The sequence below is a fragment of the Secundilactobacillus yichangensis genome (assembly GCF_016861565.1).
GTDB classification, from domain to species: Bacteria; Bacillota; Bacilli; order Lactobacillales; family Lactobacillaceae; genus Secundilactobacillus; species Secundilactobacillus yichangensis.
Map to the genome: position 1 here is coordinate 173,015 of NZ_BOLK01000003.1, position 56,716 is coordinate 229,730.

The window sequence follows — 56,716 nt, forward strand, 5'->3', positions numbered from 1 at the left end:
AAGTTTATCAGCTGGCAAGGCTAATGGATTGGACAATGCCAGACGATAACAATCAGTTTCCAGTAACTGTTGACCAGCTGAGGAGGTGTGCAGATGACGACCATTCAAATCAATCATCTCAAGTATCAATATCCCACCAGTGACTTTAAGCTGAGCATTGACCAATTGTCGATCAACGAGAATCTGGTCGCCTTCGCTGGGCAAAACGGTGCCGGTAAATCTACCCTATTCAAATTACTTACGGGGTTAGTGCGGCCGCAAGCTGGCGAAATTATCATTAACCACCAAGGTTTAGCCATTTTATCGCCAGAGGACCGGCTAAAGACCATCGGCATCGTGTTTCAAGATCCTAGTTCACAGCTGTTTAACGCTACCGTGGAAAAGGAAGTCGCTTGGAGCCTGTTACAAACGGGATTGGACGCATCCGTGATTGCCGATACTGTTGATAAAGCACTGGCAACAGTGGGCCTCACCGACTTAAAGGATAAAAATCCCTTCGACCTGTCGCTGCCAGAAAAGAAGCTGCTGGCCATCGCTACGGTGTTAGCCATTAATCCGCAAATTTACCTGTTTGATGAGCCCATGATCTCACTGGATTGGCCCAGCCGGCAGCTGGTGACCCGGATCATGAAACAGCTGGCTAAAGAAAAGCATCAGGTGATCGCCATTACCCACGATATGGACTGGCTGGCAGCCAACTTCTCCAAGATGTACGTGCTGTCGGACGGTCAAGTGAAGTTCGAAGGCACACCAGAAACCTTCTTCGGTCTCCCAGCGTTGTCGGCAAAAACCGGCCTGTTAACGCCGCGGATCATGCAGATTGCTAAGGAAGTGTTCGGTGACTCACGGGTTTATTTGACGCCGGAGGATTATATGAAGAAACATTCCGGAAACTAAAAACGCCATCCCAATACAGTCTATTGGGATGGTATTTTTGTGGGTAAACTCTATTGAGTTATGTCACCGCTTGTTCTTGATTTCTGATGGGCGCTCACCAACACAACAACTAAAATGGCGACCAATATCATCAGTCCAAACAGAAATGTATAGCTAGCGCCGCTTAGCGAAAAGACCTTGCCAACCCCAAACAATAAATACGGCGTGGCAAACGAGCCTAAATTAGCGGCCACTAAAAGAATGGAAAGCCCAATATTGACAAAATCTGATGGCAGCACTTCAGTCACCAAATTATACAGAAACGGTATAAATAGCGCGAATGCAGCACCGATAAAAATAACCCCTACGGCGGACAACGTCATCGTTTGAGCCTCATAAATACATAGAAAACCTAGGATAAACACAACAATTGACAGTGGGAAAAGGCTATCCTTCAGCCGATGCCTTAACCAGCCGAATAGCCCACCGAAAATCATACTCGAGATTTGCATGAAACTTAATAGCGTGCTCGCGGTTGTCCCGTTTCCATACCCGCGCTCAATCACAATCTGCGAAATCTTAATCTGTGGTATGCAATAGACCGATAGCAGGATAAACATTAACGCTAGGCCAAATAGGTATCTTTTATTTTTGAAGATTTGCCAATCAAAAACCTTGTTCGTTGGCTTGCTTTGAGCTTGCCTTGGATCCGGTACAAAGCGAATAAATAAAATCATAATCGGAATCATAATGAGGTACACGAGAAAACTCGCGCGCCAGCTGAGCATCAACAATACCCCGCACAAATATGTGAGCATTGCTGAGCCTAGCCCCTGACATGAACTTTGTAGACCAATTAACTTCTCTTTTTGAGGACTTTCAAAAAACGTCCCAATTAAACTGACCGCCAGTGAGTTAAAGGTTCCCAAACCAAAACCAAACAACAGCCGCGCACCTAAAAACAGTGCATAGTTATTGATGAATGTTGGCGCGATTCCGCCGATCAATGCCATGTTTAATCCCAATACGACAGTCCGTTTGGCACCAATCAGTTGTGCTAACTTACTGCTCATGAGTACTGAAAAGATGATGGCAAAAGATGGCACTGTGATTAGCATTTCAATAGAGGGCAATGATTGATTTGGAAATGAATTTTGAATAGCAGGAATGGTGCCCGCCACCGCTCCTGGCGATGTCAGGACAAGCGAAATCGATAACAGTGAAATGGTCATTGCTTTACTTCTCATGTGTCCGGCCTCAATTAATGAATTTGTTTGCCTCTATTAAACTAGTTTCGGTGCTTAAATACAATGGAATTTTGATGGATAAATCACAACCGCTGCTCAAGTTGGTGGTACTGAGGCTCTTAACCGCTTAAAGATCTCAGCAGCTAAAATCCCCCCAACGTTATGTCACATTACTAATCCACCAGAAAAATCGGTACAAAAAACACCTTTTCCTCCACATGGAAAAGGTGTTTCGAACGCAATATAACAAGTATATTAACGCTTTGAGAATTGAGCAGCCTTACGGGCCTTCTTGAGACCTGGCTTCTTACGTTCTTTCATACGTGCATCACGAGTTAACAGACCGGCACGCTTGAGGGGACCACGAAAATCTGGGTCTACTTCGAGCAATGCACGGGCGATACCGTGACGAACAGCGCCAGCTTGACCTGAGAAGCCACCGCCATTAACGTTTGCTAAAACATCGTAGTTGCCTAGAGTTTCAGTAACGTTGAATGGTTGAACAACCACTTCACGTAAGTTAGCGAATGGAATGTAATCTTCGATTGCTTTATCGTTCATAACGATCTTACCAGTACCTGGTACTAAACGTACACGAGCGACTGAATCTTTACGACGGCCAGTGCCGCGATATTGTACTTGAGCCAATTTGATTTCCTCCTTAAATTAGGTTGGTGATGTCTAAAACTTCAGGCTTTTGAGCAGCATTGTCATGTTGGTCGCCAGCGTAAACGTGAAGCTTCAAGCCGATCTTGTGACCTAATGAAGTATGAGGAAGCATACCCTGTACAGAAGTTTCAATCAGCTTTTCTGGGTCATTTGCACGAAAATCACCAGCAGTGCGTTGCTTTAAACCGCCTGGATGGTTCGTATGGTGGTAATAGATCTTCCGTGTAGCCTTCTTACCCGTTAAAGCAACCTTCGAAGCATTGATCACGATAACGTGATCACCAGTATCTACATTTGGGGTGAACGTTGGCTTATTCTTTCCACGTAAGATGTTTGCGACAGCTGAAGCAAGACGTCCCAAAGGAACATCAGTTGCATCAACCACGTACCACTTGCGATCCACGTCACCTGGTTTAGCCATATATGTTGTACGCACGATTAATTTCCTCCAATTTCAGTGTTTGTTTGACATCCGTTAACAAGTTTCCGGGGCTTATCGTGGGGCAAACAATACCACTTAACATAGTACAAATTTCTGCCCCCTAAGTCAAGGCTTTTCTAGATTTGTTTTCACTCAATGCCACGAAACTGATGGTTAGCCACCGCCAGTCTCTAACGTTGGTGCTTTGGCAGCTTTGTGGGGTGTTCTGGATCATCGCCTTCATAGTAGACGTGTTTCAGATACAGCCCACTGGCGGGTACCGTCCGCCGCGCTGCCCGCCGATCATTAATGCGGTACAGATTTTGAATATCATCCACCGGCCGCGTGCCAGACCCGATCTCTACCAGCACGCCCACCATGATACGGACTTGGTTATAGAGAAAGCCGTTGCCGTAGAACTCAAATACCAGCTCGTTATTGGCTTTATCCAAGCGGCATCCGGCTTCGTAAATAGTTCGAAAATACGTCCGGGCTGATGACCCGGAAGCGACGAAACTGGTAAAATCGTGTTCACCGATCAAGTCCTTAGCGGCCTGATTAATGCGATCCACATCCACCGGAAACTTCCAGTGACCGGTATAGTTGCGTTTAAAGGGATTCCGAAACTCCCCCAGATCCATTCGATACACGTACCGCTTGCCAGAAACGTCGTAGCGGGCGTGAAAATCGTCGCTAACGATGTCTACATGCAGGACCTCCATATCGACAGGCAGCATAGAATTCAAGCCCCTACGCATGTTTTCAGCCGTTAAATGATACGGCATGTCAAAGTGGACTACCTGGCCTAAGGCGTGAACACCGGCATCCGTTCGACCGGAGCCGTAAACTACGATAGCTGGGGTTGGGTTCTTAGCCATTTTGTTGACCACTCGAGTTAGCTCGCTTTCAATCGTCCGCTTGTTGGGCTGCCGCTGAAAACCGGCAAAGTTGGTGCCGTCATAGGCTAATGTAATTTTATATCTCAAAAGAACTGTTCCTCTCAAATAAAATAGCGTAATACGATTACGGCACTTAAGCTGACCACGTAGATCACCAGTGAAGCGGTATCTACACGATGCCACTTCAACTGCCGGTACTTGGTTCGATTTTCGCCGTCCTGATAGCCCCTGGCCTCCATGGCCGTGGAAATATCAACCGCCCGGTTAAAGGCGTTCACAAACAACGGAATTAAAATCGGCACAATGGTCCGAATCCGTTGCCGCAAACCGCCTTCACCGAAGTCCACACCACGGGAACGCTGAGCATTCATGATTTTCTCGGCTTCGTCCATTAAAGTTGGCACAAAACGCAGTGCTAACGACAGCATCAAAGCCAGCGTCGCCACGGGAAAGTGCAGCTTTCGCAGCGGGTTCAGTAAAGATTCAATACCGTCAGCAATTTCCAGCGGTTCGGTGGTAAAGGTCAGAATAGTTGAAACCAAAATGATCAAAACGAACCGCATCAAAATTAGTCCCGCGCTGTTCAAACCATTTTGACTCACAACTAGCCAGCCCCACTGCCAATAAACGTGACCGCCAGCCCCAAAGAAGACTTGGATCAACACAGTAAAGATCATTAGCCAAAATAGTGGCAGCAACCCACGAATGTAAACTCTTAACGGGATCTTGGAAGCCGCTACCGATAATAGCAGTAACAGCGTCATAATCGCGTACGTCCACACATCATTGGCAAAGAAAACTACCGCAATGTATAGAAAACTCAATACTAATTTTGCCCGGGGATCCATCCGGTGAACCCAGGAATGTCCGGGGATAAAACGGCCAAACATCACTTTATTCATGGGGATGCGCCCCCTTCGACAGCTGCGGTGCAATCTGATCAGCCAGGTCAGTCACTGTCAGCGGCATATGATCAAACTTAAAACCGCCCTGCTGCAGCTCATAGGCAAACTTCGTGGCTGACGGCAAACCAAGCTGATGTTCCTGCAGCCACTTGGGATCACTGAAAATTACCCGCGGCGAACCCTGCTTGAGCAACGCACCGTGTCCCATGACGATCACGTGGTCCGCGTAGTTTGCTACATCATCCATTTGGTGAGTAATCAGAACGATTGTCAGCCCCTGTTCTTCACGCAGCCGGGTGACCAGCGTCATAATCTCTAGCCGGCCGCGGGGATCCAACCCCGCCGTTGGCTCATCGAGAACCAGTACTTCCGGTTCCAACGCTAAAACACCGGCAATTGCCACTCGTCGCATTTGACCACCAGAAAGGTCAAACGGTGACCGTTCCAGCAAAGACCCATCCAGTCCCACTTCGCCAGCCATCCGTTTGGCGAGCACTTCAGCATCCGTTTCCGAAACCCCAAAGTTCTGCGGTCCAAAAGCAATGTCCTTGAGGACTGTCTCTTCAAACAATTGGTTTTCCGGGAATTGAAACACCATGCCGACTTTTTTTCGTAACGGTTTGAGATGCTTATTTTTAGTTTCAGTGGTAATTACCCGCTGGCCGATAGTCACTGTCCCGGAGGAAGGCTTCAGCAAAGCGTTGAGATGCTGGATCAAGGTGGATTTACCGCTACCGGTTTGCCCGATCACCGCCGTAAACGACCCCGGCGTGATCTTCAGGTTAATATCCTTTAGGGCTTGCACGGCGAAGGGGGTCCCGGCTTGATACGAATAATTTACTTGTTCAAACGTGATGTCCGTAGCCAATTGGCTAAGCCCCCTTCATCTAAATAGGAATGCGGAACTTCGATATGCCGTTCCCGCAAGGCATCCTTGAGCTTTTCGGGAAGCGGAACATCCAGCCCCATGTCAACTAGCTCCTTGCCGTGAGTAAATAGCTCCTCAGGCGTGGCTTCCTCCACAAAGTGACCGTCGTCGATCACCACGAGGCGGTCGGCGTTGGCTGCTTCGTCAATATCATGCGTAATGGAGAGGACCGTTAGATTCAAGTCCTCCTTTAATTGCTGAATGACCGATAGAATTTCCTGCCGGCCACGGGGATCCAGCATACTGGTAGCTTCATCAAGAATTAAAATTTTCGGTGCAATTGCGATAATTCCCGCCAGCGCGACCCGCTGCTTTTGCCCACCGGACAGATTAGCAGGTTCGCGATCCTTATAATCCAGCATACCGACCTGTTTTAAGGCGTAATCCACCTTTGTCACCATCGTGTCCCGGTCAACGGAACGGTTTTCCATCCCGAACGCCACGTCGTCAGCCACGGTTGCGCCAACGAACTGGTTATCTGGGTTTTGAAACACCATCCCCACTTTTTCTCTGATCTGCCAGACAGTGTCCGGTGTCAGCACTTGACCATCGATAGTTATCTTACCAGAATCGGCAGCCATCAATCCGATCAAAAGCTTCGCCAGCGTACTCTTACCGCTGCCGTTATGGCCAACAATGGCGACCCAGTCACCCGCTTGGATTTCAAAACTCACGTCATCGATAGCTTTGGTGTCACTATTACTGTATTGATAGTTTAAATTTTCAACCTGAATAATGGCCATTTTGTGTCTTCTCCGTCTTTTGAAATTCACTCGTCATTATAACAAATCTTGCCCCTACATTGATACTTTCACAAAGTTTTTTTTGATTCCCCGTGGGTTATCATTTGGCATGCTCACCTATCTAGCCTATAATTAAATAAGTAGGAGAACGCTTTCACTATCTATTTTAAGGAGGTATATCAATGACAAAAAATATTGTTGTCGTTGGTGCGGGCTTTGCTGGGGTTCTCACAACAAAAAAGCTTGCTAAGCGATTTAAATCCAATTCAGATGTGACGATCACTTTGATCGACCGTCATTCTTATTTTACCTACCTGACCGAACTCCACGAAGTGGCAACGGAACGGGTTCAGCCTGACGCAGTTCAATACGATTTACAGCACTTATTCAATCATGCTAAAAACGTCAAGCTGGTTACTGATAACGTGACCCAAGTGGACAAGGAAAATAAGAAAGTCATTGCTGAAAACGGTGAATATCCGTTTGACAGCTTAGTCATCAGTATGGGGGGCGAACCCAACGACTTCGGGACACCGGGGGTTAAAGAAAATGGTTATACCCTCTGGTCCATGGAAGACGCTATTGCCCTTCGTACCCACTTGGATGATGTGGTTCGGCGCGGTTCCGGCGAACACGATCCGGCAAAGCGTCAAGCCTTGCTGACCATCGTCGTCTGCGGTTCCGGTTTTACTGGTGCTGAAACCATCGGTGAATTGATTGACTATAAGAAGGTACTGGCCAAGCGTTACCGTCTTGATGTTAACGAGATTAAGGTGATCTTAGTTGAAGCTGCTCCAACTATCATTAATATGCTGGACCGGACCAACGCCAGCCACGCTGAAAAGTACCTCAAGGATAATGGCATCGACATTCGGGTTTCATCTGCCATCACACAGGTTAACCCCGATTCAGTTGAAATCAAGGATCAAGATCCCATCTCAACGCAAACCTTGATTTGGACTGCGGGTGTTAAAACAAACCACACTGCCGATGAATTTGGAATCGAATCCGGTCGTGGCGGCCGCTTGATCACCAACAAGTATCTGCAGGCACAAGGCTTTGAAGATAAGAGTATTTACGTTGCCGGTGACGATGCTAACGCTACCGAGGAGGGTGCTGAACGCGCCGTTCCTCAAACCGCGCAAGAAGCCGAATTTGAAGCCTATGTCGTGGCTCACAACGTGGCTGAGGACATTAATGGCGGACAGAGCTATCAAGCCTTCAAGGACAAGAATATGGGCTTCATGGTTTCATTTGGCTACCGTTATGGGATTGCGCAAGTCTTCGGTGGTAAACGAATCCGCGGCTGGTTTGCAACTGCCATGAAGCATGGTGGTAACTTATTGTACTTCTGGCGAATCCGCTCTGGTTACGCCATGTGGAAATACCTGATGGATGAAATCTTCAAGACGGAAAATAAACGGACAGTTCTGGGCAGTAATACAGCAACCAATACCAACGTGCTGTGGACGTTGCCATTACGCTTATTCTTCGGTTTAGGGCTCTTCTTAGACGGTTTGAGCAACATGGGCGGAACCGCTGGCTGGATGACCAGTTTGTCACCAGCCATGGGCACCATTGAACTGATTCTCGGTGCACTGATCTTCTTTGGCCTCGCCACCTGGTGCGCCAACTTCTTGGTTATCCTCGGGTTCTTGTTCCTTGTTCATACTTGGCCGGCCAGCTGGATATTATTTGTCGCCTTTGCCTTACTCAACGGTTCCGGCCGTACATTTGGTTTAGACATCTGGTTCGTACCGTGGTTACAACGAACCTGGGGTAAATCCCGTTACGGCACGCCAAAGTCAATTTACAAACAGAAATAAGCTCAACTAAAATAAGCATCTCCCGTATTGGGAGATGCTTATTTTGTCTATCGATGGAATCGAAGACACAAAAAAATCACTACCGAATAAATGGTGCACGGACAAACCGCATTCAAGCTAGACTCGAATTCATCATCATCATAGCGCTTTATACCATAAACTCGGTGTGATTCTATTGCGATCAGCAATAGAGCTGATCACGATTACTGCTTTAATACTACTTAATTAGTCAACAAGTTGTAGAATAACCATTTGTGCGCCATCGCCACGACGAGGCATGGTCTTCAAGATACGAGTATAACCACCATTACGGTCAGCATACTTAGGAGCAACTTCGCTGAATAGTTTTTGCAATGCAGTAGAGATTTGGATGTTATCGCCATCTTCTTTAACATCAGCAACTACATCACGAAGGAAGCCGGCAGCTTGACGACGGGCGTGCAAGTCGCCACGCTTACCTAAGCTGATCATCTTGTCAGTAGTAGAACGTACTTCTTTAGCACGGGCTTCAGTGGTCTTGATTTGGCCATGAATTAATAATTCAGTGGTAAGATCCCGAAGTAACGCGCGACGTTGTGAACTTGTTCGTTGCAATTTACGGTAACTCATTACTGGATACCCTCCTTTTTTATATTTATACTAGTCTTCTTTACGAAGTGATAACCCAAGGTCGTTGAGCTTTGCTTTGACTTCTTCCAATGACTTCCGGCCCAAGTTACGAACTTTCATCATGTCGGCTTCAGTCTTGTTGGTCAGCTCTTGAACAGTGTTGATTCCCGCACGTTTGAGACAGTTGTATGAACGAACTGATAAATCAAGTTCTTCAATCGTCATCTCAAGCATCTTTTCTTTGTGGGTCTCTTCCTTTTCAACCATGATTTCAGCGTTCTTAGCTTCGTCAGTTAAATCAACAAACATAGCCAAGTGTTCCGTTAAAATCTTAGCAGCTAAACTGATAGATTCGCTAGGGGTGATTGAACTATCGGTCCAAACGTCCATCGTTAACTTATCATAATCAGTTCTCTGACCAACCCGCGTGTTTTCAACCTGATAGTTAACACGTTCGATTGGGGTATAAATAGAGTCAATAGGCAAAACGCCAATTGGCATATCTTCCTTAGCCTTGTTTCGGTCAGCTGAAACGTAGCCGCGACCTTTATTTGCAGTCATTCGCATATGGAAGGTTGCCCCTTCTGCGACAGTCGCAATATAAAGATCAGGATTGAGAACTGTGACATCACTGTCAGCAGTAATGTCACCAGCTGTAACTTGAGCAGGTCCCTTAACGTCAATTTCCATTGATTCGATTTCATCGTCGGGTCCTTCAAGCTTAAGCGAAATCTTCTTAGTATTCAAAATAATCTGAGTAACATCTTCCACGACACCTTCAATAGTAGAAAATTCGTGTAAGACACCATCAATCTGAATACTTGTGACAGCAGCACCAGGCAGCGATGAAAGCAGAATTCGTCTCAAAGAATTCCCTAACGTAGTTCCGTAACCACGTTCGAGAGGTTCAACGACAAATTTGCCGTAATCGTCGCTTTCTTCAATTTTGTGAATGTTAGGCTTTTCGAATTCGATCATTCTTATCTTTTACCCCTTTCAAAACGCGTTGAGCCATATAAATAAGTCCCATCATATAGTAGTCGTGTGCCCACTAAAACAGGATACACTATACTCGACGGCGCTTCGGAGGACGAGAACCATTATGAGGAACTGGAGTAACGTCCCGAATGGCAGTTACTTCGAGTCCAGTTGATTGTAAAGCACGGATAGCAGCTTCACGACCAGAACCTGGGCCCTTAACAGCAACTTCAACAGTCTTCATACCGTGTTCCATTGAGTTTTTAGCAGCAGCTTCAGCAGCCATTTGTGCAGCAAATGGTGTTGACTTACGACTACCCTTAAAACCTAATGATCCAGCAGAAGACCAAGCAATTGCGTTACCTTGCATGTCAGTAATCATGACCAGAGTGTTGTTAAATGTTGAGTGAATGTGAGCAACACCAGACTCGATATTTTTCTTTACGCGGCGTTTGCGCGAAGTTTTTCTAGTTGCCATAAAATGTCATAACCTCCTTTTAAATATTATTTCTTTCTACCAGCAATCGAGGCTTTTTTACCTTTACGAGTGCGGGCATTGTTCTTCGTGTGTTGGCCACGAACTGGCAAACCACGACGGTGACGCATACCACGGTATGAACCGATTTCTTGAAGACGCTTGATGTTCAAGCTAACTTCACGACGTAAGTCACCTTCAACTTGGTAGTTATCTACAGCTGCACGGATCTTATCTTCATCTTCAGGGGCCAGATCACGAACGCGAACGTCTGGTGATACACCGGTCTCTTCAATGATCTTTTGTGCAGTAGTGTTACCGATTCCGAAAATGTAAGTTAAGCCAATGACGATTCGCTTGTCACGTGGCAAGTCAACTCCAGCAATACGAGCCATTAAGTTGCACCTCCTATATTATTATGAATTATTTACCTTGACGTTGTTTGTGCTTAGGGTTTGCTGAGCAAATAACCATTACTCGACCCTTACGCTTGATAATCTTACAATGATCGCACATTTTCTTAACAGATGGACGTACTTTCATGAGAATCAAAACCTCCTATTGTCCTAATGCAAACCAAAAAGCCGCTTACTTAAACCGGTAAGTGATTCGGCCCTTGGTCAAATCATACGGCGACATTTCAACAGTAACACGGTCCCCAGGAAGAATTCGGATATAATGCATCCGGATCTTACCAGAAACGTGCGCTAAAATTTCATGACCGTTTTCAAGTTCAACCCGAAACATTGCATTTGGCAGTGTTTCAGTGACTTTACCTTCAACTTCGATGACGTCTTTTGCCACGAACGTACCCCCTTGAGTGTTTTATGACTATGAATAAATAGTGCCCGGACTTGCCCAATATTAAATTGAGGCTAACCTGAGTTAGTTTACCACACCATAACTTTTGAAGCAAGAACTTCTATACTGAGGGCATTTAGGCAAGTTGACTAAGAATCGCTTTGATATCTTTGTAAACAACATCGATATCACGATCGCCATCAACAGTATGAAGTAAACCCTTCTTCTGGTAGAAATCTACCAGCGGTGTGTTCATCTTCATGTTGACGTCCAAACGATTCTTTACAGTTTCAGGCTTATCATCTTCTCGTTGATAGAAGTCATGACCGCCACACACATCACAAGTGCCCGGAACTTTCGTTGGGTTGTAAACCTTATGATAAGTTGCGCCGCATGTCCGGCAAATGTAACGGCCAGATAGTCGTTCAATCAAAACATTAGGCTCAACGTGAATGTTGATAACAGCATCCACATTACGTCCAAGTTCAGTTCCAAACTGATCAAGTGCTTCAGCTTGGTCAATTGTTCTTGGATAACCATCTAGCATGTAGCCATTTGCGACATCGTCTTGAGCTAAACGCTCCTTAACGATTCCGTTGGTGACTTCATCCGGAACCAATTCGCCTTTATCGATGAACTTCTTAGCAGCAAGTCCCATCTCAGTTTCATTTTTCATGGCTTCACGGAAAATGTCACCGGTTGAGATATGCTGAATGTCGAAGTCTTCGACGATCTTCTGGGCTTGAGTTCCCTTACCCGCACCAGGCAGACCCATTAAAATTAAATTCATTGACATGTTTGTTTCCTCCTAGCAGTTCTAGTTAATGACAAGAAGGTGTGCTGAACCAGGTCATCACACCATTACTCGTCTCATTCAGCTGGACGGGGATCCTGAATGAAACCAACGTAAGTTCGTTTCATCATGAGCCCTTCGACCTGTTGGATCGTTTGGATAGCAACACCAACTACGATAAGTAGACTAGTACCGCCAAGTCCAATCGATTCATTCAGATTCCAAACGTTTTGAGCAACTAGTGGAATCAAAGCAACCAACCCTAAGAACAGAGACCCAACCGTACTCAAACGCATCAGTAAGTTAGATACGTAAACTTGAGTTTCATGACCAGGCCAGACACCAGGAATATAACTTCCTTGTTTCTGTAAGTTCTCAGATAACTTTTCAGGGTTAACCTGAACGAATGCATAGAAGAACGTGAACAGAATAATCAAAATGGTATATAAGATTGTTCCGCTCGTCGTCTGCATGTTAAAGACATTGGTTAATACTTGATACCAAGTATCTTCGGAGTGATTGTTCGCAAATGCCATCAAAACAGTTTGCGGCGTTGCGATAAATGAACTAGCGAAGATAACGGGAATAACACCAGCGACGTTCACCTTTAATGGTAAGTAACTGCTATCTGGATCACCGGAAACACGACGGGTATATTGAATCGGTATCTTACGATCAGCTTGTTGTACCCACGTTACGAAAGTAACAATGACTAGAACAGCAACCACAACAGCCAAAACAATTAACGCGCCGATCCACCAATCAGAGGCAGATAAGTTTTGAAGGTAAGTTTGATACAACTGATAAACCCCGGTTGGGAACCGAGCAACGATACCCGCGAAGATAATCATTGAAACCCCGTTACCTAAACCGTGATCGGTGATCATATCACCCATCCAAGTGGTTAACATGGTCCCACCAGTCAAAATCAAACCGATCATCGCATACGTTTTAACGCCTGGGTTTTGCACCAAATTTAAACTACTTAAGGTGTTAAATCCGGCAGTAATTCCAATTGATTGCACAAACGCTAGGATAATCGTTAAATAACGCGTGTGTTGGTTCAACTTACGTCGACCAACTTCCCCTTGCTTACTCCATTCTACATAACGAGGCACAATGTCCATTTGTAGAAGTTGGATCACAATTTGTGCGGTAATGTATGGTGAAACCCCCATCGCAAAGATGGAATAATTGGTTAAACCACCACCACTGAACATGTTTAAAATGCTAACCAATCCAGAAGACGCAACGCTTTGTAATGCCTTCGCATTAACACCTGGCACCGTAATGTACGAACCAAGACGGAAGACAACCAAAACCATCAGTGTAAAGAGAATCTTATTCCGAATGTCTTTAACCTTAAACGCGTTTTTCATGGTCGACAGCATTAAATCACCTCAGTTTTACCGCCTGCAGCTTCGATTGCGGCGCTAGCACTTGCAGAGAACTTGTGTGCTTTAACCGTAAGCTTCTTTGAGATTTCTCCGTTACCTAATACTTTGATACCGTCTTTTGCGTTCTTAACAACACCGGCTTCAACTAATGCTGCAGGTGTAACTTCTGCACCATCTTCGAAACGGTCGTTAAGTGTAGATAAGTTTACTAAAGCATATTCCTTACGGTTCATGCTAGTAAATCCACGCTTTGGAATACGACGATACAGTGGCATTTGACCACCTTCGAAACCAAGACGAGTCTTGCTACGAGCCTTTTGACCCTTTTGACCACGACCTGATGTCTTACCGTTACCAGCAGAACGGCCACGTCCTTTACGAGTACGAGTAAAACGTGATCCTTCAGATGGTTGTAATTCGTTCAACTTCATGAATGAAGGCACCTCCTTATTTATAAATTTACTTTACTTCTTCTACTTTGATCAAGTGTGCGATTTGGAACAATGCACCACGAGTAGCTGCGTTGTCCGGACGAACAACAGAGCTATTTACCTTCTTTAAGCCAAGGGCTTCAACAATCTTACGTTGTTTAGGAAGACGGTGGGCAGCACTGTGAATCAAAGTAACTTTTAAATCAGCCATGTTGAGATCCTCCTATTCAGCTAAGTGTTGAACTGAAACACCACGTAAGTCAGCAACCTCTTCAGCACGCTTGAGTTGTTTCAAACCTTCAAACGTAGCACGGATGGCGTTGATTGGTGTATCAGAGCCAAGTCGCTTACTTGTAACATCAGCGACACCAGCTAATTCCATGACGGCACGAACAGCACCACCAGCAGTAACTCCAGAACCTTCAGCGGCTGGCTTCAACATGATCCGGCCACCATCATAAGATCCGAGTACTTCATGCGGAATGGTAGTACCAACGATTGGGACTTGGATTAAGTTCTTGCGGGCTGCTTCAACAGCCTTACGAATGGCTTCTGGAACTTCTTGTGCTTTACCAGTACCAAAGCCAACGTGACCGTTGTGATCACCGACGACAACAAGAGCAGCGAAACGCAGACGACGTCCACCTTTTACAACTTTAGTGATTCGGTTGATTGATACAACGTTGTCTTCAAGATCCAACTTTTCAGGATCAATAAACTTTGCCATTAGTGGTTATTCCTCCTTTTTAGAAATGTAAGCCGTTTTCACGAGCTGCTTCAGCTAATGCTTCAACACGTCCGTGGTATAAGTAACCGCCACGATCGAAAACAACTTCGGAAATCTTCTTAGCAGCAGCACGTTCTGCAACAAGTTTACCAACTGCTTGGGCTTGTTCAGTCTTGTTACCTGCAGCTATTTCACTATCTAAAGTCGAGGCACTGACCAGCGTCACACCCGCTACGTCATCAATTACTTGAGCGTAGATGTTCTTGTTTGAACGGAAAACATTTAAGCGTGGGCGCTCTGCAGTACCAGAAATCTTGTTCCGGACACGCATATGACGCTTTTGACGTGTCTTGTTCTTATCTGGTTTCGAAATCAAAATAGTCACCTCTTTAAATTATTTGTAGAATGCTTATGCAGCATTATTTACCAGTTTTACCTTCTTTAAGGCTAATGTGTTCATTTTCGTAACGAATACCTTTACCTTTGTAAGGTTCTGGTGAACGAACGGCACGGATTTCAGCTGCGAAGTCACCGACCTCTTGCTTACTAATACCGCTGATGTTAATGGTGTTGTTGTCAGGAACTTCAACTTTTAAGGTTGAAGGAACATCCATTTCAACAGGGTTGGAATAACCAACACTTAAGATCAACTTACCCTTTAATTGGGCACGGTAACCAACACCGACAAGCTTCAAGGTCTTAGCGAAACCCTTAGTAACTCCATCAACCATGTTGCTGAAGTTGGCACGAGTAGTTCCGTGTAAGGCACGGGTCTTGTTGTTGTTATCTGGACGGTCGAAGTTAACTTCGCCATCAGTAACTTTCATAGTGATGATTGGTGAGAAAGTACGAGTAATGGAACCCTTAGGGCCTTTTACCGTAACATCATTACCTTCGCGTTTAACGTCAACACCATCTGGAATAGTAACTGTCTTGTAACCAATACGACTCATTGAGTAGACACCTCCCTGCTTTTTTAAATATTACCAAACGTAGGCGAGTACTTCGCCACCGATTTTCTTTGCACGTGCTTCTTTATCAGTAACAACACCTTCAGATGTTGAGATGATTGCAATACCTAAGCCATTAAGAACCTTAGGAACAGCATCAGATTTAACGTAAGTACGTAAACCTGGCTTTGAAATACGCTTCAAACCTGAAATAACGCGTTGCTTGTCGCGGCCGTACTTCAGAAATACACGGATGATACCTTGCTTGTTATCATCGATATATTCGACGTCGCGTACGAAACCTTCACGCTTCAAAATTTCAGCAATGTCGCGCTTCATTTTTGATGCAGGAACTTCTAATGATTCGTGATATACCATGTTGGCATTACGGATCCGAGTTAAGAAGTCTGCAATTGGGTCAGTCATAGACATTAACGTTTATCCTCCTTTGTTATGAAATCTTACCAGCTAGCTTTCTTCATGCCAGGAATTTGACCCTTGTGGGCAAGTTCCCGTAAGCAAAGTCGGCATAAGTGGAATTTGCGATAAACTGAATGTGGACGACCACAACGTTCGCAACGTGTATATGCTTGTGTCGAGTACTTAGCTGGACGCTGACTCTTAACAATTAATGATTTTTTAGCCACAATAATACCCTCCTTACTTAGTGAATGGCATGCCAAGCTGCGTTAACAACTCGCGTGATTCTTCATCTGTGTTTGCAGTCGTAACAATAACAATGTCAAGACCACGAACACGGTTAACTTTATCATAATCGATTTCCGGGAAAATCAATTGTTCACGAACACCGAGCGTATAGTTACCACGACCATCAAAGGCGCGAGAACTAATACCATGGAAGTCACGAACACGTGGTAATGAAACGTTAACTAACTTATCTAGGAAATCATACATCCGTTCGCCACGTAATGTAACTTTGGCACCGATAGCGTTACCTTCACGTAAACGGAAACCGGCGATTGACTTCTTAGCTTTAGTAATCAAAGGCTTTTGACCTGCGATCAAGCCTAATTCTTCAACTGCTTCATCTAAGTTCTTAGCGTTTGTAGTTGCATCACCAACACCCATGTTTAAAACGATCTTGTCCAACTTAGGTGCTTGCATGATTGATGAGTAGTTAAACTTTTCAATCATTGATGGAACGATTTCTTTATTGTACTTTTCTTGTAAACGATTAGCCATTAGTTAATTTGTCCTCCTTCCTTGATTACTTGTCGATGGTTTCGCCGCTCTTTTTAGCGAAGCGAACCTTCTTGCCGTCTTCTACGCGGAAACCAACACGGGTTGGTTCGTTGGTAGAAGGGTCAAGGAGCATCACGTTAGATACTTGAATTGGCGCTTCAGTATCAATGATGCCACCTTGAGGATTGCTTTGAGAAGCTTTTTGATGCTTCTTGATCATGTTGATACCTTCGACGATGACACGGTTTTGAGCATTGAGGGTCTTGGTAACAGTTCCTTCTTTACCCTTATCTTTACCGCTGATCACGCGAACTTTATCACCAGTTTTAATGAACATCCTGTTTGGCACCTCCTTATTTTCGAACGATTAGAGCACTTCTGGTGCAAGAGAGACAATCTTCATATAATCATTGTCACGTAATTCACGCGCAACTGGTCCGAAAATACGAGTACCTTGTGGACTCTTGTCATCACGGATTAATACCGCAGCATTTTCATCAAATTTGATGTATGAGCCGTCGGCACGGCGTACACGAGAAGTAGTACGAACGACAACTGCTTTGACGACGTCACCCTTTTTGACAACGCCACCTGGTGTTGCTTGTTTAACAGTTGCAACGATAACGTCACCAATACTTGCATAACGCCGCTTTGAACCACCCAGAACTTTAATAGTTAAAATTTCCCGGGCACCAGAGTTATCAGCGACTTTTAAACGAGATTCTTGTTGGATCACGTTAGTGTCCTCCTTTCACTTCTAAGTAAAACAGAATACGATAAATGTCGAAACTAGATGATAACTGCCTTTTCAACAACTTTAAGAAGTCGGAAACGAACAGTCTTAGATAACGGACGAGTTTCCATGATTTCAACAAGGTCGCCCATCTTGGCTTCGCTGTTTTCATCACGAACTTTGTACTTTTTAGTGTACTTGATCCGCTTACCATATACTGGATGCATTTTGGTAGTTTCAACGGCTACTGTGATCGTCTTTTCCATCTTATCGGAAACGACACGGCCACGGTATGTCTTACGAGCGTTACGTTCTTCAGCCATTAATTATTCCTCCTTTATCGTATTCTTTACTTGTTTAACTCTTGTTGACGAAGCACAGTTTTAATCCGTGCAATATCCTTACGAACCTGCTTCAAACGAGCAGTGTTTTCAAGTTGGCCAGTAGCCAATTGGAAACGAAGGTTGAATAATTCGTCTTTGTAGCTCTTTTCTTTTTCGAGCATTTCAGCAGTGGTTAATTCTTTAATATCTTTAGCCTTCATTTGATTCGCCACCTACTTCCTCGCGAGGGATGATCTTCGTACGAACTGGCAATTTCATAGCTGCTAAGCGTAATGCTTCATGTGCAACTTCTTCAGAAACGCCACCGACTTCGAACATTACCTTTTCACGTTTAACCGGTGCAACCCATCCTGCAGGAGCACCCTTACCATTACCCATACGAACACCAACACCCTTTTCGGTGTAGGATTTGTGAGGGAAAATCTTGATCCAAACTTTACCGCCACGCTTCATGTAACGTGTCATGGCAACACGAGCTGCTTCAATCTGACGGTTAGAGATCCAGCTTGAATCGAGTGCTTGTAAACCGTAATCACCGAAAGCAACTGACTTGCCGCCTTTGGCAGCGCCACGTAACTTACCACGATGTTCACGACGGTGCTTTACTCGCTTTGGTACTAGCATGTTTATTTCCCTCCTTGCTCGTTATTTTTATTAGCGTTAGGCTTGTCAGGCAAAATTTCGCCACGGTAGATCCAAGTCTTAACACCCAATGAACCATAGGTCGTGTGTGCTTCAACCCAGGCGTAATCGATGTCTGCACGTAATGTATGCAGAGGAACAGTTCCATCTGAGTATGATTCAACACGAGACATATCTGCACCGTTTAAACGACCGGCAACTTGGGTCTTAATACCCTTAGCACCAGAACGCATAGTACGTTGCATTGATTGACGCATAGCACGACGGAAAGCAACACGGCCTTCAAGTTGACGTGCAATGTTTTCACCAACTAATTTAGCATCTAAATCAGGTTTCTTGATTTCGATGATGTTGATGTGTACTCGTTTGCCAGTTAAGTTGTTTAATTCCTTACGGAGATTTTCAACTTCTGATCCACCCTTACCGATGACCATACCAGGTTTAGCAGTATGAATTGAAATGTTCACGCGGTTAGCGGCACGTTCAATTTCTACTGTTGACACTGAGGCATCTGCAAGGCGTTTTTCGATATATTTACGGATTTTAAGGTCTTCGCCAAGGTAAGCAGCAAAGTCTTTTTCAGCATACCACTTTGCTTCCCAGTCGCGAATGATACCGACACGTAATCCGGTTGGATTTATCTTTTGACCCACGCGTTATCCCTCCTATTTTTCAGATACAACGATTGTGATGTGACTTGTACGCTTGTTGATTGGTGAAGCAGAACCTTTGGCACGAGGACGGAACCGCTTAAGGGTTGGCCCTTCGTCGACAAAGGCTTCGCTGACAACCAAATCAGCACGGTCTAAGTCAAAATTATTTTCAGCATTTGCAACTGCTGACATTAATACTTTTTCAACGATTGGTGAAGCACCACGAGGGGTGAACTTCAAGATAGCAATCGCTTCAGCCACGCTTTTGCCTCTGATAAGATCAATGACAAGGCGGACCTTACGTGAGGCAATACGAACTGTTTTCGCAGTTGCCTTTGCTGATGTAACTTGTTCAGCCATTAGCTAATCCTCCTTATTATTTAGTAGTAGTAGCAGTCTTCTTATCGTCGCCAGCATGGCCACGGAAAGTACGAGTTGGTACGAATTCACCTAACTTGTGACCAACCATGTCTTCTTGAATGTAAACTGGAACGTTCTTACGACCGTCATAAACAGCGATAGTGTAGCCGATAAAGCTAGGGAAAATCGTTGAACGACGTGACCAAGTCTTGATAACGCTCTTCTTGTCTTGATCCTTTTGTGCATCGATCTTCTTCAAAAGATGTTCATCAGCAAATGGTCCCTTTTTTAAACTACGACCCATTAGATTACCCTCCTTACGAGTGAGATTACTTATGCAACGTGCTTATTACTTCTTCTTACGACGAATGATAAGCTTGTTTGAACGTGCTTTGGTAGAACGAGTCTTCTTACCAATAGTCTTCTTGCCCCATGGTGATAATGGTGATGGACGACCGATTGGCGCTTTACCTTCACCACCACCATGAGGGTGATCGTTAGGGTTCATAACAGAACCACGAGATTGTGGCCGTTTGCCGACCCAACGGTTACGTCCTGCTTTACCAACGTTGATCAATTCATGTTCTTCATTACCGATAGTACCAATAGTGGCACGGCAAACGCCTAAGACCATCCGAACTTCACCAGAAGCAAGGCGGACCATAACGTACTTGTCTTCTTTACCAAGTAATTGAGCACCGGCACCGGCTGCACGAACTAATTGACCACCCTTACCAGGCTTCAATTCAATGTTGTGAATAGCAGTACCAACTGGAATATCCTTTAATGGTAATGCGTTACCAACCTTGATATCGGCATCTGAACCAGATTGAACTTGATCGCCAACCTTAAGGCCCTTAGGTGCAATGATGTATGATTTAGTTCCGTCAGTGTAAACTAACAATGCAATGTTAGCGGTACGGTTTGGATCATATTCGATACCCTTAACCGTAGCTGAGACATTGTCTTTTGTACGTTTAAAGTCGATAATCCGGTATTGAGTCTTGTTACCGCCGCCACGGTGACGAACCGTTTTGTGACCATAGTTGTTACGGCCGGCAGTGTGACTCTTTGATTCTAGTAATGACTTTTCAGGCTTTGACTTCGTGATAACTTGACTGTAGTCAAGGCTAGTCATATTACGCCGACCATTACTGGTTGGTTTGTATACTTTAATCGCCACGTTGATTCCCTCCTATATTAATATTTGTTATTCTTCGCCGAATAACTTAATTTCTTCTGAATCTGCTGATAAAGTGACAACAGCCTTACGACGCTTCTTAGTGTAGCCTTCGTAACGACCTTGACGCTTTAACTTACCCTTGACGTTCATGATGTTAACTTTAACAACCTTAACGTCGAAGATTTCTTCAACAGCTTTTTTAACTTGGGTCTTCGTAGCACGTACGTCTACGTCGAATGTATAACGCTTGTCATCAAACAAAGCAGTAGATGCTTCTGTAATGACAGGACGCAAAATAATATCACGAGCTTCCATTATGCGAGCACCTCCTCGATTTGAGAAAGAGCAGCTTGGGTTAACACAAGTTTGTCATTGTTGATGACATCCAATACGTTAATACCTTTGGCGTCAATAACCTGGACGTTAGCCAAGTTACGGGCTGCCATTTCTGCATTCTTATTATCTTCCTCAAGAACCACTAAAGTCTTTGTTGAAACGTTTAAACTAGATAATGCCTTTGCGAATTCCTTAGTCTTAGGTTGATCAAAGTTAAATGCATCAACAACAACTAAAGAACCATCAATAACCTTTTGTGAAAGAACTGACTTCAAAGCCAGACGAGTTACTTTCTTTGGTAAGTGATAGGCATATGAGCGAGGAGTAGGACCAAAGATGGTACCACCGCCTACCCAAATTGGAGAACGTGTCGAACCAGCACGGGCACGACCTGTACCCTTTTGACGCCATGGCTTCTTACCACCACCACGAACTGCACTACGGTTCTTAACCGCATGAGTTCCTTGGCGTTGTGAAGCACGTTGCATCAAAACAGTATCAAACACGACATTTTCGTTAGGTTCGATGCCGAAGATAGCGTCGTTTAAAGTAACGTCACCATTTTGGCTACCGTCTTGCTTAAATAATGTAACACTAGTCATTTACGTTTCCTCCTCTCTTATTTCTTAGGTGCGCGAACGGCACTCTTAATTTCGATGAATGATTTGTTGGCACCAGGAACATTCCCGCTGATCAACAATACATTGTTTTCAACATCTGCACGAACAATCTTTAAGTTCTGGATAGTCCGAGTGTTGTTACCCATCCGGCCAGGTAATTTCATACCCTTGAAGACACGGTTGATAATAGCACCCAAAGAACCTGGACGACGGTGATAACGAGAACCGTGGGTTTCAGGTCCACGTGATTGGCCATCCTTGTGAACGTTACCTTGGTAACCATGACCCTTTGTTGTACCGGTGACATCAACGTATTCACCAGCATCAAAGATGTCTGCCTTAACTTCATCTGCTACCTTGTAATCTCCTAGCTCAACATCTCTGATTTCATGAATGAAGCGCTTAGGAGTCGTGTTTGCTTTTGCTACATGACCTTTTTCGGGCTTGTTGCTCAATACGTCGCGCTTGTCTTCGTAGCCTAATTGAATTGCATCGTAACCATCGTTTTCAACTGTCTTAACTTGTAATACAACGTTAGGAGTAGTTTCAACAACAGTGACTGGGATCAATTCGCCATTATCAGTGAAGACTTGCGTCATCCCTACTTTTTTACCTAAGATTCCTTTTCTGGTCATGAGTACACCTCCGATATAATGTAATTTTTAGTTCTGGAACTGAATTATAGTTTGATTTCGATATCCACGCCTGATGGCAAGTCTAACTTCATTAATGAGTCGACCGTCTTCGGTGTTGGGTTAACAATATCGATTAACCGTTTGTGAGTGCGCATTTCAAACTGTTCACGCGACTTCTTAAACTTATGTGGTGAACGAAGCACCGTGTAAACTGTCCGGTCTGTTGGTAATGGAATAGGACCAGAAATTTCAGCACCTGTACGCTTTGCAGTTTCAACAATCTTTTCTGCAGATTGGTCCAGAATGCGGTGCTCGTAAGCCTTCAAACGGATACGAATTTTTTGTTTTGCCATTGGATTCCCTCCTTACGTCTATTTTAAAAATAAGACTAACTCCGTGAAAATTACCGTCACACCCCGTGGCAAAGCGGCCGGGTGTGCCGCAACCTTTCACATCATCGCTTTGCTATGCTAAATCAAGGGCACACTTGCCCCCTAAATACAGCACCTATATATAATACTAAATAAATAGCGGTTTGACAAGGATTATTGAGATGTTTTTTGAATTGATACAATTATCGCCTTAACAAATTCTTTAAAATCTGCATAAAACATTCTTTTAACGTTTCTTCTATATAATATGTATGAAAAAAGACGCTGCAAACATGCAACGTCTTTTCGAAGAAATTAATCTTCGGCAGGAGTCCCGCCGTTCTTCTTGATAATTTCTGCTTGAATTGATTTTGGTACGGCTTCGTAGTGATCGAAGGTCATCGTGAAAGTACCACGACCTTGTGATGCAGAACGAAGGGTAGTAGCGTAACCGAACATTTCAGCCAATGGGACAAATGAATGAATCAATTGTGCATTCCCACGTGCTTCCATACCGTCAACACGACCACGACGTGCAGTAACTTGGCCCATAATGTCACCCATGTATTCTTCAGGGACAACAATTTCAACCTTCATGATTGGTTCCAAGATAACTGGATCAGCCGTCTTAGCAGCGTTACGTAAAGCCATTGAAGCGGCAACCTTAAAGGCGGCTTCACTAGAATCGACTTCATGGTAACTACCATCGTATAACTTGGCTTTCAAGTCGATCAATGGGTAACCGGCAAGGACACCGTTTGCCATTGATTCCTTGATACCTTGTTCAACTGATGGGATGTATTCACGAGGAACAACACCACCAACAATGGCATCTTCGAATTCGAATCCTTTACCCTCTTCATTAGGGGTGAATTCAACCCAAACATCACCATATTGACCTTTACCACCAGATTGACGAACAAACTTACCTTGAGCAGAGGTTTGCTTAGTGAAGGCTTCACGATAAGAAACTTGAGGTGCACCAACAGTAGCTTCAACCTTGAATTCACGCTTCATACGGTCGATGATGATGTCCAAGTGAAGTTCACCCATACCAGCAATCAAAGTTTCACCAGTTTCGGGGTTAGTTTCAGCCTTGAATGTAGGATCTTCTTCAGAAAGCTTTTGTAAGGCAGTGTTCATCTTATCTTGGTCAGCCTTAGTCTTAGGTTCAACGGCAACCTGAATAACTGGGTCAGGGAATTCCATTGATTCCAAGTGTAGTGGGTGATCAACATCGGTCAATGAATCACCGGTAGTGGTGTTCTTTAAACCAATGGCAGCTGCAATATCACCAGAGAAGACTTCTGGAATCTCTTGACGGTGATTTGAGTGCATTTGCAGCAAACGACCAACACGTTCACGTTTACCCTTGGTTGCGTTCAGAACATATGAACCGGATTCCAGAGTACCTGAATATACACGGATATATGTTAAACGACCAACGAATGGGTCAGTAGCAATCTTAAATGCTAAAGCAGCAAAGTTAGCGTCATCGTTAGCTTTCAGCTCAACCTTTTCACCAGTATCGGGGTTAGTCGCGTTGTAAGGCTTAACGTCCAATGGTGAAGGCAAGTAGTCAACAGTAGCATCCATTAACATTTGAACACCCTTGTTCTTGAAAGCTGAACCTGCAAGAACTGGGAAAATTTCAAGGTTCAAGGTTGCTTTACGGATAGCAGCTTTTAATTCGGCAACTGGAATATCAACACCATCAAGGTATTTTTCCATAATGTCGTCATCAACGTCGGCGATTTCTTCAATCATCTTTTCACGACGTTTAGCAGCTTCTTCCTTGTAATCGTCAGGAATATCAACAGTATCCCATTCTGAACCAAGTTCGTCTTCGTCGTAGATGTCGGCTTTCATATCAAGCAAGTCGATAACACCTTCGAACTTATCTTCAGCACCGATTGGCATCTGAACAGCTAAAGCGTTAGCTTGAAGACGGTCCTTGATGGTTTGTACTGAGTAATCAAAGTCAGCACCGATCTTATCCATCTTGTTAACGAACACGATACGGGGAACATCATAGTCGGAAGCTTGACGCCAAACAGTTTCAGTTTGGGGTTCAACACCGGCTTGGGCATCCAAGACCGCAATCGCACCATCAAGCACACGAAGTGAACGTTCAACTTCAACGGTGAAGTCCACGTGTCCTGGGGTATCGATGATGTTGATTCGGTGACCCTTCCATTCAGCAGTAGTGGCTGCAGAAGTGATCGTGATACCACGTTCTTGTTCTTGGGCCATCCAGTCCATTTGTGAAGCACCATCATGGGTTTCACCAATCTTATGGATTTTACCAGTATAGTACAGGATCCGTTCAGTGGTAGTAGTCTTACCAGCATCGATATGAGCCATGATCCCGATGTTACGGGTCTTTTCTAGTGGAAAAGCTCGTGTATTAGCCATGTTAAATCTGTAACTCCTCTCAGTTAAATCAAATGTACATTTATAAAAAGGATGGCTAAATTAAGAAATAATTATAGCCATCCCAACAATTTTCACTATCAACATTTAGCTAGCTTGCGCGTAGCCCACCGTAGTGATGCTGACAGCAAACAGATTTGCAAATTACCAACGGTAGTGAGCAAATGCACGGTTGGCGTCGGCCATCTTATGAGTATCTTCACGCTTCTTAACAGATGCACCAGTGTTGTTGGCTGCATCCATGATTTCGCGAGCTAACCGTTCAGTCATCGTGTGTTCACCACGAGAACGTGAATAGTTAACGATCCAACGAAGACCTAATGTTGAACGACGTTCTGGACGAACTTCGATTGGAACTTGGTAGTTAGAACCACCGACACGGCGAGCCTTAACTTCCAAGACCGGCATAACGTTCTTCATTGCTTCGTCAAATACTTCAACGGGGTCGTTGCCAGTTTCTTTCTTAATTAAATCAAATGCACCATAAAGAATTTGTGATGCAGTGCCTCGCTTACCATCTAACATCAAGTGGTTGATCAAACGGGTAACCATCTTTGAGTTGTAGATTGGGTCAGGAAGGACTTCACGTTTTTGGACGTTTCCTTTTCTTGGCATTACTTAATATCCTCCTTGTTGGAACTTAGTGTTTAGTTTTTATTCCTTAGGCTTCTTAGTACCGTATTTAGAACGTGATTGACGACGATCTTCAACACCGGCAGTATCCAAAGCACCACGGATAACATGGTAACGAACACCAGGTAAATCCTTAACACGGCCACCACGAATTAAAACAACACTATGTTCCTGAAGGTTGTGACCGATACCAGGAATGTATGCTGTTACTTCGATTAAGTTGGACAGGCGAACACGGGCGTACTTCCGCAAAGCTGAGTTAGGCTTCTTTGGAGTCATCGTACCAACACGAGTTGCAACACCACGCTTTTGTGGTGCTGGGTTGCTCACTTGCTTCTTCTTGAAACTGTTATACCCGTAGTTTAAAGCTGGGGCATCTGATTTAGAACTTCTAGATTTACGACCTTTACGAACCAATTGGTTGATTGTAGGCATCTAAGAGTCCTCCTTCCTTAGTCTAGTTATTTTAAGTCCACACATCCAGGTGATTCATTTTTGGGCAAAAATAAAAGCGGATGTTGATCCTTTATCGTGCCATGTTTTCCGTCAGCATGTCTGCAAAGCAGAAACCGGTCTACAAAAAGCACCTTTAAAAGAATACCACGCTTCGTCGTTTAATGTCAACGCAAAGTATTAAACATCCGCAAAAACTCGACTTATTTCTCGAAATTATTTCCGCCGTAAAATCCGTAATTAATTTTGAGGTGATCATATGATTCTGATTCAATTTATTATAGGCACTGTTTTGGGCTCATTTTTATTCGCTAGCTATTCTCGATTACGAACTGGCGGCAGCATTTTATCCCCCGCCCGATCATATTGCGACAGTTGTTCGGCAACTATTGCGTGGTTTGATTTAGTACCAATCTTTTCCTATTTAATATTACGTGGTCGCTGCCGTAATTGCAATCAGACAATTCCATTAGCCAGTCTTTTCTGTGAACTATTTTTTGGAGGTTTATTACTTAGCTGGCAGCCAACACTTCTCAGTACGGGATACGTTTTGGTTGGCTGTCTTCTATTCTTCATGGCGATCAACGATGTGCACCACTTGGCATTTCCAACCATTTATGGCCACGGATTAATGCTTCTCGCTGTCACGTTATACGGTTTTTTCAGCCCGCACCACTCCTTTTTTATTTTCATGATGTTTATCTGGTTGATGACGCAATTTTTTGAACCAAAGTTTAAGTGGATCGGTGCTGGTGATCTGGACGTTTTTCTTTGTTTATTGATTTTGCTTGGCTTTGTTCCATTCGCCTGGCTTTTACTATTAAGCAGTCTTTCAGGACTGGTTACTTCACAATTCCTCAAACTGCGCCGGTTGCCCTTTTTACCATTTATCACCGCTAGTTACTTAATCATTCTTTTCTTCATTTGAAAGATTATCCTCTGGCTATTTTCCTAGTCGGTCAGATGCCGATTTTTAGGTTTAAAAAAGCCCCATTCCGACAATTTGCATCGGAATGGGGCTTTTTATAGGATCTACCGAGTAACTCGGCAGATTTACCAAATTTACTTAGCTTCCTCTTCCTTCATCCGGCGTTCTAGCTCATTAATTGAGTAGACACCATCAGTGGAGGATCCGCCAACTTCCTTTGGCTTGATCTTACGGTAGTTAGGCATCCCAGTACCAGCTGGAATGATCTTACCAATAATAACGTTCTCTTTAAGACCGACTAATGGATCGTTCTTACCGCGAATAGCAGCATCGGTCAATACACGAGTTGTTTCCTGGAATGACGCAGCTGACAAGAAACTGTTCGTTTCAAGGGCAGCCTTAGTAATACCAAGGATAACTGGTCGTGCAGTGGCTGGTGTACCACCGGTAATCAAGGTCTTGTAGTTATGATCACGGAAGTCATCGATATCCATCAGGGTACCAGGTAAGACATCAGTGTCACCTGGATCCATGATACGTACCTTACGGAGCATTTGACGAACCATGATCTCAACGTGCTTGTCCAAGACAGCCACACCTTGCATCCGGTAAGTCTTTTGAACTTCGCTTAACAGGTAGTTTTCAGTAGAAAGAACATCACGAACCCGAATCAGTTCCTTAGGATCAACTGACCCTTCGTTCAGAGCAGCACCACGGTGTACGAAGTCGCCTTCGGTTACCTTCAGTTGAGCTGTAATAGGAAGTGTGTAGCTTCTTGTATCAGCTTCACCCTTAATGGTGATTTCCTTCGTCCGTTCTGCTGGGTTTTCTTCGATAGATTCAACCGTACCAGTAACTTCTGTGATCTCAGCTTTACCTTTAGGGTTCCGAGATTCAAAAATTTCTTGAACACGAGGAAGCCCTTGGGTAATATCTTCGTTTCCGGCAACACCACCGGTATGGAAGTTACGCATGGTCAATTGAGTACCAGGTTCACCGATTGACTGAGCAGCAACAGTACCAACTGCTTCACCAACTTCAACTTGGTCCCCAGTAGCCATGTTACGGCCGTAGCAACGTTCGCAAACCCCGTGAGAGGTGTTGCAAGTGAAGACGGAACGAATCGTAACGGATTCGATGCCGGCATCAACGATCCGTTGAGCAGTGGTCTCATCGATCATCTTGTTAGCACCGATAATAACTTCGCCAGTCTTAGGATCATTAACGGTCTTCATCGTATAACGACCTAACATCCGGTCGTACAATGGTTCGATCATTTCGTTACCATTCTTGATAGCGCTGATGGTCAAACCACGATCAGTACCACAGTCTTCTTCACGGACGATAACGTCTTGAGCCACATCAACCAGACGACGGGTTAAGTAACCTGAGTTGGCAGTCTTCAAGGCAGTATCGGTCATACCTTTACGGGCACCATGGGTAGAAATAAACATTTCCAAAACAGATAGGCCTTCACGGAAGTTTGCGGTGATCGGCAATTCCATGATTTCACCGTTAGGAGCGGCCATCAAGCCACGCATACCGGCAAGTTGCGTAAAGTTAGAAATGTTACCACGGGCACCAGAATCACTCATCATGTAAATTGGGTTTTGCGGATCGAAGTTATGGATCAGCTTATCTTGTAAGGTATCCTTAGCATCGTTCCAAATCCCAATAACACGTTCGTAACGTTCGTGATCGGTAATCAAACCACGACGGAACTGTTTAGTGACAGTGGCCACTTGTTTGTGGGCTTCGTCAATGATTTCTGGCTTATCAGGAACTTCGGTAACGTCAACGATTCCGACGGTTAAGCCAGATTGAGTTGATTCGTCGTAACCCAAGTCCTTCATCCGGTCAAGCAGCAATGACGTTTCAGTCACTTTATACTTCTTATAAACTTCAGCAATAATGTCACTCAGGAAGCCCTTCTTAAATGGCTTAACCAGTTCGGCATCCTTGAGGTAATCATGAATATCTTCACCCTTATCCAAGAAATACTTATCTGGCACGTAGCCGTTCAAGTTGGTATCCGTTGGTTCATTCAAGTATGGGAATGATTGTGGCAAAATACCGTTGAAGATCAGCTTACCAACACTGGTAACCATGATCTTGCTCTTTTGTTCGTCAGTGAAAGGCTTGCCCTTCAAAGAGCTGGTTTGAATACCAACACGTGAGTGCCAGTGAACTAACCCGTTACGGTATGCAAGTACCGCTTCGTTAGCATCTTTAAAGATCATGCCTTCGCCTTCACGACCGGATTCTTCCAAGGTCAGGTAGTAGTTACCGATAACCATATCTTGTGAAGGTGTAACAACTGGTTTCCCATCCTTAGGTGCCAGGATATGGTGGGCAGCAAGCATCAGCAAACGAGCTTCAGCTTGGGCTTCATCAGATAGCGGCACGTGAATGGCCATTTGGTCACCATCGAAATCGGCGTTGTAAGCTTCACAGGCCAATGGGTGCAACCGCATTGACTTACCGCTTACCAGCACTGGTTCGAAGGCTTGAATACCCAAACGGTGAAGTGTAGGTGCCCGGTTCAGGAGCACTGGGTGTTCTTTGATAACATCTTCCAGAACACTGTAAACATCTTCATCTTCACGGTCAATCTTACGCTTAGCGTTCTTAATGTTAGAAGCTAACCCGCGGCTAACTAATTCCTTCATAATGAACGGCTTGAAGAGTTCCATTGCCATTGGCACTGGCAGGCCCATTTGGTTCATCCGTAATGAAGGACCCACATCAATAACAGAACGGCCTGAGTAGTCAACACGCTTACCCAGTAAGTTTTGACGGAACCGGCCTTGCTTCCCTTTCAGCATGTGTGAAAGAGACTTCAATGGACGGTTACCAGGACCAGCAACTGGACGGCCACGACGACCGTTATCGATCAAAGCATCAACGGCTTCTTGCAGCATCCGTTTTTCGTTTTGAACGATGATACCAGGTGCATGAAGGTCTAACAAACGCTTCAGACGGTTGTTACGGTTGATAACCCGACGGTACAAATCGTTCAAGTCAGAAGTGGCGAAACGGCCACCTTCCAATTGAACCATTGGCCGTAAGTCAGGTGGAATGACCGGAATCGTATCCATGACCATCCACTCCGGCTTGTTACCAGAGGTGACGAAGGCTTCCAGAATGTCCAAACGACGAACGGCACGCGTCCGCTTTTGACCAGTGGCTTCCTTCAAAGCTTCCTTTAATTCTGAAACTTCTTTATCCAAATCAACGTCGCGGAGTAACTTCTTAATGGCTTCAGCACCCATTTCAGCTGTGAATCCATTACCGTACTCTGCTTTCTTTTCACGATATTCACGTTCAGAAAGCAACTGCTTCTTTTCAAGCGGTGTGTTACCTGGTTCAAGCACAACGTATGAAGCAAAGTAGATGATTTCTTCAAGTGAGCGTGGGCTCATGTCCAGCACAAGGCCCATCCGGCTTGGGATACCCTTAAAGTACCAGATGTGTGTTACTGGAGCTGCTAATTCAATGTGTCCCATACGTTCACGACGAACCTTTGAACGGGTAACTTCAACGCCGCAACGGTCACAAACAACACCCTTGTAACGAATCCGCTTGTACTTACCACAAGCACATTCCCAATCTTTGGTTGGGCCAAAGATACGTTCATCGAATAGTCCGTCTTTTTCTGGCTTTAGAGTTCGGTAGTTGATGGTTTCTGGCTTCTTAACTTCACCATATGACCAGCTCCGAATCTTGTCAGGCGATGCAAGTCCAATTTGCATGCTTTCGAACTTATTGACATCGACCAATGGATCGACCTCCCTTTAATTAATCCTTAGCGTTAGTGTCAGCTTCATCTTTGTTAGCTGCTGCTTCTTTAGCTGCAGTAGCTTTCTTTTGTTCTTCTTGTTGTTCCGCGAACTTACTCAAAGCGTCAACGTTAACAACGTCATCGTCTTCGTCGTCCATATCGCGCAACTCGATTTCCTTGTTATCAGCGCCAAGAACTTTCATGTCCAGTCCCAGTGATTGTAATTCCTTAACCAGCACACGGAAGGATTCAGGAACACCTGGCTTAGGAATTGGTTCGCCCTTAACAATGGCTTCGTAAGTCTTAACACGACCAACAACGTCATCTGACTTGTAAGTCAAGATTTCTTGCAGTGTGTATGCAGCACCATAAGCTTCAAGTGCCCAAACTTCCATTTCACCAAACCGTTGACCACCAAATTGTGCTTTACCACCAAGCGGTTGTTGAGTAACTAATGAGTAAGGTCCGATTGAACGAGCATGAATCTTATCGTCAACCATGTGGGCCAGCTTCATGTAGTGCATAACCCCAACAGCAATTCGTTTGTCAAATGGTTCACCAGTACGGCCGTCATAGACAACGGACTTGGCGTCGTCAGCCATACCAGCTTCCTTAACAGCAGCCCAGATATCTTCATCACGGGCACCATCAAAGACAGGGGTAGAAATGTGAATGCCAAGGTTACGAGCAGCCATTCCTAAATGCAACTCGAGCACTTGCCCGATGTTCATACGGGAAGGCACACCCATTGGGCTCAGCATGATATCGATTGGGGTACCATCTGGCATATATGGCATATCTTCTTGAGGGATAACAACGGAAACAGTCCCTTTGTTACCATGACGACCGGACATTTTGTCACCAACCTGCAGCTTACGCTTTTGGGCGATGTAGACACGAACCATCATGTTAACACCTGGTGATAATTCGTCACCGTTTTCACGGGTAAAGATCCGGACGTTTTGAATGATACCGCCGCCGCCATGAGGCACCTTAAGTGAGGTATCACGAACTTCACGAGCCTTTTCACCAAAGATCGCGTGAAGCAAACGTTCCTCAGCTGATAATTCAGTGACACCCTTAGGCGTTACCTTACCAACTAAGATGTCACCATCATGGACTTCAGCACCGATCCGGATAATTCCTTCTTCGTCAAGGTTCTTAAGTGCATCTTCCCCAACGTTAGGAATTTCACGGGTGATTTCTTCAGGTCCAAGCTTCGTATCACGGGCTTCTGATTCGTACTCTTCAATATGAATTGAAGTGTAGACATCTTCAGTCACTAACCGTTCGCTAATCGCGATGGCATCTTCGAAGTTATATCCTTGCCAAGTCATGAAGGCAACTAATGGGTTTTGGCCTAATGCCAATTCGCCATCTTCCATTGATGGTCCGTCAGCCAACACTTCGTCTGGGTCAACTTTGTCGCCGACCTTAACGATTGGACGTTGGTTGTAGTTCTTACCACCGTTAGAACGTTGGAACTTCATTAACTTGTAAGAGTCTAATGCACCGTCTTCGCGACGAACGCGAATCTCACGGGCATCAACGTATTCAACTGTCCCTGGCTGCTTGCAAAGTAAGGCAACACCGGAATCATGGGCAGCTTTATATTCGATACCAGTACCGATCAATGGGGCGTGAGGGTCAAGCAAAGGAACGGCCTGACGCATCATGTTGGCACCCATCAGCGCACGGTTAGAGTCATCGTTTTCCAAGAAAGGAATGCAGGCCGTAGCGACCGACACAACTTGCTTAGGCGAAACGTCCATGTAGTCGACGTTATTGATGCTGGTTTCAATGTTTTCTGATTTTGCACGGGCCATAACCACATCGTTAACGAATGAACCGTCATCGTTTAATGGTGAGTTAGCTTGTGCAACAACGTAGTTATCTTCTTCATCGGCAGTCAGGTAATCGATCTTGTCAGTAACCTTATGAGTCGTCCATGAAACACGGCGGTATGGCGTTTCGATAAAGCCATACTTGTTGATCCGGGCATAACTGGAAAGACTGTTGATCAAACCAATGTTAGGACCTTCAGGCGTTTCAATTGGGCACATCCGACCATAATGAGTATAGTGAACGTCACGAACTTCATAACCGGCACGATCACGAGTCAAACCACCAGGTCCAAGGGCTGAAAGACGACGCTTATGCGTTAATTCACCCAGTGGGTTGGTTTGATCCATGAATTGTGAAAGCTGTGATGAACCGAAGAATTCTTTGATCGAGGCAACAACTGGTCGAATGTTGATCAATTGCTGTGGTGTAACGGTCGAAGCATCCTGAATCGACATCCGTTCGCGAACGACCCGTTCCATCCGGGATAAACCGATCCGGAACTGGTTCTGCAGTAATTCACCAACAGAACGAATCCGACGGTTACCCAAGTGATCGATATCATCGGTTGAGCCAATGCCTTCTTGTAAATCAAAGAAGTAGTTAACTGCAGCCAAAATATCAGCGGGTTTGATGTGCTTCCACTTCAAATCAATGTGACCATTACCGATCACTGGAATCGCACGTTCTGGATCGTCAGGTGACTGCACCATGATGGTCTGGAGCGTGACTGGTTCAGTGACTACCGCTTCGTCTGAAGGCGTATAAGTTACCGTCTTGAAATCATCGCGGTCAAGGTATGGCGTTAAGGTCTTCAAACGATCCTTGTCGATCACGTCGCCCTTTTGTGCCAAAACTTCACCAGTATCTGGATCTGCTAAAGTTTCAGCCAATGTCAAACCAAGCAGCCGGTTCTTTAAGACCAGCTTCTTGTTTGTCTTATAACGGCCAACGGGAGCCATATCGTAACGCTTAGGATCGAAGAAACGAGCTGTCAGTAAGCTCCGTGATGAGTCAGCAGTCTTAGGTTCACCCGGACGTAGACGTTCGTAGATGTCCTTTAAGGCTTCTTCAACACGTGAATCTTCGCTGTTTTTGTGAACATCCTTTTCCAAGGTTGACATCAAGCTGTCGTTATCACCATACATTTTGATGATTTCGTCATCGGAACCGAAGCCTAAAGCCCGAACGAGTTCAGTCATTGGAATCTTACGAGTCCGGTCGATCCGAACGTAAGACAAGCCCTTAGCATCAGTTTCAAATTCCAGCCATGCACCCCGGTTAGGAATGACAGTGGCACCGTAGATTGTGCGGCCGTTCTTGTCAGTATCTTTATTGTAATAAACGCCAGGGGAACGGACTAATTGAGAAACGATAACCCGTTCGGCACCGTTAATAATAAACGTTCCCTGTTCCGTCATCAGTGGAAAATCGCCGAAGAAAACATCTTGGGATTTAATTTCACCAGTCTCATGATTGGTTAACCGTAAAGTGACATGTAATGGTGCCGAGAAGTTGGCATCGTGCTCTCTTGCTTCGTCAACGGTATATTTTGGTTCCAGTAACTGGTAATCAACGAACTCTAATGAAAGATTTCCCTGAAAGTCTTCGATGGGCATAATGTCATCGAACATATCCTTCAGGCCTTCATCTAGAAACCACTGGTAAGAATTCTTTTGGATCTCAATCAAGTTAGGAAGATCCAAAACTTCCTTAATCCGTGCGTAGCTTCGTCGGGTCCGGTGCTTGCCATATTTAACCAAGTGTCCTGCCAAGTTGTTCACCTCTCCATTTTATTCAGCGGACCGAAACCAATATTACAGTTTGATTACATTTTCAATGAAAACGTATTCTCACCGGTTTTTTGGCAAAAAAAATCCAAAAATAAGAAATCTCGTTCTTACTTTTGGTTTTTATGAGAGGCGCTACGGACAATATATCGCAACGACTCATTTCAGTTCACAGTTACATACTGCAGATAGTATACCTGCTACTGATTAAGTTGTCAAACAGTTAATGCCCATCAGACACTAACCCATGCGAAATTAAGTCTAATAATAGTCGAATATGGTCTTCCTGAGTCAGGCTGACACCGCCGATTCGGTGAAACTTGCTGAATAGCGGACTTAAACTAGTGATGTAAAACTCCGCCGCTTCCTTCGGCTGAATATCCTGCCGCAGTTTAACATCCTCGCTCTTAAAGTAGTTTTCAATGGGCGTCACGTAGTCCGTCTGAAAAATCATGCCAAGCTGGCGCATGTTCTCCGGCTTCAGATCCACGAAACTTGAGTGGATCACCGTGAAAATATCCCGCGGATGTGCATCCGTCAGCACCTGAGTAATTTTAACCAGCCGTTCTTCGGCCGAGATCGTCGAGCCCTGCTGATTGACGGCATCGATTCCCGCCTTGATTTCACTGCCAACCGTTTTGATCACCTGTAAGTAGATTACTTCTTTATCATCAAAGTGATGGTAAAGTGCCGGTTGAGTAATCCCCACCGTTTTAGCGATATCACGAGTGGAAGTTCCCTGATAGCCCCGAGACAAAAAAAGGGTACGGGCAGCGTCTAAAATTGCTTGATGCGTCTTTTCTAATTGCACTTCTCGTTTCAAATCAACTACTATCCCTTCCATGGTACCTGTCCTAATCTGAATACCAGTTTAACACGAATCGCCATTTTGCGGAAACAAAGCCCATTTTCGCCACTAAAAAGCAGCCTGACCAATAACGATCAGACTGCTTTTAGAATAAACGCACATTACTTGCTGCCAACGGTTTCGTTGGTTTTAGTTTCAACCTTTTTATCCGGCTGTTTAATGTTCAGCGTAATCTTGCCGTGGCTGGCACCCAAGGTCACCATGTTGCCAGCTTGAATCTCGCCGGACAGCATTGCTTCGCTCAAACGGTCTTCAACCTGGGTCTGTAATGCCCGCCGAATTGGCCGTGCACCATACTCAGGGTCAAAACCGGCGTCGGCAATCACGTCGATAGCAGCTGGTGTTACCTTGATGTTGATCCCTTGACCCTTCACGCGGTCGATCACCGTCTTGGCCATCAACTTCACAATTTGGTGGAGTTCTTTCTTCTTCAGACTGTGGAAGATGACAACCTCATCGATCCGGTTCAGGAATTCTGGCCGGAAGCTTTGTTTCAGCGTCTCCCGAATGGTATTAGCCATTGCAGTGTAATCGCCGCTCTTATCTTCCGCGCCGAAGCCAACGGTCTTTTCGTCCCGCAGTCTAGTTGCACCCAAGTTGGAGGTCATGATCAAAATAGTGTTTCTGAAGTCAACCTTACGGCCCTTAGAATCGGTCAGGTACCCATCATCTAGAACCTGCAGCAACAGGTTGAAGACGTCTGGATGAGCCTTTTCAACCTCATCAAAGAGAACAACTGAATACGGTTTTTGACGAACCTTTTCAGTTAATTGGCCACCTTCGTCATACCCGACATAGCCTGGTGCGGAACCAATCAAACGACTGGTTGAGTACTTTTCCATGTACTCACTCATATCAACCCGGATCATGTTGTCTTCTGAACCAAACATTGCTTCAGCCAGCGCCTTAGCAAGTTCAGTCTTACCAACACCGGTAGGACCCAGGAACATAAATGAACCAATTGGCCGGTTGGGATCTTTCAAACCGGAACGGGCCCGCCGAATAGCTCTAGAAACTGCTGAAACCGCTTCTTCTTGGCCAACCACCCGTTTGTGCAGAATGCTTTCCAAGTTAACCAGCCGCTCTTGTTCAGTCCGGTTAAGCTGCGTCGTCGGCACCCCGGTCCATTCTGAAACGACTTCGGCAACATCTTCGCCAGTCACGTTCAGATTGTACTTTGAACCAGATTCCGCTTGCTTTTCAGCCTTCTTATCCAGCTTATCCTTCAACGCAATTTCCTGCTCACGAATCTTGGCAGCTTCTTCAAAACGCTGATCAAGAATGGCGGCCTCACGTTGATCAGACAAGTCTGACAATTTAGCTTCCTGCTTGGTCTGATTGTTAGGCTTATCCATCTGGCTGATACGCACTTTAGCGGCCGCTTCATCCATCAGATCAATGGCCTTATCAGGCAAATAACGGTCTGTGATGTAACGGGTAGACAGCTTAACCGCCTGTTCCAATGCGTCATCAGTGATGTTTGCCTTGTGATGCTGCTCATAGCGGGGACGCAGGCCCTTCAGGATCTCAACGGTTTCATCTTCCGTCGGTTCGTTGACCTGCACGGTAGCAAACCGCCGTTCCAAAGCGGCGTCGGATTCAATGTACTTCTGGTATTCATCCAATGTCGTTGCACCGATCGTTTGAAGTTCGCCACGTGCTAATGCTGGCTTCAAAATATTTGAGGCATCAATGGCACCTTCAGCACCACCGGCACCAATCAAAGTGTGCAATTCATCAATGAAGAGGATGACTTCCCCATCGTTGTAAATTTCTTCAATGACCTTCTTCAGACGGTCTTCGAATTCACCACGGTACTTGGTACCAGCAACTAATGACCCCATATCCAAAGCCATCAGCCGCTTATTTTGCATGTCTTCAGGCACGTCGCCCTTAACGATCCGTTGTGCTAAGCCTTCAGCAATCGCCGTTTTACCAACACCGGGTTCACCAATAAGGACCGGATTGTTCTTCGTCCGACGACTCAAAATCTGAATTACCCGACGAACTTCGTTATTCCGGCCAACCGTCGGATCCATCCGGTCATCACGTGCTAACTGCGTCAAGTCACGGGCCAATGAATCCAGGGTAGGCGTTCCGCCCTGCTGTTTACGGCCACGTTGATTGCGCCGCTTATCCTGGGTTTCAGTCACACCCAGTTTACGCAAAATAACCTTGCGTGCCTGAGCTAAATCAATGTTTAAATTCATCAAAATACGTGAGGAAAGAATCGTTTCATCACTCAGCAAAGCCAGCAATAAGTGTTCAGTCCCAATCTTAGTGGCACCGATCCGCTTGGCTTCCTCACCAGCTACGGACAGCATGTCCTTTGCCTTTGGTGAATATGGCAGATAAGTATCCTTATCAACGTTGCTTAAAGTGCCATAACCCGTGAAGCGTTCGATCTCTTCACGTACGTCATCTTCACTAATGGAAAATTGCTGTAAAACCTTGTTTGCAATCCCATTTTTCTCAATTGTGAGTGCTAAAAGTAAGTGCTCTGTGCCAACAGCTTGGTGCTTAAAGTACTTCGCCTGTTCTTGGGCTAATGCCAAGACGCTCTTTGCACTGGGGGTAAAAAGATTATCCATTTCAATTCCTCACTTTCTTAGCTCTCATAGCGTAGATGTTTCAATATACTTACTAAAATACGCGCCCTCAAGCCGTTCTCTTCCGCACGGTTTTCCATTTGCAGGGTATCCTTACTCATGATCGTCAGAATGATATTAGCCTCTCTGCGGCCAATCACACCACTTTCGTAAAGTCCCTGAACTACGGCGTAACCATCACGTTGCCCAATCGAATCGCCGATGGTTTCAATCAGTGAATCTAACACATCGGTATCATCTAATAAGTTGACCTTTTCGATTCGAATATAACCGCCACCGCCACGCTTACTCTCTACCAAATAACCGTTGGATAAAGTAAAGCGGGTTTTAATCACATAGTTGATTTGTGACGGCACCACATTGAACAAATCCGCAACTTCTGATCGGCGAATTTCCACGTGCTCTGTATCCGACAAAATCTCTTTGAGGTACTGCTCAATAATATCCGAGATATTCTGATTTTGCACGCTACTCCCTCCATTCACCAACTTAACAATCATGTTTGACTAATGTTGACTTTCATTATACGAATGTTTGGTGAAATTGCAAAGGTTTATACTTTAATTTATCGCCCAAAATGCCAAATTTATTTGAATCGAAAAAGTTTCTTCCTATAATAAAGGCCTTTCACACCTAATATCCGAGATTTTGGATGATTAAATGTACATCTTCATTATAAAGCATTCGTCAATAAAACCACACCGATAAGGGGTAAAATTCATCATCAGTGTGGTTTTAAAAGGTTATTATTATCGTTTTGTTAGACCAACCATTTCAATGCTTACCAAACGCGGTTAACAAACTTGCGGTATATAGAACATCTTCAGCGTAATCCGCAACCCTAACACTCTCATTAGGCGCATGGGCCCCAGAGCCAGACCAATTGGCTCCCACCGCAACGATTGGTGCGTGTACGGCATCAAAAAACGGGGCTTGAGGACCACCGCCAGCAGCGTTAGGGACTAAAGTTACCTGATCACCGTATACCTCATGTGCGGTTTCTACAGCTTGTCCGACAAACGGGTCATCTAAATTGGACCTAAATGGTGCTTCACCTAATAAGAATTTCAGCTGCACATCCGCGAAACCGTTTCGTTTTAACTGTGCTGCCACTAAGGATGCAACTTGTTGCGGCTCTTGGCCTGGTACAAGCCGGCAATCAAGTTTAGCTTTGGCATACTTAGGCAGAACCGTCTTAACACCGTCTCCTTCGTACCCACTGCTCAAACCATTGATGGTCATCGTTGGCGCGTTAACCAACGCAGTCTTAGGATCTTCCGTTACAAACGGTCGTTTCAGTCCCCAGCCCGTGCGCGTGGCAGCTGCATTAAACGACATTTCCTCAGTAGCGCGTTGCTCGGAAGCCGTTAGGGGCCTAACATCATCATAAAATCCAGCCACCAAAACATGGTCATGATCGTCCTTTAACGAGCTCAACGCCTTTGTCAAACGCCAGGCCGCATTATCCGCATAAGCCGCCAGGGAAGAATGAAGATCCACGTCAGCCGTTGAGACTGATAATTCAAAACTGACAATCCCTTTAACACCGCAAGTGATGGCAAAGTTTTCATTGGCATCCTTACCGCCCGTTTCCCAAACCAGTGCATCTGCCTTTAAATCATCAGCGTGTGCCTTCGTCATTTGCGCAACGTGAAGGCTGCCGACTTCCTCTTCACCCTCCACAATAAACTTTAGATTACATGGTAATCCACCGGTCTGCTGTAATGCTTTCACCGCTGACAGTCGTGCCATTAACTCACCCTTATCATCGGAAATACCGCGAGCAACGTACTTACCATCTACCTCGGTTAAATTAAACGGCTCGGTGTGCCATTCATCTAATGGTTCAGGTGGCTGAACATCGTAGTGATTGTAGAAAAGTAACGTCTTATTAGCATTACCATTAACACCAGCCTGAAAAGTAGCAAAAACAAACGGGTTACCGTCAAATTCATCCCATACTTGTACCTCTGCGCCAAGCTCCAAAAATGATTGCTTCAAGAAAGCAACCGTTTCTTTAATACCGCGATGCTGAGCTGACACCGTTTCAATATGTAAATATGCTGCCAAACGTGCATGATCAGCCTCTAAAGCTGTTTTGACAGCGTTATGTAATGCTTTATCCATACGCTAAACACTTCCTATGTATTTTGGCTCTAACAGAACCATTAAAATTACATTAGTCTTTGATGTGAGCTCTGTCAAGCCAATAAAAAAACACACCCGGAAAGGTGTGTTGATTTCTAAATTTTCATCGCTAACAGCAAATGGCCCGAATGATCGGGAAAACAGGATTTGAACCTGCGACCCCTACGTCCCGAACGTAGTGCTCTACCAAGCTGAGCTACTTCCCGTTTGTTGTTTAAAAACAACAAAAATGCACCCAGTAGGAGTCGAACCTACAACCTTCTGATTCGTAGTCAGACACTCTATCCAGTTGCGCTATGGGTGCAAAATATTATTAAATTAAAAAATGCCGAGGACCGGGATCGAACCGGTACGGTCATCACTGACCGCAGGATTTTAAGTCCTGTGCGTCTGCCAATTCCGCCACCCCGGCAGGAATAAACGCAAAAAGCGGAAGACGGGATTCGAACCCGCGACCCCCACCATGGCAAGGTGATGTTCTACCACTGAACTACTTCCGCACAATGCCGACTAGAGGATTCGAACCTCCGACCTCCTCATTACTAGTGAGATGCTCTGCCAACTGAGCTAAGTCGGCGAAAGTGATGCTGCTTATTTAATTAAATGCGGGTGAAGGGACTCGAACCCCCACGTCGTAAGACACTAGAACCTAAATCTAGCGCGTCTGCCAGTTCCGCCACACCCGCATGGTGATACTGGTTAATGAGCCGTGACAGTCTCGAACTGTCGACCCTCTGATTAAAAGTCAGATGCTCTACCAACTGAGCTAACGGCTCAATGGAGGATACAGGGCTCGAACCTGTGACCCTCTGCTTGTAAGGCAGACGCTCTCCCAACTGAGCTAATCCTCCATGATGATGCTCAAAAGGTGAACAATTACGATCGACCTCTTTGAAACAACTATTATAGTTTATCATTCAGCAATTTTGCTGTCAACAACTTTTTTTAAGTTGATGAATAGTTATTCAGAGCAAAAGGTTCTGTGTTCCAACTGCAAGAACTATATTACACGTATTTTCAAAAAAAAGCTACCCCTTTTTTCAATTTCTTTGGATTATTTTAGAATGGGGATTAGTTGCTCCCAATTGTTTCGTTTGAACGGTTCAATCTCAACTTTAAGTTTCGCTTTATCATGATGATTATTTGTAAATTCGTCCTTTTTGCTAATGAATAAGTTATCTATTTAGCTTTATAAAAATGTATTTATTAGTTATTTAAAATAGAAAAACAGTCGTTACCCAGCTTAATCAACTGGATAACAACTGTTTAATGAACTAATTTACTCTTTAACGATCTTAGTCTGACCGCCCATGTAAGGCTGCAAAGCTGCCGGAATATCAACCGTGCCATCGGCATTTTGATAATTTTCCAAAATAGCGGCAACGGTCCGGCCAACTGCTAGTCCAGAACCGTTTAGAGTGTGGACGTACTGCAATTTACCATTTTCATCGCGGTACTGAATGTGTGCCCGACGAGCTTGGAAATCCGTACAGTTCGAGCAGCTGGAAATTTCGCGGTACTTATCCTGATAAGGTAACCAAACTTCAAGGTCATGAGTCATCGCGGCGGTGAAGCTCATATCACTGGTGGTCAAGGTGATGACGTGGTGAGCCAAGCCTAACTTCTTCAGTAAGTCTTCAGCATGGTTAGTCATCATCTCCAACGCGTCCCAAGATTGGTCAGGTTTAGTAAATTGCACCATTTCAACCTTGTTAAACTGGTGCAGGCGAATAAGGCCCCGGGTATCACGGCCGGCACTCCCTGCTTCAGAACGGAAAGCTGGTGTCAGCGCGGTAAACTTCACCGGCAATTTTTCGTCATCGATCACATCGTCACGGTAATAGTTGACCAACGGTACTTCCGCTGTTGGAATCAATGTTTCATCGGCTTCCTTCAATGAATAAACGTCCTCGGTAAACTTGGGAAACTGACCAGTACCAAACATTGAAGCACTGTTAACCATGTACGGTGGCAAAACTTCGGTAAAACCGGCCTTTTCGTTTTCATCTAAGAAGAAGTTATACAGGGCACGTTCCAAACGGGCACCTTGGCCGATATAGTACAGGAACCGGCTGCCAGAAACTTTAGCACCACGTTCAAAGTCCAAGATTCCCAGAGCTTCACCGATTTCCCAGTGTGACTTTGGCTTAAAGTCAAAGCTTGGAATATCGCCCCACTTACGCAATTCAACGGAGCCATCCTCAGTCAAACCAACGGGAACGTTATCGTTGGGGATATTTGGCAGACGTGAAGCCTTGTCGTGCACTTCTTCAGCAATCTGAGTCAGCTGTTCATCCATGGCTTTGATATCAGCACTGACCTGCTTCATCTGGGTAATCTTATCAGAGGCATCCTCTTTGTTACGCTTCAGCTGTGAAATTTCGTCGGATACTTGATTTCGTGTTGCCTTCATTGTTTCAGACTTAACGATCAGATCCCGTCGCTTTTGATCAACCGCTAATAACTCATCGATCTCAGCCGCCTCAACTCCGCGGGTAGCTAATTTTTCCTTTACAAAATCAGTTTCGTTGCGCACTAATTTTAAATCAATCATAATACTGCTCCTCTCATTTTTTTGGCCCGCAAAAAAAGCTTCCGCCCCAAAATATTGGGACGAAAGCTCGCGGTACCACCCAAGTTTGCAAATTAACTGCACACTCAATTTCGGTAACGGTGATTAACCGTACAGGATTAACTGTCCGCTTTAATGTACTGGAGTTTCGATGAACGGTTCTCAGCAACCCGTCTCTCTGAACATCTACTTAAAGGTACATCGCGTTTTGTAATTGCATTCATTGTAAAATATTTAACGGCTAAAAGCAACTCACGGTTACAGATTCAGTTCGGCCATCTTCTGATCAACCAGTGACAGCACCTTCTGCTGAGCGTCAGCATCTTCGACAAAATCTAGTTCATCACCATTGATCGCCATCTTCGGTGACTTATCGTAGTTTTTGTACCAGTCCACGTAACGGGCGTCTAGTTCCTTGTAATAGTTATACAAACTGGGATCCTTATCGACCTGCTCGTATGACCGGCCCCGCTTCTTGATTCGAGACAGCATCGTATCAAACGAAATATTGATGTGAATCAGCAAATCAGGGTTCTTCTTTTCGCTGGTATCCGGCAGCTCTTCCATCATGTTTTGAAGGAGAGAATTATAAATATCAGATTCAGTTTGCGTTGCACGCCCTAAATCAGCATTCAGCTTAAACAACAGTGAATCCTCAAAAATGGAGCGGTCTAACACAGCTTCGTCATCCTTGGACGCAGCTTTGATACTATCCAAGCGCTTGTTCAAGAAATAGATCTGCAGTAAGAAACCGTACTTTTTAGGGTTCTTATAGAATAAAGGTAAAATCTCGTTATCCTCTACTGATTCATAAAAAGCTGGTTTATTTAAGTGACGTGCAAGTAGCTGGGTCAAACTGGTTTTACCAGCCCCAATAGTTCCTGAAAGTACGATCATTAATAGTTTCTCCTTTAACCTCAAAAATTCAGTACTTCATATTGTATCATTGCCAGCAGTAAATGCAACATATTGTGGTGAAATAATCAAAAAAGCGCCAGCAGGTCGATTCCTACTGGCGCATAATCTTATTTCTCTGAGTCCGCTTCCTCATGCTTATGAGGCGCAACGTCCACTTTATCTAACGGAATAAGGTGAGTGTGATACCTAAGCTTATACCAGAAGTACAGGATGAAGAACAGCGGCACACTCAAGTAAGTCACCGCAATCTGTTCCCAATCAAAATGAGCAAAGGCAGTCGTGTTTTGTCCGACGATGACTAAGATACAAAGAATCAGAGCCAAAATTGGGCCAAATGGGAACCACTTCGCGTGATATTTCAATTCCGATACATGATGCCCTTGCTTAATAAAGGCCCGACGGAATCGGAAGTGGGAAATCGCAATCCCGACCCAGGCAATAAAGCCGGTCAAACCAGACGCAGCAACTAGCCAAACATAAACCTCTGGTCCCATAATACTGGTTATAAACGCAATGGCGCCAATGATAGTTGTGGCAACTTGGGCCCGTAACGGCACCCCGTTTTTAGTCGTATGCTGAAAATACTTAGGTGCAAAATCATCTAGTGATAGAGAATACAGCATCCGTGACGAAGCGTACATACCAGAATTAGCCGCCGAAATAACGGAAGTCAGGATAACCGCGTTCATGACACTCGCAGCAGCTGCCAGCCCGGCCCGCTGGAAGACCAGCGTAAACGGACTAATAGCAATGTCACTCGCTGATGAGCCCAGTAGTTTCGGACTCGTATAAGGAATTAAACAGGCAATCACAAAAATTGCTAAAATATAGAACAGCAAGATTCGCCAGAACACTTGGTTAATTGCCTTTGGAACACTCTTCTCCGGTGTTGCGGACTCCCCGGCCGTGATCCCCACTAATTCAGTTCCCTGAAATGAGAATCCGGCAACAACGAACACGCTCAAAATGGCTGGTACCCCACCAACAAACGGTGCTTGTTTATAAGTGAAATTACTGAGGCCAACTGCATGGCCGCCCATAATCCCAAAAATCGTTAAGAAACCAACAATCAGGAAAATCACAACGGTCACGACTTTAATCATGGCCATCCAATATTCAGTTTCGCCAAAGGCCTTCACGGTCAAAGCATTGATCAGGAAAATCATGACCAGAATGACCGTGCTCCAAATCCAGCCAGGAACGTTCGGCAGCCAAAACTTCATTACTAACGCAGCGGTACTAATATCCACTGCTAAGGTAATTGCCCAGTTAAACCAATAGTTCCAGCCCATCGCAAAACCCAAGGCCGGATCAACGTACTTAGTAGAATACGTTGCAAATGATCCCGACACGGGCATGTTAGTTGCCATTTCGCCAAGGGAAGTCATTAAGAAGTAAACCATGATCCCTAAAGCCACATAAGCCAACAGGCCACCGCCTGGACCGGCCTTTGAAATCGCGGATCCACTGGCAACGAATAAACCAGTCCCGATACTGCCACCTAACGCGATCATGGAAATATGGCGGGTTTTCAGCTCTCTTTTAACCTCATTATCCCCATTGCCGCTTGTTTGTTTCGCCATTTATTTACACTCACTTTCAGATTGATTTTGACAATAAAAAGGGCCGCCTGCAGCTTACCTGCGAGACGACCTAAAAGTCATTTTCCGTAGGAAGCTCTCCGCAGCACATCACTGCGACAGTCCCAGCCCTCTTAAGACTGGTCCCAGCTCCGCGTGCTATCAGTCACGTTGAGCTTCGGCGAGTTACCCTTTAACTTTCATTCACAGAACCTGATCGTTCTCCTGAAAGCGACTCTTATAATTCGCGCCTCTTCTTTTGATGAGTTTAATACTAAACCGTTCATGTTTAAATTGCAAGCGGGCTTCACCCTTTACGGTCAATTCGATAAACGACCTCAGTCTGACCAGGCTGGTAAAAGTCGTGTTTCGAATGCGTAAATTGATCGACGTAGTGGAAACCCAATTTTTCCAATACCCGTTTAGAGCGCTGATTATCCTCCAAAAAGCTGGCCCAGATCGTTGAAACTAGCTGGTGGGTAAAGACCGTTTTAATTAACGCCTCAGCTGCTTCCGTCATATAACCCTGTCCCCAGTATGTCCGGTTCAAAACGTACCCAATCTCAGCGGCATGTTCTTCCCGTTCACCGTTATCAGCGATTCTTGGGTAAAGTCCAATACTGCCGATGACTCGCTGCGTCAAAGTTTCTACAATGGCAAATACCATTCCCTGCTTAATGGCAGAGCGCAGCAGATAAGCTGCATCCGTTTTATGATGAGCGTACTGGAACCCAGCTTCCTTTGCATTTTCAGGATCCCCAACAATGGCGTAATAGTCGTCCAAATCAGACTCCACGAACTGGCGAATCGTTAGCCGCTCTGTTTGTATACTGATCATTTATCAATCGTTCCCTTTTTCTCAGAGTCCAAAATGCGTTAAACTATTGGTACTGAGTTTTTATCACACGCTGTTTGGTTAATTTCATTATAGATTATACTTAGGATGATGACTATGCAAATCATTAAAGAATCACTTGGCAGCGATACTGCCGCTTATTTACAAGGTTACTTACGGGAAACTGACCCTGAAAATCCGGATCAGACTTACCCCGCAATCATTGTTGTTCCGGGAGGCTCATACACCCACATCCCTGAACAGCAGTCTGAAACCCTAGCAATGGCCTTTGCCAATATGGGCTACCAGGCTTTCTACCTGCGCTATAGCTTCGTCGACGAAAAACAGCCGCTGCACCCCGCTCCGTTAGTGGAACTGGCAAAGTCAGTTGCACTGCTGCGGCAAAAAGCTGCCGACTGGTTGATCGATCCCGAAAGAATTGCCATTGCTGGCTTTTCTGTCGGCGGCCACGTGGCCGCCCTCTATAATGATTATTGGCACTCGGAATGGTTAGCCAAGAAAGCGGGCGTGGCTGCCGACAGCCTGCAACCGCAAGCAGTGCTGCTGGGCTACCCCGTTATCAGTCCGAAGTTAGGCTTTCCGGTTAAGGAAGGCATGCTGGAACAATGGACTGACGACCCCGATGCCATTGCCGCCGACGAACACGTCAGCGAACAAAATGCTCCCACTTTCATCTGGGCCACGGCGGATGATCCGCTGGTCCCGTCAGCCAATAGTCTGGCGTATGCCAGCGCATTGAGTCAGGCACACGTACCGCTTGAGCTTCACGTCTTTCGCCACGGCCCACACGGACTAGCGCTGGCTAACCACTTAACCGCTTGGAAGCGTGATGCCAACCAGCCCCACGTGGCTCACTGGCTGAAGCTCGCCGAAGAATGGCTGAATGCAACCCTTTAATTAAACCGATTCAGTAAAAGCCTGGGAGGTTTCTCAGGCTTTTTTAATCCGCCCACCTCCCAAGCCGCTAAATTTATCCTTGACAACCCTTACATTCACTTCTAGAATGAGAACCAAATTACAAATGCAGTGAGTAGTCAAAGTAGATTCTAATTTAGAGATCATTCGTAAGGCTGGGAGAATGAACCGAATCGAAACACAGCTACTAGCAGTTAACCTGAACGATTTACTTTATTAGGGATAGCCGGTCACCCACCGTTACGCGGGGCAAGTTAATTAACTTGCTGAGGTAGTTATCGTGAGGTAGCTACGAACAGAGGTGGCACCACGAGATCATCGTCCTCTCAAAGATTAATTTCTTTGAGGGGATTTTTATTTGGAGTTAGAAAGGAAGTTTGCGACCATGTTTCAATTGATGATGTTTCATGTAAATACTGTAACTGCGGGGGCCAGAGAACATCACCTGCATCTTGCGCGACATAGTCTGCACAACGAATTGTCGGAATAGAACAGTTAAATTTGGGGAGGAAATGCATATGCAAAAATCAATCAGAGGTTTTATTGGAACAACACTCATTTTAGTCAGTGGGATCATCTTGGCCGGTTGCGGCAAATCAGCTTCAAAGGTCAAAACTACCGCCAACATCATGGAACAAACGGATATCTCATCACTGGATTCATCACAAATCACCGATGTTGGCGCGTTAGAGACCGTTAATAATTCGCAAGAAGGCCTGTACCGGTTAAAGAGCAACACTCAGCTGGTTCCCGGTATTGCCAAAGCAATCGTAAAGCCAACTAATGGTCAAACCGTCTACACGTTCAAATTACGGAAAAACTTAAAGTGGAGCAACGGTGATCCGCTGACCGCCGCAGATTTTGTTTACGCATGGCAGCGCGCGGTGAACCCTAAAACCAAGGCAGCCGATGCCTACATGTTCCTGCCGATTCAAAACGCTAAACAAATCGAAAAGGGCCAATTACCAATTTCCAAGCTGGGTGCCAAAGCCGTTAACAAAACAACTTTAAAGGTGACGTTAGCCCAACCAACACCCTACTTTAAGTATCTAGTAGCCGCCGTACCATTCCTGCCGCTCAATCAAAAAGTGGTTGAAAAATTCGGCAGCGCCTACGGGACCTCCGCAGCTAAAACCGTCTTCGATGGGCCGTTCACCGTTCAAAACTGGACGACATCATCCGTTAACTGGACGCTGAAAAAGAACCCCAAATATTGGGATAAGAAGTCAGTCAAATTAAACAGCGTCAAGTTTGAAGTTGCCAAATCACCCGAAACCGCACTTTCACTGTATCAGTCAGGTAAGTTAGACAACATTGTCCTTGCTGGTCAGCAAGCCGCACAAGAAAAAGCAAACAAAGGATACCTCAGCTACCCAAGTGGCGAAACCGACTACTTAGCCTACAACTTCCGCAGCAAAGCGATGCGCAATGCTAACATTCGTAAAGCCATCTCACTGGTCATCAACCGTAAGACTTTAACGCAAAACGTGTTAAAGAACGGCTCCAAAGCCCCATATGGCTTAGCACCAGAGGAGATTTCTAAGAATCCTAGCAACGGTGCTGACTTTGCCAAAGATTCCAGCGTCAAAGAATCTGTCGCTTATAACCCGACCCTAGCCAAGAAGTACTGGGTAAAAGGATTGAAACAACTGGGTGTCAAGAAGCTGAATTTACAACTTGTTTGCTACGATGTTGATGCCTTTAAGAACTCGGCTGAGTACATTCAAGCCAACGCGAAGAAATACCTTAAGGGTGCTAATATCGAGATCAACGCACAGCCTAAGGTGCAAGCCATCACCACCATGCAGAAGAAGCGCGGCTATGATATCGGCTTTACGAACTGGATTGCTTCCTACCCTGACTTAAACGAATTTTTCCAACTATTAAATACGAACAACGTTAACAATGCCGGTAACTATTCTAATAAGACTTACGACCAGCTTTACTCAAACGCCAACGTTAAGGACGTCACAAGTACCCAGAAACGTTACGATGACTTCAAGCAAGCTAACCAGATTGCAATGAAAGACCAAGCCATTGCAGCCCTAAATCAAGGTCAAATCGTACGGTTGAACAAACCCGGTTTAAAGGGCATCACCTACGCACCCGCACAAGGAATTTCGCTGAAGAATGCTTATTGGACAAAGTAAGGGAGTGTTTTCGATGACAACATTAATTAATGAAAAACAAATTTTAGCCGACTTCGACTACCTTCACACCCGTGGCGAGACTGCCTTTAACGAAGTCAACACCACCGAATATTTAGCAAAACGCTTGGACGAAATGGGTGTCTCTTACGAGCGCTTCGATGATTTTACCGGACTCATCGCGACAATCGGTAATGGCCGGCCCATCATTGGCCTCCGCTCAGACATCGATGCCCTGAAGCAGGAATATCAGGGCAAAACCCAGGTCCTGCACTCTTGCGGCCACGACTCGCACATGTCAATGGTGCTGGCGGTTGCTGGCTACTATGCTGCTAACCCCAACGAAATCCCCGGCACGCTGAAAATTATTTTCCAGCCAGCTGAAGAAACGGTCACTGGAGCTGAAAGGGTGATCAAAAGCGGTAAGTTAGGTCAACTGGATTACCTCTATGGCCTGCACGTCTGCGCAAAAAACGAAGTCCCTGGCAAACACGCCGAACCCATCATCCCGGATATTGCAACGCGGACTTATTGGGTAACCATCACCGGGAAAACGGCTCACGCCGGCCGGCCAGAATTAGGCGCCAACGTGATCGACGGCTTTAGTACGCTAAACGAAAAGTTTAAGCAAATCAAACTGGACACCAAGCTGCCCTATTCAGTCACCACAACCATGGTGAAAGCCGGTGAGTCCTCTAACATCGTGCCGGATAAAGGCACCTTCGCGGTGGATTTGAGAGCCCGTACCAATGACATGATGGATCAACTCCAAGCGCAAGCCTTTCAAGCGATGAAGGACGTTTCCGTGAATGGCATCAACGTTATCTTAGATGGTAACGACCTCTCTCCGGCAGCCATTCCAAGCGAACCGGCCATAAATAACATGAAACAAGCCATCACTCAGGTTCTGGGAGAAGATGGCCTGGTTGAGCCAGCACCTACCCAGGGCGGTGACGACTTCCACTTCTACGCTTATGACGGCGTCGTTAAGGAATCAACCATGCTTGGTTTAGGCTGTGATTTGACCCCGGGGCTGCACGTTCCCGGAATGACCTTTGATCACACAGCAATGTTTGATGGCGCAAAGATTTTGATCAACGTGATTCGATTAACAGGGCGTCAATAATTTCATATTAAAGAAAAACGCATTGGCTCTCGCCAATGCGTTTTATAGTCTTGTTTGAATCTAGTAGATCGAACGATTTAATAGTTTAACGTGGGATAACTTGGGTGCCAGCCAGAGGTATAGCCACTCGCTGATCTGCAGCCAAGCGTATGCCAAGAGCATCGCGCCAATGGTATCCGTTGGAAAATGGGCACCAAGGTAGACCCGCGATAAGGCCAGTAGAATCAACCAAATAATCATCACGGTTCGCACCAGGATAGCCTGCCAGTCTTTTTCAATCAGCGGCACGACCACGATCCATAAAATAGCAATCACCAGCGTCATGCCAAAGACGTGCCCACTGGGAAAACTAAAACCGTTGTCACTTGCCAGATGACCGATTGGCCGCTGCCGCTGAACAATGTGCTTAACCAGCGTGGCAATCACATCGCCGCCGAACAACGTACACAGTGCCCACAGCGCTGGGATGCGAAACTTAAATCCCCATAACAGAAAGGCAATTATCAGCACCCATATAATGTCAAACGTCGGGCTGCTCAAGAACGAAATTAATTTCATAAGGGCTTCCTTGGTGCCGGATTGATGTTTTTGAACAACTTGAATAATGACACTATCGATAAATTCCAGTAAACCAGATTGCGCCATGACGACAGCTGCTAAAAAAGCAAACAGGCCCCCACTGACGAGTAAGCGAAACGGTCGGTCACGCTCTTGTTGAATGATCATTGTTGCTTCCTCCCATTATTGATAACGATTTATCACTGCGAAATTGAGTATAGCATATATTATCACATGTCTGATATCGGTTTTTAATTGTTATTAGAAAATTTAGAAATCTCGTGACGCTCAAAACAATGACTGACCAGCAAGAAAGTTGTATCCGGATACAGCCACTTTCCACATTTCAAGAAAGCTGAAAGTATGCTAAAGTTGGTGGAGAATATTTAACTGCTGGTTCAAGAGAGGAACTAATCATGATTCAAACAATGCTAATAATGATGGGTGTCGGCCTGTTTGCCGGGATTGCCGGTGCAATTCTCGGCTTGGGCGGCGGCATCATCATTACACCAGTCCTGACTTTAATGATGGGCCTAGATATCAAATACGCAATTGGCGCTAGTATCATCGCTGTGATTGCAACCAGTTCAGGCTCAACGATCGCTTACTTGAGAGATGACGTACTGAACTTGCGAGTCGCCATGTTTCTGGAAATTGCGACCACCATTGGCGGGATCTCCGGCGCTTTACTCACCGGTGTTCTTGATCCCAAATACCTCTACCTGCTGTTCGGGGCGCTGCTGGTCTTTTCCGGCTGGAACATGTGGCGCAAACTGCGTCGGGGCCAAGAAGTTCTGTCGAACGTTAAGCCTGACCCAATCGCCACCAAACTTAAGCTGAACGGCTCGTATTTTGACAAAAATGAATTTAAACAAGTTGATTATCAAGTTGAAGATGTCCCCCAGGGCTTTCTAGTCATGTTAGGTGCCGGGCTGGCCAGCGGAATGCTGGGCATTGGTTCAGGTGCCTTCAAAGTGACTGCCATGGACACCTTTATGAAGATGCCGCTAAAGCCTTCTTCCGCTACCAGTAACTTAATGATGGGCGTCACTGCCGCAGCCAGCGCGACAGTCTACTTCTTTAACGGTTCCATTCTGCCAAACATCGCGGTGCCACTGGCGTTGGGAATCCTTGTAGGTGCGGTCATTGGCTCGCGGGTCATGCAAGTCTTACCTGCGCGGGTAATCCGTATCATCTTTATTCCCGTCATTTTATTCATCGGCTTGCAAATGCTGTACAAAGGAATAATCGGAGGTTAATCACATGGACGATCAATCACATCAAAATAATTCAACCCATAAAGAAATGGTTCACATCGAATTGATTATCGGCCGAATCCTGCAAATTGGCGTTATCGTCGCCGCTGTAGTCATGCTGTTTGGTCTGATTCTCCTACTGGCACATAGTGGTAACGGCGGCTATCCAGTAGGCCACCAACCAACCACCATCGGTGCCATCATAGCAGGTACCGTGGCACTAAAGCCCTACGCCGTGATGATGGTGGGTATGTTTTGCCTGATCATGACCCCGGTTTTACGGGTGGTAGTCTCAATTTACGCTTTCTATAAAGAACACGACACGCTTTACGTTTGGATCACTTCAATTGTTTTAGTCATTTTATGTGTTAGCTTTGTTATTGGGCATACGGTTTAGGGTTATTTTGCTGAAACGTGCAAAATAGCTCTGATTCCGGCCGTATAACGCAAAAGGGACGGGGTTCCCAAAACCAGGAACCCCGTCCCTTTTGCGTTATACTCTGGAATCAACCCGAGCTATTTTACACTCTACAACTTTGGATTATGCCTATTCTCATGACTCCACCGGCTAGAAAATCGTACCATCAGCCTTGCTTGTACCCGGTTCACCATTTCAGCTAACAGGAAACCAAAGGCAATTGAGCCCGCAATAACGGCCACCTGCAATAGAAAACTGATGGCTTCGGAGACGTTACCCAGCGCGAAGTTCTTGATCATCTGATAAGCTTGACCACCCGGCACAAATGGCACCATCGCCGGAATATTAAAGTTAATCACGGGCATCCGCTTATACCTGGCTGCCTGCATACTAAGAATCCCAATGATCAACGCACCAAATAAATTGGCGAAGGCGATCCCCAAATTAGCCATCAGGCACAAGCGATACGCCAGAAAGCTCAGCGCGCCGATCCAGCCACCAAGGTTAAGTCCCCTGCGCGGCACATTGATCAGTACCCCGAAGGTAACGGTTCCAATGTACGTTAAAATTAAATCAATGATTAAATTCAGCATCCGTTCACCTCACACCGCCTGCAGGATCATCGCAATGCCACTGCCAATTGCGATAGCACTCATCAAAGCTTCCATCCCTCTGGCAATTCCGCTCACTAAGTCACCCGCTAAAATATCTCTAACGGCATTGGTAAGCGGCACTCCTGGAACCAGCGGCATGACGCTACCAATAATAATGTCATCGGCACTGGTACCAAGGTGATATTTCACGGTTAAAATTGCCAAAATACCAATCACAGCAGCGGCTAAAAACTCACTGAGGAAGCGCACTTTTGCCAACCTATTGACCTCATAAAAGACTCCCCAGCCAATCAGACCGATGATACAGCTCACCAAAAAGTCGGGGTAGTTGCCCCGAAAAACCACTTCCAGGGTGCCACTGACGAGGCCTGCTGACACAAGCTGCAGCCACACCGGAAAATACCGGGGGTGTCGATCAAGATCCGTTAGTCGCTGGTCAAATTCCGCCAAGGTGATCTTGTGCGCCGCGAAGTGCCGCGACAGGTCATTAACCTGGGTAATCTTTTCCAAATCAATGGACCTGGTAGTCACCGGTTCAATTTGGGCGTTTTCTTCACCGGAAACCGACATCATGATCCCGGTAATCGTCACGTAAACCTTACTATCGGGGTACCCGGCGTTTAACGCAATTCGGCGAATCGTATCGCTCACCCTTGCAACTTCTGACCCATTTTCAATCATAATCCGGCCCGCATGCAACGCCGTCTTAATCATCAAATGACCCTGATCATTTGTCATGCCAGCTACCTCCGTTCAATAATGTTCTCCATTAGATTATACGTTGCTAAATAGGGTTCTGCTATCCTTAATTACGAGAAATGCAGACTTTTTCTTTCCCGCTATCACGTATTTGACAATTTGTGGCCGATAGGTAATGCTTAATACATTGAATTAGAAATGAGGAACGATTATATTGAGCTATTATCTTTGCGCAGGCTTCACTTTAATCAGTGCTGCCGTCAGTTTCGGCTTTTCAATCGAAGCCTACCAATCAGCTAAGAAACAGACCGAAAGCTCGCTAACGACCGCAAAATACGCTGTGTCGCGAAGCCTCGCTTTTCTGATTGTGGCAATTGGGCTTGTCATATTTGCTTCACGGCCATATTTGATTGCCTTAGCCACTGCCATGACGCTGGTTCAGCTATTTGACGGCATCATTGGGATAAAGGTCAGTTTATTCAAAACAGTTGGCCCGCTTTTAACGGCTGTAGTGAATGCCATTTTATTATTCCTGTTAATTTAAAAAAGAAGCTAGTTGCCATCTGGCAACTAGCTTCTCTTAGTTCACTCCACAAAAATATAGTGAGCGGCTTTATACCCAATAGTCAAATCCTGCTTATCGGTTAAATTAGTCACCAGTACGGGGCCTTCAAAGGGATCATGCTTGTTGACTTTTAGTTTGTCGCCAATGTCCAGCTTGATATCGCCTAAATAAGTCAGCAGATCATGGTTATCAATGAACCGGGTCACAGTGACCGTTTCACCGTCTTTAACGGCGTTTAAGATCAAGTGAGATTCACTGGCAAAACGGCCGTTCCGATCAGGAATCGTCCCCCCGTGGGGGCATCTCTCCGGGTGATCCAAAGCGTCATCCATTGCGTTCGCTAATTTTTCACTGGTCACATGTTCCAGCTTTTCAGCTTCAACATCCAAGTCTGGCAGCGCAAAGCCTAATTTTTTAACCAAAAAGGTTTCCCACAGACGGTGCTTCCGAACCAGTGTGACCGCCCTTTTTCGACCGGCATCAGTCAGTGAAATACCAGCGTATGGTTCGTGGTTAACAAGACCTTCCTCAACCATTTTGTTGATCATTTCAGTGACTGAACCAGCCGCAATGTTAAGACTAATGGCGATCTGCTTGTTCGAAACCTTCTCACTCGCGCCACCAAGTTCAAAGATAATCTTCAAATAATCCTCTTTCATGGGTGTCATAGTTATCTTACTCCTTGCTATTCTTCATTTTGCCGTTTTAAAAGTTGCTCATCTAAATCTTCGTTTAAAATCATTTCTTCACCGCGTCCACGGACATCTTCGGCTTGCAATGTCACGTGACAGATACCGTACTTCTTAGCCAGAACCTCTTCCACCTGATGGTAAATCGGTTCTGCTTCACTTAATAGCATGTCACGCATATTGATGTGTGCCGAAAACATAATTCGATTTTCGTCGATCATCCAAACGTGAATGTGGTGAACACTTGTAATACCATCAATTTTCATTAAATCGCGCTTAATCGCATCGTAATCCATCTGGGGCGCGCCCTGCATCAAAATCGTAATGGTGTGACGAACAATCGGACATGATTCAAACGTAATGTAAGCGGCCACGATTATCGTAATAATGGGGTCAATGATAGTGACATTGTACCACTGAATCATGATTGCGCCGAAAATAACACCAACTGACGATAACGTATCGCTCAACAGATGCAGGTAAGTCGCTTTCATATTCAAATTATGCTTGGAGCCGCGATGCATCAAAATTGCTGACGCTAAGTTTGCCGCCAAGCCAACGATGGCGACACTCATCATCAGTTCACCATTGATGGTTTCGGGATGGCTAAGCCTCTTGATTGCTTCGACCACCAGGAAAATGGAGACCACGATCAGCAACAAGGCATTCAGCATCGCTGCTAAAATCTGTGCCCGACCGTAGCCAAAGGTATTTCGCTCATCCTCATTTCGCAAACTGATTCGGTGTGCAATATAACTGATCACAATGGAAAAAGTATCACCTAAGTTATGAAAGGCATCAGAGAGCAGTGACAGACTGCCGGATAGTAGACCACCGACTGCTTCGACTATTGTAATGGCACCGTTTAAGACGGTAACCGTGAAAAACTTTCTTCCTGTCATACGTTTCTCTTCTGCCATACTGATACCCCCTAGAAGATAATACTATCACATTTTTAGGGAAATGCCGTTACTAAGTTAGGCATATAAAATAAAAACGCCCACCGAATTGGCGAACGTTTTGATTGAATCAATGAGTCTTAACAAGTGACCCAGTTTTAGTTAGTTTTTCGTAAGCGTAATCGTGCACAGCGGTATCCGCGTCAGCCAGAACTTCAACAGTCCCAGTTTCGCTGAAACCAGCCTTCTTGATCACGTGTTGCATGCCCTTGTTATCAGGATGCGTATCGATTCGGATACCCTTAATAGAAGAGTTATCTTCGATTTCCTTGAAGATTGCGGCAAATAATTTACCGGATAAGCCCTGACCGCGATGGTTAGCAGAAACGGCTACCCGGTGGATGGCAACGTACGTATCGTCGTGCGTCAGCCATTCGCCATCGATTTCTTCATAACTTTCGTCTGGTGCTGGAATGACTGCAGCCGTACCTAACACTTCGTAGCCTTCAACAAGCACTACCGTGTGACCGTTTTGAATGTCATTAACCAGCACGCTGGTATTCGGATATCCCCCCTGCCATTGATCAATGTTTTGAGCCGCCAGGTGAGTTTTCCCATCCTGGATGATTGATTCGATTTGTGGTAAATCCTTCATTTCTGCGCG

The 56,716-nt window shown here is 45.3% G+C and carries 65 protein-coding genes, 8 tRNA genes, 1 riboswitch and 1 other annotated feature (2 of these 75 cut by a window edge); of the genes, 10 read left to right on the plus strand and 63 right to left on the minus strand.

All coding sequences use genetic code 11. The features are described 5' to 3' along the window. Together JUE95_RS03980 and JUE95_RS03985 are read left to right on the plus strand one after the other, a co-directional pair. Positions 1–143 carry the end of an ABC transporter ATP-binding protein gene (locus JUE95_RS03980; protein ID WP_203649360.1) on the plus strand. The gene continues 736 nt to the left of window position 1, outside the view, so only the last 143 of its 879 coding nucleotides appear in the window; its start codon lies off the left edge, out of view; the stop codon is at positions 141–143. After that, positions 94–897: an energy-coupling factor ABC transporter ATP-binding protein gene (locus JUE95_RS03985; RefSeq protein ID WP_203649362.1), complete on the plus strand. Its 804-nt coding sequence runs from the start codon at positions 94–96 to the stop codon at positions 895–897. The genes JUE95_RS03980 and JUE95_RS03985 overlap by 50 nt, the downstream gene beginning before the upstream one ends. A 50-nt stretch (positions 898–947) precedes the next feature. Here JUE95_RS03985 and JUE95_RS03990 read toward each other — a convergent pair whose 3' ends face one another. The 7 genes from JUE95_RS03990 to JUE95_RS04020 all read right to left on the minus strand — a co-directional run bounded on the left by JUE95_RS03990 (position 948) and on the right by JUE95_RS04020 (position 6,688). Beyond that, positions 948–2,123, minus strand: a complete 1,176-nt coding sequence (locus tag JUE95_RS03990) for an MFS transporter (protein WP_203649364.1) — start codon at positions 2,121–2,123, stop codon at positions 948–950. Between the two features lie 255 nt (positions 2,124–2,378). Beyond that, positions 2,379–2,771, minus strand: coding sequence for a 30S ribosomal protein S9 (gene rpsI / locus JUE95_RS03995; RefSeq protein WP_203649366.1), 393 nt, complete (start codon positions 2,769–2,771; stop codon positions 2,379–2,381). Positions 2,772–2,784: 13 nt separating this feature from the next. After that, positions 2,785–3,228, minus strand: coding sequence for a 50S ribosomal protein L13 (gene rplM, locus JUE95_RS04000; protein WP_089088809.1), 444 nt, complete (start codon positions 3,226–3,228; stop codon positions 2,785–2,787). Between the two features lie 176 nt (positions 3,229–3,404). Beyond that, complete coding sequence (gene truA, locus JUE95_RS04005; RefSeq protein WP_203649368.1) at positions 3,405–4,199, minus strand: tRNA pseudouridine(38-40) synthase TruA; 795 nt, start codon at positions 4,197–4,199, stop codon at positions 3,405–3,407. 14 nt (positions 4,200–4,213) lie between these two features. Continuing rightward, a complete protein-coding gene (cbiQ, locus tag JUE95_RS04010) occupies positions 4,214–5,014 on the minus strand; it encodes a cobalt ECF transporter T component CbiQ (RefSeq protein WP_203649369.1) in 801 nt (266 codons plus the stop codon). Next, positions 5,007–5,885 (minus strand): energy-coupling factor ABC transporter ATP-binding protein, encoded by an 879-nt coding sequence (locus JUE95_RS04015; RefSeq protein ID WP_203649371.1) that lies wholly within the window; start codon positions 5,883–5,885, stop codon positions 5,007–5,009. The genes cbiQ and JUE95_RS04015 overlap by 8 nt, the downstream gene beginning before the upstream one ends. Further along, positions 5,855–6,688 carry an energy-coupling factor ABC transporter ATP-binding protein gene (locus tag JUE95_RS04020; RefSeq protein ID WP_203649373.1) on the minus strand — a complete coding sequence of 278 codons (834 nt, stop codon included), beginning with the start codon at positions 6,686–6,688 and terminating at the stop codon, positions 5,855–5,857. The genes JUE95_RS04015 and JUE95_RS04020 overlap by 31 nt, the downstream gene beginning before the upstream one ends. Before the next feature lie 182 nt (positions 6,689–6,870). Between JUE95_RS04020 and JUE95_RS04025 the strand changes: the two genes are divergently transcribed. Then, positions 6,871–8,514 carry an FAD-dependent oxidoreductase gene (locus JUE95_RS04025; RefSeq protein WP_203649375.1) on the plus strand — a complete coding sequence of 548 codons (1,644 nt, stop codon included), beginning with the start codon at positions 6,871–6,873 and terminating at the stop codon, positions 8,512–8,514. A gap of 225 nt (positions 8,515–8,739) precedes the next feature. On the opposite strand, the gene rplQ is transcribed toward JUE95_RS04025, so the two are convergent. From rplQ to rpsL, 32 genes are all read right to left on the minus strand, one after another. Next, positions 8,740–9,123: a 50S ribosomal protein L17 gene (gene rplQ, locus JUE95_RS04030; RefSeq protein ID WP_203649377.1), complete on the minus strand. Its 384-nt coding sequence runs from the start codon at positions 9,121–9,123 to the stop codon at positions 8,740–8,742. 30 nt (positions 9,124–9,153) lie between these two features. Further along, positions 9,154–10,101, minus strand: coding sequence for a DNA-directed RNA polymerase subunit alpha (locus tag JUE95_RS04035; RefSeq protein ID WP_203649379.1), 948 nt, complete (start codon positions 10,099–10,101; stop codon positions 9,154–9,156). A gap of 88 nt (positions 10,102–10,189) precedes the next feature. Beyond that, complete coding sequence (gene rpsK, locus JUE95_RS04040) at positions 10,190–10,579, minus strand: 30S ribosomal protein S11 (protein ID WP_054653968.1); 390 nt, start codon at positions 10,577–10,579, stop codon at positions 10,190–10,192. Positions 10,580–10,605: 26 nt separating this feature from the next. Next, positions 10,606–10,971, minus strand: a complete 366-nt coding sequence (gene rpsM / locus JUE95_RS04045) for a 30S ribosomal protein S13 (RefSeq protein WP_203649380.1) — start codon at positions 10,969–10,971, stop codon at positions 10,606–10,608. Between the two features lie 28 nt (positions 10,972–10,999). Next, positions 11,000–11,119: a 50S ribosomal protein L36 gene (gene rpmJ / locus JUE95_RS04050; RefSeq protein ID WP_089088817.1), complete on the minus strand. Its 120-nt coding sequence runs from the start codon at positions 11,117–11,119 to the stop codon at positions 11,000–11,002. Between the two features lie 45 nt (positions 11,120–11,164). Beyond that, on the minus strand, positions 11,165–11,380 hold the full coding sequence (gene infA / locus JUE95_RS04055; RefSeq protein WP_010619611.1) for a translation initiation factor IF-1: 216 nt from the start codon (positions 11,378–11,380) through the stop codon (positions 11,165–11,167). A 133-nt stretch (positions 11,381–11,513) separates the two neighbouring features. Then, positions 11,514–12,173 (minus strand): adenylate kinase, encoded by a 660-nt coding sequence (locus tag JUE95_RS04060; protein WP_203649382.1) that lies wholly within the window; start codon positions 12,171–12,173, stop codon positions 11,514–11,516. Positions 12,174–12,247: 74 nt separating this feature from the next. Next, entirely contained in the window at positions 12,248–13,561 is a 1,314-nt protein-coding gene (gene secY, locus JUE95_RS04065) for a preprotein translocase subunit SecY (RefSeq protein WP_203649384.1), read from the minus strand. Next, positions 13,561–13,998, minus strand: a complete 438-nt coding sequence (rplO, locus tag JUE95_RS04070; protein WP_203649386.1) for a 50S ribosomal protein L15 — start codon at positions 13,996–13,998, stop codon at positions 13,561–13,563. Before rplO ends, secY begins: the two co-directional genes overlap by 1 nt. Before the next feature lie 28 nt (positions 13,999–14,026). Beyond that, complete coding sequence (gene rpmD / locus JUE95_RS04075) at positions 14,027–14,209, minus strand: 50S ribosomal protein L30 (RefSeq protein WP_155431190.1); 183 nt, start codon at positions 14,207–14,209, stop codon at positions 14,027–14,029. Between the two features lie 12 nt (positions 14,210–14,221). Beyond that, entirely contained in the window at positions 14,222–14,725 is a 504-nt protein-coding gene (gene rpsE, locus JUE95_RS04080) for a 30S ribosomal protein S5 (protein ID WP_203649388.1), read from the minus strand. Between the two features lie 19 nt (positions 14,726–14,744). After that, positions 14,745–15,110 (minus strand): 50S ribosomal protein L18, encoded by a 366-nt coding sequence (rplR, locus tag JUE95_RS04085; protein ID WP_305792632.1) that lies wholly within the window; start codon positions 15,108–15,110, stop codon positions 14,745–14,747. A gap of 34 nt (positions 15,111–15,144) precedes the next feature. Further along, positions 15,145–15,678: a 50S ribosomal protein L6 gene (gene rplF / locus JUE95_RS04090; RefSeq protein ID WP_203649390.1), complete on the minus strand. Its 534-nt coding sequence runs from the start codon at positions 15,676–15,678 to the stop codon at positions 15,145–15,147. Positions 15,679–15,708: 30 nt separating this feature from the next. Next, the gene (gene rpsH / locus JUE95_RS04095) at positions 15,709–16,107 is read right to left on the minus strand and encodes a 30S ribosomal protein S8 (protein WP_089109055.1); all 399 of its coding nucleotides are present in this window, start codon (positions 16,105–16,107) and stop codon (positions 15,709–15,711) included. 29 nt (positions 16,108–16,136) lie between these two features. After that, on the minus strand, positions 16,137–16,322 hold the full coding sequence (locus JUE95_RS04100) for a type Z 30S ribosomal protein S14 (protein WP_089109056.1): 186 nt from the start codon (positions 16,320–16,322) through the stop codon (positions 16,137–16,139). A 13-nt stretch (positions 16,323–16,335) separates the two neighbouring features. Then, positions 16,336–16,878, minus strand: coding sequence for a 50S ribosomal protein L5 (gene rplE, locus JUE95_RS04105; protein WP_203649392.1), 543 nt, complete (start codon positions 16,876–16,878; stop codon positions 16,336–16,338). Positions 16,879–16,903: 25 nt separating this feature from the next. After that, positions 16,904–17,215 carry a 50S ribosomal protein L24 gene (gene rplX, locus JUE95_RS04110; protein WP_203649394.1) on the minus strand — a complete coding sequence of 104 codons (312 nt, stop codon included), beginning with the start codon at positions 17,213–17,215 and terminating at the stop codon, positions 16,904–16,906. Between the two features lie 30 nt (positions 17,216–17,245). After that, the gene (gene rplN, locus JUE95_RS04115; RefSeq protein ID WP_054653945.1) at positions 17,246–17,614 is read right to left on the minus strand and encodes a 50S ribosomal protein L14; all 369 of its coding nucleotides are present in this window, start codon (positions 17,612–17,614) and stop codon (positions 17,246–17,248) included. 53 nt (positions 17,615–17,667) lie between these two features. Then, a complete protein-coding gene (gene rpsQ / locus JUE95_RS04120; RefSeq protein ID WP_203649395.1) occupies positions 17,668–17,934 on the minus strand; it encodes a 30S ribosomal protein S17 in 267 nt (88 codons plus the stop codon). A gap of 26 nt (positions 17,935–17,960) precedes the next feature. Then, positions 17,961–18,155 carry a 50S ribosomal protein L29 gene (rpmC, locus tag JUE95_RS04125; protein ID WP_054653941.1) on the minus strand — a complete coding sequence of 65 codons (195 nt, stop codon included), beginning with the start codon at positions 18,153–18,155 and terminating at the stop codon, positions 17,961–17,963. Beyond that, complete coding sequence (rplP, locus tag JUE95_RS04130) at positions 18,145–18,579, minus strand: 50S ribosomal protein L16 (protein WP_089088830.1); 435 nt, start codon at positions 18,577–18,579, stop codon at positions 18,145–18,147. Before rplP ends, rpmC begins: the two co-directional genes overlap by 11 nt. 2 nt (positions 18,580–18,581) lie before the next feature. Next, entirely contained in the window at positions 18,582–19,250 is a 669-nt protein-coding gene (gene rpsC / locus JUE95_RS04135; RefSeq protein ID WP_203649396.1) for a 30S ribosomal protein S3, read from the minus strand. Positions 19,251–19,262: 12 nt separating this feature from the next. After that, entirely contained in the window at positions 19,263–19,610 is a 348-nt protein-coding gene (rplV, locus tag JUE95_RS04140; protein WP_203649397.1) for a 50S ribosomal protein L22, read from the minus strand. A 16-nt stretch (positions 19,611–19,626) separates the two neighbouring features. Further along, a complete protein-coding gene (rpsS, locus tag JUE95_RS04145) occupies positions 19,627–19,914 on the minus strand; it encodes a 30S ribosomal protein S19 (RefSeq protein WP_203649398.1) in 288 nt (95 codons plus the stop codon). Positions 19,915–19,959: 45 nt separating this feature from the next. Further along, positions 19,960–20,793 carry a 50S ribosomal protein L2 gene (gene rplB, locus JUE95_RS04150; protein WP_203649399.1) on the minus strand — a complete coding sequence of 278 codons (834 nt, stop codon included), beginning with the start codon at positions 20,791–20,793 and terminating at the stop codon, positions 19,960–19,962. A gap of 27 nt (positions 20,794–20,820) precedes the next feature. Further along, a complete protein-coding gene (gene rplW / locus JUE95_RS04155) occupies positions 20,821–21,108 on the minus strand; it encodes a 50S ribosomal protein L23 (RefSeq protein ID WP_098823982.1) in 288 nt (95 codons plus the stop codon). Continuing rightward, positions 21,108–21,731: a 50S ribosomal protein L4 gene (gene rplD / locus JUE95_RS04160; RefSeq protein WP_203649400.1), complete on the minus strand. Its 624-nt coding sequence runs from the start codon at positions 21,729–21,731 to the stop codon at positions 21,108–21,110. The genes rplW and rplD overlap by 1 nt, the downstream gene beginning before the upstream one ends. Before the next feature lie 17 nt (positions 21,732–21,748). Further along, complete coding sequence (gene rplC, locus JUE95_RS04165; RefSeq protein WP_203649401.1) at positions 21,749–22,384, minus strand: 50S ribosomal protein L3; 636 nt, start codon at positions 22,382–22,384, stop codon at positions 21,749–21,751. Positions 22,385–22,428: 44 nt separating this feature from the next. Continuing rightward, positions 22,429–22,737: a 30S ribosomal protein S10 gene (rpsJ, locus tag JUE95_RS04170; protein ID WP_089088837.1), complete on the minus strand. Its 309-nt coding sequence runs from the start codon at positions 22,735–22,737 to the stop codon at positions 22,429–22,431. Positions 22,738–23,070: 333 nt separating this feature from the next. After that, the gene (gene fusA, locus JUE95_RS04175; RefSeq protein ID WP_203649403.1) at positions 23,071–25,170 is read right to left on the minus strand and encodes an elongation factor G; all 2,100 of its coding nucleotides are present in this window, start codon (positions 25,168–25,170) and stop codon (positions 23,071–23,073) included. A gap of 162 nt (positions 25,171–25,332) precedes the next feature. Continuing rightward, positions 25,333–25,803 (minus strand): 30S ribosomal protein S7, encoded by a 471-nt coding sequence (gene rpsG, locus JUE95_RS04180; RefSeq protein ID WP_089088839.1) that lies wholly within the window; start codon positions 25,801–25,803, stop codon positions 25,333–25,335. Between the two features lie 39 nt (positions 25,804–25,842). Beyond that, on the minus strand, positions 25,843–26,256 hold the full coding sequence (gene rpsL, locus JUE95_RS04185; protein WP_203649405.1) for a 30S ribosomal protein S12: 414 nt from the start codon (positions 26,254–26,256) through the stop codon (positions 25,843–25,845). A gap of 277 nt (positions 26,257–26,533) precedes the next feature. Between rpsL and JUE95_RS04190 the strand changes: the two genes are divergently transcribed. Next, positions 26,534–27,202, plus strand: a complete 669-nt coding sequence (locus JUE95_RS04190; RefSeq protein ID WP_203649407.1) for a prepilin peptidase — start codon at positions 26,534–26,536, stop codon at positions 27,200–27,202. A 134-nt stretch (positions 27,203–27,336) separates the two neighbouring features. Here JUE95_RS04190 and rpoC read toward each other — a convergent pair whose 3' ends face one another. From rpoC to JUE95_RS04280, 18 genes are all read right to left on the minus strand, one after another. Next, on the minus strand, positions 27,337–30,981 hold the full coding sequence (rpoC, locus tag JUE95_RS04195) for a DNA-directed RNA polymerase subunit beta' (protein WP_203649409.1): 3,645 nt from the start codon (positions 30,979–30,981) through the stop codon (positions 27,337–27,339). Between the two features lie 19 nt (positions 30,982–31,000). Beyond that, a complete protein-coding gene (gene rpoB, locus JUE95_RS04200) occupies positions 31,001–34,609 on the minus strand; it encodes a DNA-directed RNA polymerase subunit beta (protein WP_203649411.1) in 3,609 nt (1,202 codons plus the stop codon). Between the two features lie 229 nt (positions 34,610–34,838). Continuing rightward, positions 34,839–35,438 (minus strand): TetR/AcrR family transcriptional regulator, encoded by a 600-nt coding sequence (locus tag JUE95_RS04205; RefSeq protein WP_235995178.1) that lies wholly within the window; start codon positions 35,436–35,438, stop codon positions 34,839–34,841. A gap of 146 nt (positions 35,439–35,584) precedes the next feature. Continuing rightward, complete coding sequence (locus JUE95_RS04210; protein ID WP_203649415.1) at positions 35,585–38,074, minus strand: ATP-dependent Clp protease ATP-binding subunit; 2,490 nt, start codon at positions 38,072–38,074, stop codon at positions 35,585–35,587. A gap of 17 nt (positions 38,075–38,091) precedes the next feature. Further along, positions 38,092–38,559 carry a CtsR family transcriptional regulator gene (locus JUE95_RS04215; protein WP_203649417.1) on the minus strand — a complete coding sequence of 156 codons (468 nt, stop codon included), beginning with the start codon at positions 38,557–38,559 and terminating at the stop codon, positions 38,092–38,094. 307 nt (positions 38,560–38,866) lie between these two features. Next, positions 38,867–40,219: a M20/M25/M40 family metallo-hydrolase gene (locus tag JUE95_RS04220; protein ID WP_203649419.1), complete on the minus strand. Its 1,353-nt coding sequence runs from the start codon at positions 40,217–40,219 to the stop codon at positions 38,867–38,869. Between the two features lie 153 nt (positions 40,220–40,372). Next, a tRNA-Pro gene (locus JUE95_RS04225) sits at positions 40,373–40,446 on the minus strand. A gap of 24 nt (positions 40,447–40,470) precedes the next feature. After that, positions 40,471–40,544 (minus strand) — tRNA-Arg (locus JUE95_RS04230). Between the two features lie 22 nt (positions 40,545–40,566). Further along, positions 40,567–40,652: transfer RNA gene (locus tag JUE95_RS04235), tRNA-Leu, on the minus strand. A gap of 16 nt (positions 40,653–40,668) precedes the next feature. Continuing rightward, positions 40,669–40,740, minus strand: a tRNA-Gly gene (locus JUE95_RS04240). 4 nt (positions 40,741–40,744) lie between these two features. Continuing rightward, positions 40,745–40,817, minus strand: a tRNA-Thr gene (locus JUE95_RS04245). A 27-nt stretch (positions 40,818–40,844) separates the two neighbouring features. Next, positions 40,845–40,926, minus strand: a tRNA-Leu gene (locus JUE95_RS04250). 17 nt (positions 40,927–40,943) lie between these two features. Then, a tRNA-Lys gene (locus JUE95_RS04255) sits at positions 40,944–41,016 on the minus strand. 2 nt (positions 41,017–41,018) lie between these two features. Then, positions 41,019–41,091: transfer RNA gene (locus JUE95_RS04260), tRNA-Val, on the minus strand. A 428-nt stretch (positions 41,092–41,519) separates the two neighbouring features. Further along, complete coding sequence (gene serS / locus JUE95_RS04265; RefSeq protein ID WP_203649421.1) at positions 41,520–42,794, minus strand: serine--tRNA ligase; 1,275 nt, start codon at positions 42,792–42,794, stop codon at positions 41,520–41,522. A gap of 276 nt (positions 42,795–43,070) precedes the next feature. Then, positions 43,071–43,709, minus strand: a complete 639-nt coding sequence (locus JUE95_RS04270) for a deoxynucleoside kinase (RefSeq protein WP_203649423.1) — start codon at positions 43,707–43,709, stop codon at positions 43,071–43,073. Positions 43,710–43,837: 128 nt separating this feature from the next. Beyond that, complete coding sequence (locus tag JUE95_RS04275; RefSeq protein ID WP_203649425.1) at positions 43,838–45,313, minus strand: amino acid permease; 1,476 nt, start codon at positions 45,311–45,313, stop codon at positions 43,838–43,840. An 83-nt stretch (positions 45,314–45,396) separates the two neighbouring features. Then, a riboswitch (Lysine riboswitch) is annotated at positions 45,397–45,574 on the minus strand. A gap of 43 nt (positions 45,575–45,617) precedes the next feature. Beyond that, positions 45,618–46,148, minus strand: coding sequence for a GNAT family N-acetyltransferase (locus JUE95_RS04280; RefSeq protein WP_203649427.1), 531 nt, complete (start codon positions 46,146–46,148; stop codon positions 45,618–45,620). Between the two features lie 114 nt (positions 46,149–46,262). Between JUE95_RS04280 and JUE95_RS04285 the strand changes: the two genes are divergently transcribed. The 3 genes from JUE95_RS04285 (at position 46,263) to JUE95_RS04295 (ending at position 50,354) form a co-directional block, all read left to right on the plus strand. Then, positions 46,263–47,063, plus strand: coding sequence for a lp_1002 family arylesterase (locus JUE95_RS04285; RefSeq protein ID WP_203649429.1), 801 nt, complete (start codon positions 46,263–46,265; stop codon positions 47,061–47,063). 120 nt (positions 47,064–47,183) lie between these two features. Further along, positions 47,184–47,410 (plus strand) — a binding site (T-box leader). A 189-nt stretch (positions 47,411–47,599) separates the two neighbouring features. Continuing rightward, on the plus strand, positions 47,600–49,231 hold the full coding sequence (locus JUE95_RS04290; protein WP_203649431.1) for a peptide ABC transporter substrate-binding protein: 1,632 nt from the start codon (positions 47,600–47,602) through the stop codon (positions 49,229–49,231). 13 nt (positions 49,232–49,244) lie between these two features. Then, positions 49,245–50,354: an amidohydrolase gene (locus tag JUE95_RS04295; RefSeq protein WP_203649432.1), complete on the plus strand. Its 1,110-nt coding sequence runs from the start codon at positions 49,245–49,247 to the stop codon at positions 50,352–50,354. 60 nt (positions 50,355–50,414) lie between these two features. On the opposite strand, the gene JUE95_RS04300 is transcribed toward JUE95_RS04295, so the two are convergent. Next, positions 50,415–51,080 (minus strand): phosphatase PAP2 family protein, encoded by a 666-nt coding sequence (locus tag JUE95_RS04300; RefSeq protein WP_203649434.1) that lies wholly within the window; start codon positions 51,078–51,080, stop codon positions 50,415–50,417. Between the two features lie 248 nt (positions 51,081–51,328). Between JUE95_RS04300 and JUE95_RS04305 the strand changes: the two genes are divergently transcribed. Both JUE95_RS04305 and JUE95_RS04310 read left to right on the plus strand, forming a co-directional pair. Continuing rightward, positions 51,329–52,171, plus strand: a complete 843-nt coding sequence (locus JUE95_RS04305; RefSeq protein ID WP_203649436.1) for a sulfite exporter TauE/SafE family protein — start codon at positions 51,329–51,331, stop codon at positions 52,169–52,171. A 4-nt stretch (positions 52,172–52,175) separates the two neighbouring features. Next, positions 52,176–52,565 carry a DUF1634 domain-containing protein gene (locus tag JUE95_RS04310; RefSeq protein WP_203649438.1) on the plus strand — a complete coding sequence of 130 codons (390 nt, stop codon included), beginning with the start codon at positions 52,176–52,178 and terminating at the stop codon, positions 52,563–52,565. 131 nt (positions 52,566–52,696) lie between these two features. On the opposite strand, the gene JUE95_RS04315 is transcribed toward JUE95_RS04310, so the two are convergent. Continuing rightward, positions 52,697–53,179, minus strand: coding sequence for a threonine/serine exporter family protein (locus JUE95_RS04315; RefSeq protein WP_203649440.1), 483 nt, complete (start codon positions 53,177–53,179; stop codon positions 52,697–52,699). Positions 53,180–53,188: 9 nt separating this feature from the next. After that, positions 53,189–53,938 (minus strand): threonine/serine exporter family protein, encoded by a 750-nt coding sequence (locus tag JUE95_RS04320; RefSeq protein WP_203649442.1) that lies wholly within the window; start codon positions 53,936–53,938, stop codon positions 53,189–53,191. A gap of 175 nt (positions 53,939–54,113) precedes the next feature. Here JUE95_RS04320 and JUE95_RS04325 point away from each other — a divergent pair, with 175 nt between their 5' ends. Beyond that, positions 54,114–54,443 (plus strand): hypothetical protein, encoded by a 330-nt coding sequence (locus tag JUE95_RS04325; protein ID WP_203649443.1) that lies wholly within the window; start codon positions 54,114–54,116, stop codon positions 54,441–54,443. Positions 54,444–54,484: 41 nt separating this feature from the next. Here the strand turns inward: JUE95_RS04325 and JUE95_RS04330 are convergent, their stop codons facing one another. The 3 genes from JUE95_RS04330 to JUE95_RS04340 form a co-directional block, all read right to left on the minus strand. Next, positions 54,485–55,132, minus strand: a complete 648-nt coding sequence (locus JUE95_RS04330) for a metal-dependent transcriptional regulator (RefSeq protein WP_203649444.1) — start codon at positions 55,130–55,132, stop codon at positions 54,485–54,487. Between the two features lie 17 nt (positions 55,133–55,149). Continuing rightward, complete coding sequence (locus tag JUE95_RS04335; protein ID WP_203649445.1) at positions 55,150–56,073, minus strand: cation diffusion facilitator family transporter; 924 nt, start codon at positions 56,071–56,073, stop codon at positions 55,150–55,152. 109 nt (positions 56,074–56,182) lie between these two features. Continuing rightward, positions 56,183–56,716, minus strand: partial view of a GNAT family N-acetyltransferase gene (locus JUE95_RS04340; RefSeq protein ID WP_203649446.1) — the 3' portion only. It continues 12 nt past the right edge of the window; only the last 534 of its 546 coding nucleotides appear in the window; the start codon falls outside the window, past its right edge; its stop codon occupies positions 56,183–56,185.

What these genes read in the sequence shown, in the direction of transcription:
- JUE95_RS03985 (WP_203649362.1), top strand. Translation starts at nt 94, where the DNA reads ATGACGACCATTCAAATCAATCATCTCAAGTATCAATATCCCACCAGT.
- JUE95_RS03990 (WP_203649364.1), bottom strand. Translation starts at nt 2,123, where the DNA reads ATGAGAAGTAAAGCAATGACCATTTCACTGTTATCGATTTCGCTTGTC.
- cbiQ (WP_203649369.1), bottom strand. Translation starts at nt 5,014, where the DNA reads ATGAATAAAGTGATGTTTGGCCGTTTTATCCCCGGACATTCCTGGGTT.
- JUE95_RS04020 (WP_203649373.1), bottom strand. Translation starts at nt 6,688, where the DNA reads ATGGCCATTATTCAGGTTGAAAATTTAAACTATCAATACAGTAATAGT.
- JUE95_RS04025 (WP_203649375.1), top strand. Translation starts at nt 6,871, where the DNA reads ATGACAAAAAATATTGTTGTCGTTGGTGCGGGCTTTGCTGGGGTTCTC.
- rplQ (WP_203649377.1), bottom strand. Translation starts at nt 9,123, where the DNA reads ATGAGTTACCGTAAATTGCAACGAACAAGTTCACAACGTCGCGCGTTA.
- JUE95_RS04035 (WP_203649379.1), bottom strand. Translation starts at nt 10,101, where the DNA reads ATGATCGAATTCGAAAAGCCTAACATTCACAAAATTGAAGAAAGCGAC.
- rpsK (WP_054653968.1), bottom strand. Translation starts at nt 10,579, where the DNA reads ATGGCAACTAGAAAAACTTCGCGCAAACGCCGCGTAAAGAAAAATATC.
- rpsM (WP_203649380.1), bottom strand. Translation starts at nt 10,971, where the DNA reads ATGGCTCGTATTGCTGGAGTTGACTTGCCACGTGACAAGCGAATCGTC.
- rpmJ (WP_089088817.1), bottom strand. Translation starts at nt 11,119, where the DNA reads ATGAAAGTACGTCCATCTGTTAAGAAAATGTGCGATCATTGTAAGATT.
- JUE95_RS04060 (WP_203649382.1), bottom strand. Translation starts at nt 12,173, where the DNA reads ATGTCAATGAATTTAATTTTAATGGGTCTGCCTGGTGCGGGTAAGGGA.
- secY (WP_203649384.1), bottom strand. Translation starts at nt 13,561, where the DNA reads ATGCTGTCGACCATGAAAAACGCGTTTAAGGTTAAAGACATTCGGAAT.
- rplO (WP_203649386.1), bottom strand. Translation starts at nt 13,998, where the DNA reads ATGAAGTTGAACGAATTACAACCATCTGAAGGATCACGTTTTACTCGT.
- rpmD (WP_155431190.1), bottom strand. Translation starts at nt 14,209, where the DNA reads ATGGCTGATTTAAAAGTTACTTTGATTCACAGTGCTGCCCACCGTCTT.
- rpsE (WP_203649388.1), bottom strand. Translation starts at nt 14,725, where the DNA reads ATGGCAAAGTTTATTGATCCTGAAAAGTTGGATCTTGAAGACAACGTT.
- rplF (WP_203649390.1), bottom strand. Translation starts at nt 15,678, where the DNA reads ATGAGTCGTATTGGTTACAAGACAGTTACTATTCCAGATGGTGTTGAC.
- rpsH (WP_089109055.1), bottom strand. Translation starts at nt 16,107, where the DNA reads ATGTCTATGACTGACCCAATTGCAGACTTCTTAACTCGGATCCGTAAT.
- rplE (WP_203649392.1), bottom strand. Translation starts at nt 16,878, where the DNA reads ATGGCTAATCGTTTACAAGAAAAGTACAATAAAGAAATCGTTCCATCA.
- rplX (WP_203649394.1), bottom strand. Translation starts at nt 17,215, where the DNA reads ATGTTCATTAAAACTGGTGATAAAGTTCGCGTGATCAGCGGTAAAGAT.
- rpsQ (WP_203649395.1), bottom strand. Translation starts at nt 17,934, where the DNA reads ATGGCTGAAGAACGTAACGCTCGTAAGACATACCGTGGCCGTGTCGTT.
- rpmC (WP_054653941.1), bottom strand. Translation starts at nt 18,155, where the DNA reads ATGAAGGCTAAAGATATTAAAGAATTAACCACTGCTGAAATGCTCGAA.
- rplP (WP_089088830.1), bottom strand. Translation starts at nt 18,579, where the DNA reads ATGCTAGTACCAAAGCGAGTAAAGCACCGTCGTGAACATCGTGGTAAG.
- rplV (WP_203649397.1), bottom strand. Translation starts at nt 19,610, where the DNA reads ATGGCTGAACAAGTTACATCAGCAAAGGCAACTGCGAAAACAGTTCGT.
- rpsS (WP_203649398.1), bottom strand. Translation starts at nt 19,914, where the DNA reads ATGGGTCGTAGTTTAAAAAAGGGACCATTTGCTGATGAACATCTTTTG.
- rplW (WP_098823982.1), bottom strand. Translation starts at nt 21,108, where the DNA reads ATGGAAGCTCGTGATATTATTTTGCGTCCTGTCATTACAGAAGCATCT.
- rplD (WP_203649400.1), bottom strand. Translation starts at nt 21,731, where the DNA reads ATGACTAGTGTTACATTATTTAAGCAAGACGGTAGCCAAAATGGTGAC.
- rplC (WP_203649401.1), bottom strand. Translation starts at nt 22,384, where the DNA reads ATGACCAGAAAAGGAATCTTAGGTAAAAAAGTAGGGATGACGCAAGTC.
- rpsJ (WP_089088837.1), bottom strand. Translation starts at nt 22,737, where the DNA reads ATGGCAAAACAAAAAATTCGTATCCGTTTGAAGGCTTACGAGCACCGC.
- fusA (WP_203649403.1), bottom strand. Translation starts at nt 25,170, where the DNA reads ATGGCTAATACACGAGCTTTTCCACTAGAAAAGACCCGTAACATCGGG.
- rpsG (WP_089088839.1), bottom strand. Translation starts at nt 25,803, where the DNA reads ATGCCAAGAAAAGGAAACGTCCAAAAACGTGAAGTCCTTCCTGACCCA.
- rpsL (WP_203649405.1), bottom strand. Translation starts at nt 26,256, where the DNA reads ATGCCTACAATCAACCAATTGGTTCGTAAAGGTCGTAAATCTAGAAGT.
- JUE95_RS04190 (WP_203649407.1), top strand. Translation starts at nt 26,534, where the DNA reads ATGATTCTGATTCAATTTATTATAGGCACTGTTTTGGGCTCATTTTTA.
- JUE95_RS04210 (WP_203649415.1), bottom strand. Translation starts at nt 38,074, where the DNA reads ATGGATAATCTTTTTACCCCCAGTGCAAAGAGCGTCTTGGCATTAGCC.
- JUE95_RS04220 (WP_203649419.1), bottom strand. Translation starts at nt 40,219, where the DNA reads ATGGATAAAGCATTACATAACGCTGTCAAAACAGCTTTAGAGGCTGAT.
- serS (WP_203649421.1), bottom strand. Translation starts at nt 42,794, where the DNA reads ATGATTGATTTAAAATTAGTGCGCAACGAAACTGATTTTGTAAAGGAA.
- JUE95_RS04270 (WP_203649423.1), bottom strand. Translation starts at nt 43,709, where the DNA reads ATGATCGTACTTTCAGGAACTATTGGGGCTGGTAAAACCAGTTTGACC.
- JUE95_RS04275 (WP_203649425.1), bottom strand. Translation starts at nt 45,313, where the DNA reads ATGGCGAAACAAACAAGCGGCAATGGGGATAATGAGGTTAAAAGAGAG.
- JUE95_RS04280 (WP_203649427.1), bottom strand. Translation starts at nt 46,148, where the DNA reads ATGATCAGTATACAAACAGAGCGGCTAACGATTCGCCAGTTCGTGGAG.
- JUE95_RS04285 (WP_203649429.1), top strand. Translation starts at nt 46,263, where the DNA reads ATGCAAATCATTAAAGAATCACTTGGCAGCGATACTGCCGCTTATTTA.
- JUE95_RS04290 (WP_203649431.1), top strand. Translation starts at nt 47,600, where the DNA reads ATGCAAAAATCAATCAGAGGTTTTATTGGAACAACACTCATTTTAGTC.
- JUE95_RS04295 (WP_203649432.1), top strand. Translation starts at nt 49,245, where the DNA reads ATGACAACATTAATTAATGAAAAACAAATTTTAGCCGACTTCGACTAC.
- JUE95_RS04300 (WP_203649434.1), bottom strand. Translation starts at nt 51,080, where the DNA reads ATGATCATTCAACAAGAGCGTGACCGACCGTTTCGCTTACTCGTCAGT.
- JUE95_RS04305 (WP_203649436.1), top strand. Translation starts at nt 51,329, where the DNA reads ATGATTCAAACAATGCTAATAATGATGGGTGTCGGCCTGTTTGCCGGG.
- JUE95_RS04310 (WP_203649438.1), top strand. Translation starts at nt 52,176, where the DNA reads ATGGACGATCAATCACATCAAAATAATTCAACCCATAAAGAAATGGTT.
- JUE95_RS04315 (WP_203649440.1), bottom strand. Translation starts at nt 53,179, where the DNA reads ATGCTGAATTTAATCATTGATTTAATTTTAACGTACATTGGAACCGTT.
- JUE95_RS04320 (WP_203649442.1), bottom strand. Translation starts at nt 53,938, where the DNA reads ATGACAAATGATCAGGGTCATTTGATGATTAAGACGGCGTTGCATGCG.
- JUE95_RS04330 (WP_203649444.1), bottom strand. Translation starts at nt 55,132, where the DNA reads ATGACACCCATGAAAGAGGATTATTTGAAGATTATCTTTGAACTTGGT.
- JUE95_RS04335 (WP_203649445.1), bottom strand. Translation starts at nt 56,073, where the DNA reads ATGGCAGAAGAGAAACGTATGACAGGAAGAAAGTTTTTCACGGTTACC.